We start from the raw sequence: 57,671 nt of genomic DNA, 5'->3' as shown, positions 1-57,671 counted from the left end.
GAAACTCACCAACGAGCAGGGGGACTCCGGTGCCGGATGCCACGGCGGGCAAGAAACCCGAACTCACCTCGGACCAGCGCAACGCGTTCATCGCCGCCTGGCTCGGCTGGACCATGGACGCATTCGACTACTTCCTGGTCGTGTTCATCCTGGCGGACATCGCCAAGGACAAGTCCTTCGGCGCGACCGCGACGCAGCTCGCGTTCATCACCACGGCGACGCTCGTGATGCGGCCGGTGGGGGCGTTGGTGTTCGGGCTGTGGGCGGACCGCGTCGGCCGACGGGTCCCGTTGATGGTCGACGTGGTGCTGTATTCCGTCGCCGGCGTGCTCTGCGCGGTGGCGCCGAACTTCACCGTGTTGCTGATCCTGCGGTTCGTTTACGGCATCGGCATGGGCGGCGAGTGGGGTCTGGGCGCGGCGCTGGCCATGGAGAAGATTCCGGTGCAGCGTCGCGGGTTCTTCTCGGGGGTGCTGCAGGCCGGCTACTCGAGCGGCTACCTGGTGGCCGCGCTGGCGTACCTGCTGTTCCACACCGCGCTCGACCTGGACTGGCGCTGGATCTTCGTGCTGAGCGTGTTCCCGGCGCTCATCAGCCTGCTGATCCGCGCGCGCGTCAAGGAATCCGAGGTGTGGGTGGCCGCGCAGGAGAAGATGCGGGTCACGCGAACGTCGGTCAAGGACGTGCTGCTCAACGCCAAGGTGATCCGCCGGTTCGTGTACCTGATCGTGCTGATGACGGCGTTCAACTGGCTCAGCCACGGCACGCAGGACGTCTACCCGACGTTCCTCAAGTCCACCGAACACGGCGGCGCCGGCCTGAGCGCGTCGACGAGCACGTGGATCGCCGTGATCTACAACATCGGCGCGATCATCGGTGGCCTCACGTTCGGCGCCCTGTCCGAACGCTTCGGGCGGCGCGTGACGATCGTCAGCGCCGCCGTGCTGGGCCTGCCGATCATCCCGATCTTCGCGTTCGACCACGGCGCGGGCATGCTGGCGCTCGGGTCGTTCCTCATGCAGATCATGGTGCAGGGCGCCTGGGGTGTCATCCCGGCCCACCTCACGGAGATGTCGCCCGACGCGATCCGCGGCTTCTACCCCGGTGTCACCTACCAGCTGGGCAACCTGCTGGCGGCGCTGAACCTGCCGATCCAGGAGGCCATCGCGCAGTCGCAGGGCTACTCGGCCGCTCTCTTGTGGACAGTCATCCCGGCGCTCGTCTGCGTCGCCGTGCTGACCGCCGTGGGCAAGGAAGCCAAGTCCATCCGCTTCGGCGGAGAGGCGGCAACCACCGCACCTGCGACCAGCGTGCCGTAGTTCACGGGCCCGGCCTGGCCGGCGAGCCCGTCCGGCTCGTCGGCCGGCGGCTGAGCCGCCCGGCCTGGTGCTGCGGAAATGGTGGTGACCTGCGGGATTGCCATCGGAAGATCGGCGATATATCGTCGTCATGTCGGCGATAGAGCAATCCGAGGAGACACTCATGAGCGAGACGGCAGGCAGCAACCACATCTTCCGCGGCTTCGGCGGTCCGGAGCACTTCGGCGACCAGCGAGGCGGCTTCGGTTTCCACCACCCCCGGTACCCCCACGGCGGCCCGGCCGGCAGCGAGCCCTTCGGTTACGAACACCACGGCCCGGGGCACCATCACTCGTGGCCCGGCGATCCGGGCGAGCACCTCGTGCGGGGCCACGGCCCTGGTCTCGGCCCGGGGCCCGGCGATCCGGGCGAGCGCCGGGGGCCCGGCCACTCCGGCCCGTGGCCCGGCGGCCCCGGCGATCACCACGGCCCGGGCCCCTTCGGCGCCTCGCACGAGCCGTTCGGTTTCGCCCCCGACTCCGCCCGCGGCCCGGGCGGGTTCCCGCCCCCGCCGCCCCCACCGCCGGTGCCGCCCGGCCCGGGTTTCCCCGGCTTCCCGGAGTTCGGTGGCTTCCCCGGCGGCCCGGGCGGTCCACGCGGCTGGCCTCGCGGCCGCGGGCAGTGGGGCCGAAACGCCCGTGGCCCGGTGCGTCCCGTCCGCCCCGCGGTGCTCGCCCTGCTCGCCGAGAGCCCGATGCACGGCTACCAGATCATGCAGGAGATCCGCCGCCGCACCGACGAGGAGTGGCGCCCCAGTCCCGGCTCGATCTACCCGATCCTGCAGCAGCTGGAGGACGAGGGCCTCGTGCGCACCGTCGAAAACGGTGGCCGCCGCGTCGCCCAGCTCACCGACGCGGGCCGCGAGCACATCGTCGGCCGCGAAGACGAGTTCGCGGCCCTGTGGGAGTCCCACACCTCCGACGGCGGTCCGGACTCCGACCGCTTCACCGCCCTGCACCGGCACCTCGGCGACCTCTCGTCCGCCGCGGGTCAAGTCGCCTACGCCGGCACGGACGCCCAGGTGAGCGCCATGGGTAAAATCCTGGCCGACGCGCGCCGCCGCCTCTACGCCCTCCTCGCCGAAGACCAGGACGACACCGAAGACTGACCGGCACCGGGGTGTGCCGAGTCCACAACGGACTCGGCACCCCTCAGGTCATCCGCCCCGGCGGTGGCTCCGGCTCCCACCCCAGATGCGCCGACACCACATCCGCCGCCGCAACCGTCCGGCGCCCCGCTTCCTCCAGCCGGGAGCCGATCCGGGCGTGCGGTGCCGAAATGTTCAGCGCCGCCACCACGCGCCCCCGGAAGTCCCGCACCGGAGCCGACACGCCGGACAATCCCGGCTCGAACTCCTCCACCACCCGGGCAAACCCCTTGTCACGGGCGGCCCGGATGGTGGTCCACAACGTGGGAAGCGCGGGATGGCCGGGGAACCGCACGTAGAGCTCGTCAGGCGTGGCGTCGAACAGCAGCACGCGCCCGGCGGAGGTGCGGTCGGCCGGCACGCCGCGGCCCTCCCATTCATGGACGCGGAACGAGTGCCCCGAGACCGAAAGCAGCGTCAGCACCACGCGGTCGCGCAGCACGCACAGGTGGCTCGTCTCCTCGAGGTCCGCCGACAGCGCGTGCATCACGGGCTCCGCGGCGCGCACCAGCCGGTCCTCCGCACTGCGCGCCACCAGCGAAAACAGTCTTCGGCCCATCCGGTAGCGGAGGGTGTCGGGGTCGCGCTCGACCACGCCCTCCAGCGCCAGCGCCTTCAGCGCGCGGCTCACCTGGCTCTTCTCGCGCCCGGTCAGCGCGGCCAGCCGCACCACGCCGAGGCCGCCCGCGCGCTGGGCCTCGGCCGAGGCCAGGGCCTCGAGCAGGTCGAGGTCGCGGCGCAGGCCGTGCCCGGACACCGTCATGGCCGAACCCTAGACCGAGTTGGCCTGAGCGCAACACAGGTCGCGATGTCCCGCGCACCCTTGTCGGCCCGCCCGGCGCGCTCGTAGCGTCGAAGCCGATGAAGATCACCGCGATCGCGCTCGACCACCTGCGCCTGCCGCTCGACCCCCCGCTGCACGCGGCGTGGGACCCCGAGCCACGGCGGCACTTCGACGCCACGATCGTGCGCGTCCACACCGACGAAGGCGTCACCGGCATCGGCTCCGGCGACACGATGGCGGGCTTCGAGGCCGTGGAGCACCTGTTCGTCGGCACCGACCCGCTGGACATCGTCCGCCACGTCAAAGCCATCGAGACGGCCAACTTCCACGGCGGCCGCTACTGGCCGCTCGAAGCCGCGCTCTGGGACGTCATCGGCCAGGTCTCGGGCCTCCCCGTCGCCACGCTCTTCGGGAACTCCGCGCAGTCGCTGCCCGTTTACGCTTCCTCGGCGGAGCTCAAGCCGCCGGCCGAACGCGTCGAGGCAGCGCAGCAGGCTTGCGAAGAAGGCTTCCGCGCACTGAAAATCCGCGTCGACCGCGACCGCGCTGACGAGGGCGTCGAGACCGTCGCCGCCGTGCGTGAAGCGCTCGGTTCGAATTTCCACATCATGGTGGATCTCAACCAGTCCTGGCGCATGGCCGGCGACACCGCGCCCGCCACCGACCTCGCCGCGACCCGCCGGCTCGTGCGCCGCCTCGCCGAGCTCGAGGTGTGCTGGGTCGAAGAACCGTTGCCCTACGCCGATGTCGAAGGTTTTCGCACGCTGCGTTCGGAAAACCCCGGGCTTCGCATCGCCGCGGGGGAAATGCATCACTCCGTGCCGGATTTGCTGCGCTATCTCGAACAAGACGTGCTCGATGTCTACCAAATGGACGCCGTGCTCGCGGTGGGAATGCACCGCGCCCGCACCCTCGCCGAGGTGGCGCAGCTGAAGCACCGCGCGTTCACCCCGCACAGCTGGACCAACGGCATCGGCCTGCTCGCGAACCTCGCGCTGGCCGCGGGCGTCGGCGCCGGCCCGTACCTGGAGTTCCCGTACGACCCACCCGGCTGGACTCCGGAACGACGCGACTTCATGCTGGCCGCACCCCTGACGATCACCCCGGGCGGCGAGCTCACCGTGCCGCGGCGGCCCGGGCTCGGCGTCGAACTCGACGAGGAGGCGGTGGACCGGTGGCGAATCTGACCCACGAAGACTGGCTGGCCGCGGCCGGGAAGCGCACCCCCGAGACCAGGCCGTTGTCCGGCATCACTTTCCCGCCCGCCTCGCCCCGCGACGGAAGCGTGCCGGCCGACTGCGGCGCCGACGACGCCGACCGCGCCGCCCGCGAGGACAGCCGCCGGCGCGACCTCTCCTGAGTTGTCGACTTGTCCACCTCCCGGGAAAGGGGCACGCGTGGTGCGGACCGAGTTCGGGCCCGGCTTCGTCGAACGGCTGCCGGAGTTCGCCGCCGAGCTGGGCGGATCGCGGGTCTTCGTGGTGACCGACCGCGGCCTGCGCGCGACGGGCATCGTCGGGCGCGTCGAGAAGATCTTCGCCGCGGCAGGTGTCGCGTGTGCCGTGCACGAGGACATCGGCCCCAACCCCGCGACGACAGAGCTCGACCGCGGCGCCGCCCGCCTGCGCGACGACGGGGCCGCGGTCGTGATCGCCCTCGGCGGCGGGTCCGCTCTGGACGCGGCCAAGGGCATTTCGCTGCTGGCCGGTAACCCCGGTGCGCTCGCCGCCGACGCCGACACGCTGTGGTCCGCTTCGGACGGACTGCCGATCGTCGCAGTGCCGACGACGTCGGGCACCGGCGCGGAGACCAATGGTTTCGGTGTGGTGGAAGACACCCGCTTGCGTCGGAAAATCTACATCGGACACGAGTCGGTCCGCCCGCGGATCGCCGCGCTCGATCCGGAACTCACGCTCGGCCTGCCCGCCGCGATCACGGCCGCCACCGGCCTCGACGCCCTCGTCCACGGCGTCGAGTCCCTCGCCTCCCTCGGCACCGACGCGGTGTCGGCGGCCGACGCCGCCCGTGCCGTCGCCCTCGTCGGCGCCTGGCTCCCGATCGCCTACCGCGACGGTGCCAATCTGGAGGCCCGCTCCCAGCTCATGCTCGGCGCGCACCTCGCGGGCCAGGCCCTGACGCGCTCCGGCCTCGGCCTGGTCCACGGCCTCGGCCACGCCATCACGGCCCGCACCGGCACCCCGCACGGCGTCGCGCTGGGCGCGGTGCTGGAGGAGGTGATGACCTACACGGCCCCGTTCGCGACCGCGGCCTACGCCACCGTCGCCGACTGCCTCCGCGCCCGCAATGCCGTCGACGCCGTCCGCGCGATCTCCACAGCCATTGACCTCAAGCGCCCGCTGCGCACCTTCGGCCTCACCCGCGCCGACCTGCCCGCGCTGGCCACGGCCGCTCTGGCGGACGCGGTGACGAAAAACGCTCCCCGCGCGCCACGCCAAGACGAGGTCGAGGACCTGCTCGCCTCGGTCTACTGAGGACAAGCCCACTGAGAACGGCGATCGCGCTGGGTCCGGGCGACCGGCACCTCGGCCCTCCCGAGTCGCAGCCTCTCGCGTGTGCGGCCGGGCCCCAGCCCGGCACCGCTGTCCACCGAGGACAAAGAAAACGCCGGACCCCACCCGGAGCCCGGCGTTTCCCAGCAACACTCAACGCTTCAACCCGTGCTCAATCGCCTCCACGATCCGCGGCCGAAGGTCGGCCACGCTGATGATCGCGTCCACCGAGCCGACTTCCACGGCGCGCTGGATGCTGTGCACGCGGTCGAACTCGGCGGCCACCTCACCGAGCTTCTCGGCGCGCACGGACGACAGCACCTCCGCCAGCTCGGCCGCGCAGGCCGCGCGCTCGGCGCCGCTCAGCTCGCCCAGCCGCACCTGCAACGAGGAGACCCGCGGGTCGTTCGCCGTGCGCGTGGTGACCTCCCCCGAGAAGACCACCGCGGCGGCCGGCGCGCCACCCAGCACCGAGGCGAAGGACCCTTCCAGGGCGAGTACCGTCATGTTCGGGTTGAGCGCCTTGGAGAACACCACGAACGCCCCGCCGTGATAGCGGGAGATCACCGTGAAGACGATCGGGCCGTCGAAGTTGACGATCGCGCGGCCGATCTCGGCGCCGTATTCCAGCTGGAGCTTGCGCATGGACTCGGGGGAGCCGTCGAAGCCCGACAGGTTCGCCAGCACCACCAGCGGACGGTTGCCGCTGGCCGAGTTGATGGCGCGGGCGACCTTTTTGGACGAGCGCGGGAACAGGGTCCCCGCGGTGTAGGTGTCCGGGCCGTCGGTGGGCGGGAAGCCGCGGCGCGGCACGGAGCGCGACTCGATGCCGAGCAGGCACACGGGGTGCCCGCCGATGTGCACGTCCTGCACCGCGGCCGTGTCCGCGTCGGCCATGCCGGCCCAGCGCTCCAGCACCGGATGGTCCTGGTCGGACACTGCGCGCATCACCGTGCGGATGTCGAACGGCTTCTTCCGGTCCGGGTTGTGCTCGGCCGAGAAGATCTGGCCCACCGAGGTGAAGTCGCTGCCGACGATCGCGTGCGGAAAGTCCGACACGTCGCGGCTGACCGGGTCCGACGTCGCCGCGGTGCGCGGGCCGGGTTCGCCCGGCACGACGTAGGTGTGGTCGTAGTGCGCCATCAGCACGTCACGCGCGCCCGCCAGGTTCGGTGCCCAGTACTGCGCCTGGCCGTTCGGGCCCATCACGCGGTCGTAGCCGCCGATGCCAAAGTTGTCCTCGGCCGACACACCACCGGAGAAGTCGAGCGACTGCTTGCCCGTGAGCACCATCGCGGAATCCGGCGTCATCACCAGAATGCCCTTGGTGTGCATGAGCATCGTCGCTTCGGCGTTCCAGTACGGCTGGCCGCCGACGGTGATCCCGGAGACGACGATGTTGATCTCGCCGCCGTCCTGCGTGAACTCGACGATCCGCTTGAGCGCCGCCGCGATCCAGTCCATGTTCTCAACGCCGGAATCCATCGAGATCTTGGCGCCGGACGACAGCGCGAACCACTCGACGGGGACCTGCATCCGCTCGGCCAGGTCGAGCGCGCCGATCACCCGCGCGCACTCCGGCTCCGCGAGCGCGCCGAGGGACTTCGTCGGATCGCCCAGCAGCACCACCCGCGTGACGCCCTCGGGAACCCGCTCGGTCGGCGTGGAGACGACACCCGCGACGATCCCGGCCTTGTTGCGCCCCTTCGGCCGCTCGACCGGCACGAGCACACCGGAGTCGTCGAGGTCGTGCTCGGTGAACGTGCCGCCGCCGGCGAGCAGGTCGGTGAGCTCGTACGGGTACACGGTGTCGCGCCGCGCCGCGCGCAGAACCTTCTGGCGGTAGTCGTCCAACGGCTGCACCGGGTCCTGCGACGGCTCGCCGACGGACAGGCGCACGCCCGAGCCGGCCTCGCTGCGGATCGTCACGGCCAGCTCGGTCAGCTCGCCCGTCTCAGGGTTGCGCCGCCGCGCCAGGAACTGGATCTCCTCCAAGCCCGCGCCCGCCGTCGACGGCAGCACGCGCTGGGCTAGCAAGTTCAGCTCGTCCATGGTGAGGTCGCTGGGCGGCCACACGTAAATGACGATCCGGTTAATGTCGAAGCGTTTCCGGGCCGGGCGCTGCGCCTGCACGTTGCGGATCGCGTCGAGGCACGCGGCCAGCGTGTCCTCGGCCGCGGGCAGCGACACGAGCCGGCCGTCGGCCTCGCGCAGCGGCGTCAGGTCACGCACCTGCGCCATCGCGACGAGCCGCTCGTCGGCCGGATTGGCCTGCGCGACGCACTTGAACAGGTACACCTCTTCGTCGGCCGAAGGCAGGCGCGTGAGGTCGAACTCCTGCAGCCGCTCCAGCTGCATGCGCTCGGCGACGCGCGGGTGCAGGCCGCGGATCAGCCGATCCTCGGCGAAACCTTCGGCGCTGCGGCGGAAGGTGAAGTGGTGGTGCATCACGGCCCCGCCGCCCCCGGCGACGGTGGTGGTGATGCGCGTGATCGCCTCCGGCAGTGGCTGCGCGGCGATGACCTCGCCGAGCCGCGCGGCCATCGCGTCGGAGTCGGGCTGGTCGGCCCACGTCACGTAGAGGTCGGCGACGGCGTACGTGCCGGCGTCGCTCGCCAGCTCACCCGCGGCGCGGACGGCGGCGGGCAGCCGCGCGAAGTCGACGGCCGTGGTGACCACCCGGGCGGGCTCGGCGTGCTCTGCGGTGACGAACACACACTCCTCGACCTCCCGCCGTTCGATTCCGGACAGGGTCTTGTTGCCGTAGTAACGCCGCGTGAGAACTTCCAGCAGCGGCGCGTGATCCGTGCCCGGCCGGTCGATGCGCTGGCCGAGCAACCGCACCAGCGGCTCGGAGCTCGACACCATGCCGGCGATGAGTTCCGCGCGGTCCGCCGCGTCCGGGTTGCGGTCGAGGTGTTTGAGGCTCCGGCGGACCTCGGCGTAGACCTCGGCGCGGGCACGGCGCAGCAGCGGCTGGGCGAACCAGCGGAACACCACGCCGCGCGCGAAGTCGCTCACCGCCGGATGGCGCACCTGCGTGGCGGCCACGAGGTGCTCCAGCGCCAGGCCGGCCTCCTCGCGCAGGTCACCGGTGGGCGGCGCCTCCGTGAGCCACTGCCGCAGCAGCGCCGTGACGATCGCGACGTCCGACGAAGACCGTTGCTGGGCCAGGAAAATGCGGAAGACCGCTTCCTCCAGCTCCGGCGTGCGCTCCAGGTCGGCCACGCCGTAGTGGCCGAGCACGCGGCGCAGGCGGGCCTGGAACGTCTCCGGCAGCCCGGCGCGCTCCACGTCGAGGCTCTGCAGGTAGGTGTGGAAGTACTCGCGGGCGCTGTGCACCGGGCTCGCCGGGCTGACGTCTTCGCCGGCCGGCTTGTTCCGCGTGAGCTCCGACAGGTCGGCGAACACACCCAGCAGCTCCACCTCGTCCGCCAGCGGCCGGGCCGCACCCAACTCGGCCCGCGCGGCGAGGTAACCGGCGAGCGTGCGGCGCTGGTCGTGCGGGTCGACGTCGAACCCGAGGAGCAGGCCGCGCAGGTCCTGCAGCCCGCGGGCCGCGCGGTCGGCGGCGGAGGTGGCCGTAGCCTCGGCGGGCAGCTCGATCTCCACGGTCTCGCCGGCGTCGGCGGCTTCCGCGGCGTCATCGTCGTCGGCCAGCGGCTCGAGGCGCATCAGCGCGGCGCCGGTCTCGACCTGGCTGCCGATCGACACGGGCAGCTCCCGCACCCGGGCGCGGAACGGCGCGCGAAGCACCGTCTCCATCTTCATGCTCTCCAGCACGAGGATCGGCGCGCCTCCGTCGACCTCGTCACCGACGGCCAGCGGTGTCGCGACGACCAGCGCGGGCGCGGGGGAGCGGACGACACCGCCCTCGTCGCGGCTCACGCGGTGGGTGATGCCGTCGACCTCGACCAGGTGGATCGGGCCGTGGGTGGCGGCGACGAGGCGGAACCGCGTGCCGTTCACGGTGATCTGGCCGCTGTGGGAGTCGAAGCGCTCGATCTCGACGTCGGCCGGGTGCACGTCGCCGCCGCCGCTGATGCCGACGCGGAAACGCTTCGATCCGATGCGCGCGACGCTCACGCGGTACGCGACGCCGCGCAGCTTCAGGTCGAGCGGACGGCCGCTCTCGAACTGCACCTGCGGACGCCCGCCGTGCGCGGTCGACAGCAGCCGTACCCGGGCGATCTCTTCCTCGTCCTCGTAGGCCTCGATGGCCGCGGCGGCGAGCGCGATCGCGGAGTGCTTGCTGGTGACCAGGCGGCCTTCGGCGCGGACGCGGTCGATCCAGCCGGTGTCGGCGCCGGCGTCGATCACCTCGGGTTGGTCGAGCAGGTCGAGCACGAAGCTCTTGTTGGTGGCGCCGCCCTCGATGATCACGGTGGTCTCGGACATCGCACGGCGCAGGCGGGCGAGCGCCTGGTCGCGGTCGCGGCCGTAGGCGATGATCTTGGCGATCATCGAGTCGAAGTCGGCCGGGATCGTGTCGCCTTCGCTCACACCGGTGTCGACGCGGATGCCGGGGCCGGCCGGCAGCTGCAGCCGCGCGATGTGGCCGGGTGAGGGAGCGAAGTCGCGGTCGGGGTCCTCGGCGTTGAGCCGTGCCTCCACGGCGTGGCCGAGTTCGGCGGGCTGCTCGCCCTCGAGCTTGCCGCCGGACGCGACGTGCAGCTGCAGCCGCACGAGGTCCGTACCGGTGGTGATCTCCGTGATCGGGTGTTCCACCTGCAGGCGGGTGTTCACCTCGAGGAAGGCGAACAGCTTCTCGCCCGGGTGGTAGAGGAACTCGACGGTGCACGCGCCGCGGTAGCCGACCTTGACCGCGAGCCGCTCGGCCGACGACTTCAGCTCGGCCGTCTGCTCCGGCGAGAGGACCGGCGACGCCGACTCCTCGATGATCTTCTGGTTGCGCCGCTGCACCGAGCAGTCGCGCACGCCCAGCGCCCACGCCGTTTCGCCGTCGGAGATCACCTGGACCTCGACGTGGCGCGCGCCCGTGACCAGGCGCTCCAGGAACACGATGCCACTGCCGAACGCGCGCAGCGCTTCCTGCCTGGTGCGCTCGTAGGCGTCGGTGAGCTCGTCGGCCGAGGACACCTTGCGGATACCGCGCCCGCCGCCGCCCGCGGTGGCCTTGAGCATGAGCGGGTAGCCGATCTTGTCGCCGGCTGCCAGCGCGTCTTCGAGCGTCGCGACCTCGCCGCGGCTCCACGGCGCCACGGGGACGCCGACCTCCTCGGCGATCAGCTTCGCGCCGATCTTGTCACCGAGCCGGCGCATGGCGTCGGCGCTCGGCCCGATGAAGGTCACCCCCACCTTCTCGCACAGCTGGGCGAACGCAGGGTCCTCGGCGACGAAGCCCCAGCCGACCCACGCGGCGTCGGCCTTCGTCTCGATCAGCGCCTGCTCCAGCTTGGCGAGATCGAGGTACGGGCGCGCCGAGGCCGGCCCGAGCGAGTAGGCCACGTCGGCCTCCCGCACGAACGTCGCGGACCGGTCCGCGTCCGTGTAGAGGGCGACCGTCTCGATCCGTGTACCGGTCTCCGCGGAGAGATCTCGGACAGCGTGGATCAACCGCATTGCGGCTTCCCCGCGGTTCACGATGGCGACACGACTGAACACCGGACTGAGCCTCCCAAGTACCCACGCGCAGCAGGCGACGTCCGTGTCCGGATCGTCGCCTGTCTTCGCTTACACCCTGCTCCCTTACCGGCGGGTACACCAATGTCGTGCATGCCGCATGCCGGAGCCGCTGCATTGTGGGAACCCGCCAAAAAGTTGCCCAGGCCACACCGTCGGGGACACGTTTCGCGCGAGGTCTGCCACAAACCACCCGGGTAACCGTACGGCGTGAGCACGGGGGAAAGGCGAGAGTGCGGAGCGTGGCCGCGGTTGTCGCCGGGACGGTGCGTGATCGTCACCGGGTGTTCAACCTCCAATGTGGTTTGATACCGAATAGTTCGGCGACGTACTATCTTGCTGATAGGTGTCGCATGAGGAGGTCGGGATGAATCAACCGGTGCTGGTCCGGGGTACCGAGGCCGAGGTGCTGGGCGCCGCGCCCAATCGGACGTGGCTGCTCGCGGACGCCGCCGACACCGGCGGCGTGATGAACGTGGTGCGGACGACGCTGGGGCCGGGTGTGGACGGTCCGCCGCCACACTTCCACCGTCTGGCGCCGGAGATGTTCTACGTCCTCGAGGGCCGCCTGCGGGTCCTCGTCGGCGACGACGTGGTGGTCCTGACCGCCGGCGACTACCTGCTGGTGCCTCCGGGTGTCGTGCACGCTTGGGGCACTCCGGCCGGGTCCGGTGCCGACGTGCTGATCGTCAAGGCGCCGGGGGAGAACCGTTTCGGCTACTTCCGTCTGGGCGACCGCATCCGGCGGGGTGCGGCGGATCCCGCGGAGGTCCTGGCCACGCAGGAGGAGTTCGACAACCACTTCACGACGAGTCCCGTGTGGACGCGGCTTCTGGCGAGGGAGCCGGAGCGTGCTTCGGTGGTGGATTTCCCCGGCGGCGTGGCGGAGTGACGGGCGCCCGCCGGGTGCGTGGTGCGGGCTGGCTCGGTGGTGGCGCCGGCCCGTTTCGACGTGGCCGCGGGCCCTCTTTCCGATCGACGGGTGCCCTTGCCGTGTCTGCCCGGGGCGTGGACTTGGCGGAGTAGAGCGGTGGCCCGCTCGGTCGGGGCTTTCCGCAGAACCGCGCGCCTGATGGTCCGGTTTCCCCCGTTTTCGACCGGTTGTCCAGTGACTCTTGACACACCTCGCCGGCGCCCTTAGTTTCGCTGGTAATCGATTTCTCGAACGGTGGGATCGAGGGCGATGGGCGACGACGGCGTCGCGCTGGTCGAGCTGGTCGGCGTCAGCAAGACCTACGGCGGAGTGCGTGCAGTTCGTTCGGTGGATTTCACCGTGTGGGCGGGGGAGGTGCACGCGCTCCTCGGGGAGAACGGGGCGGGCAAGTCCACCCTGATGAAAGTTCTCTCCGGAGAGGTGGCCGCCGAGGAGGGGGCGATCCGGATCGGCGGCCTGCCGGTCCGGTTCGCCCGCCCGGCCGACGCGCAGCGGGCCGGCGTCGCGATGATCCATCAAGAGCTCGACCTCGTGCCGGCGCTTTCCGTGGCGGAGAACGTGTTCCTCGGGCGCGAGCCGCACACCGGCTGCGGCGTGCTCGACCGCAAGCGGATGGTCCGCGCCACCCGAGCCCTGCTCGAACAGTCCGGCGTGGACCTCGACGCCACCACGCCCGTCGAACGGTTGCGCACCGGCGAACAGCAATTGGTGACCATCGCGAAACGCTGTCGCTGAACGCACGGATCCTGATCATGGACGAACCGACCTCGGCGCTTTCCCCGCGCGAAGTCGAGCGGTTGTTCGCAGTGATCGACCAGTTGCGCACAGCCGGGGTGGCCCTGGTGTACATCTCCCACCGCATGGAAGAAATCGGACGCGTCGCAGATCGGGCGACGGTGCTGCGCAACGGCGAGGTCGTGGCCGAGTTCGCCGCGCGCGAGCTGACGGCGTCGCAGGTCGCCGAGGCGATGGTCGGCCGGCCGGTGCAGCAGATGTTCACGACCGAAACCAAACCGTCCGAAGGCGAACACGTTCTGGTGGTGGACGGCCTCGTGGTCACACCGAAGGCCGGCCGCCGTGAACCCGCTGGGGTCAGCCTGAGTGTCGGCGCCGGGGAGATCGTCGGGGTCGCCGGGCTGCTCGGCTCAGGACGCACCGAACTCCTCGAGGCCCTCTACGGCGCGTCTCCCGGAACCATCACCGGTGGCCGAATTCAGCTCAACGGCAAGGAGTACCGGCCGAGATCCCCACGAGACGCGCTCCGCAACGGCGTGGCCTTCGTCCCCGAGGACCGCCGGATCTCCGGCCTCTCGCTCGGCCACTCGGTCCTCGCCAACACCGTCCTGTCCGTCGTCGACGCCCTCGCCCGCTTCGGTGTCGTCGCCGCCGGCAGAGAGCGCGAAGCCGCACACAACGTGGCCGCACAGCTCGGTGTCAAACTTCGCACATTGGCCGAGCCGGTCGGCGCGCTGTCCGGAGGCAACCAGCAAAAGGTGGTTCTCGGACGCGCTTTGCTCACCAAACCAGGACTGCTGTTACTCGACGAACCAACCCGAGGAGTCGACGTCGGCGCGAAAGCCGAGATCTACCGGATCTTGGGAGAAGTCGCGCAAACCGGGGTGGGAATCCTTCTCGCGTCGTCCGAACCCGCAGAACTGGTGGGGGTTTGCGACCGTGTGGTGGTGCTGCGCGGCGGCAAGACCGCGCACGAGTTCGACACCGCGCTCGCCGGCGAAGGCGAGCTGCTCGCCGCGTCGATGGGGGACGTCAGGTGACCGGCCGCTCGGTGCTCGCCACGCTGTTCCGGTTCCAAAGCGTCTTCGGGCTCGTCGTGGTGTTCGCCGCGGCGATCGTGTTCTCACCCTCGAACGACGGCGAACTCGTTTTCCTGGGCGCCGACAACCTGCTCAACGTCGTCCGCGCCATCTCCGAGATCGGCATCCTCGCCGTCGGCATGACGTTGGTGATCCTCGTCGGCGGCATCGACCTGTCCGTGGGGTCGGTGCTGGGACTGGCGAGCGTCGGCGTCGCCGAGCTGCTCACCACGAACGACTGGGCACTCCTGCCCGCCGTGGTCGCGATCCTCGCGCTGGGCTTGGGTTTCGGCCTGGTCCAAGGAATCGCGAGTGCGCGGTTCCGCATCCAGTCGTTCATCGTCACCCTGGCGGGCATGCAGATCGCCCGCGGCCTCGCGCGTATGTGGTCCGGCGGCGAAGGGGTGTCCATCACCTACGGCGACGGGCCCGGCCAGGCGCCGGTCCCGTTCTCGCTGCTGGGGGAACGGACCTTCAACGGCACCGTGCCGATCCCCGCGCTCATCTTCGTGGTGGTCGCCGCCCTCGCCATGGTGCTGCTGCGGGTGAGCGCCTTCTCCCGGCACATCTACGCGATCGGCGGCAACGAAAAGGCCGCGCGGCTCTCCGGCGTGCCCGTGGTGCGCGTGAAGGTGCTCGTGTTCGGCATCTGCGGGCTGCTCGCCGCGCTGGCGGGCATCGTCCACGCGGGACAGCTCAACTTCGGCGGCCCCAACGACGGCAGTGGCTACGAGCTCAACGCGATCGCCGCCGTGGTCATCGGCGGCACCAGCCTCTCGGGTGGGCGCGGGACCGTGCTCGGCACCGTGGCCGGCGCGCTGCTCGTCGGCGTGCTCGACAACATCCTCCAGCTCAACAACATCGACTCCAACGTGCAGCTGATCGTGGTCGGCGTGGTGATCGTGTTCGCCGCCGGGCTGCAACGCCTGCGCCCGGGCCGCGCGCAGGCCGGACCGTAGGCACGTTCGCCAGGGAAGGGGAGCTCACATGTCCACCACCACTCGCCGCGGGCTGGCGCTCGCGGTCGCCGGGGTCGCCTTCGCGGCCACGGCCTGCGGCACCACGCACGAGAACGCACCGGGGGCGTCGTCCGGCGCCGGGCCCGCCGCGCAGGCGTGCAAGGGGCCGGGCGGGAAGTTCACCATCGGCATGAGCCAGGCGAACCTCGGCGAGCCCTACCGCGTGCGGATGGACGACGACATCCGCAAGGCGGCCGCGTCGATCCCGCAGTTCACGGTCAACTTCGCCGACGCTGCGCAGGACAACTCGAAGCAGGTGGAGCAGGTCAGCACGTTCCTCACGCAGAAGATCGACCTGCTGATCATCAGCCCGAACGAGGCGACGCCGCTGACCAGCGTCGTGAAGAAGGCCTACGACCAGGGCATACCGGTACTGGTGCTCGACCGCAAAGTGGACGGTGACGCGTACACCTCATTCATCGGAGCGGACAATGTGGACATCGGGCGCCAGGCCGGCCGGTACTTCAAGGAGCACCTGCTGCCTCAGGGCGGGAAAATCGTGGAGCTGAAGGGCCTCGCGGGTTCGACGCCGGCGAAGGAGCGCGCGGACGGCTTCAACGAGGGCATCGCGGGCACGGGCATCACGATCGTCGGGACCGCCGACGCCGACTGGCTGCGCGACAAGGGCCAGCAGCAGGCCGACGCACTGCTCAAGGCCCACCCTGACGCGCAGGCGATCTTCTCCGAGAACGACCCCATGGCCGAAGGCGCCCGGCTCGCCGCGCAGAACGCGGGCAAGGCGGCGCTGCCGATCGTCGGGATCGACGGGCTGCCCGTGCCCGAGGGCGGCATCAAGGCCGTGGAGGCCGGGCGGCTCTCGGCCACGTTCATCTACCCGACCGGCGGGGCGGAAGCCGTTGCCGCGGCGAAGAAGCTGCTCGTCGACTGCGGGCAGGTCCAGAAGACGCAGACCCTGCAGACGCGGCTGATCACCCAGGACAACGCCGCGCAGGTCTACACCGAGCTCAACCAAGGCTCATGACGCGCATTGGGGTCATCGCGATCTCCGACGGTCGCGATCACGTGCACCGGCGCAACACCGGGTTCATCCGGTCCAAAGTGGATGCGTTCGTCGCCGCCCTCACGGCCGCCGGTCACGACGTGATCAGCGGCGGGCTCGTGGCCACCAACACCACGGCCACCGCGGCCGCCCGGTCCGTCGCCGCGGCTTCGGTGGACGTGACGGTGTTCTACTACGCCGTCTGGAGCTTCCCGCACTTCACGATGCTGGCGGCCGACGCGACGACGACGCCGTTGCTGCTCGTCGCGTCCACCGACCCGGCGGAACCGGGGCTCGTCGGGATGCTCGCCGCGGGCGGCGCCCTGGATCAGATCGGCCGACGGCACACGCGGCTGTGGGGCGCGCCGGACGACCCGGCGCTGATCGACGACCTCGGCGTCCAGGCGCGGGCGGCCGCCGCCGTGACGTCGCTGCGCGGCTCGACGTTCGGGCGGTTCGGTGGGCGGCCGATGGGGATGAACACGGCTGTCGCGAACACGGACCAGTGGATGCGCCAGTTCGGGGTGGACGTCGAGGAGATCGACCAGTACGAGCTCGTGCTGCGCGCGGAGAAGGCCGACGCCGCCGAGGCCGCGCGCGGGCGCGAGTGGCTGGAGCGGCTCGCGACTGTCCACTACGACGGGGAGAAGCTCACGCCTGCGTTGCTGGAGCGGCAGATCCGCGCGTACCTGGCCGTGCGGGACCTCGCGGTGGAGCGGCACCTGGACTTCTCGGGCATCAAGGCCCAGCCCGAGCTGACCGAGAACTTCGCGACGATGGACGTGGCGGAGGCGCTGCTCAACGACCCGTACGACTGGAACGGGCCCAAGCCCGTCCACGTCACCGCCACGGAGTCCGATATGGACGGAGCGCTGACGATGCAGCTGATGCACCGCATCACGGGCACGCCGGTGCTGTTCGCGGACGTCCGGCACCACCACCCCGATCGTGACGTGTGGGATTTGTGCAATTCCGGACAGCACGCGACGTGGTTCGCGGCCCGCGGCGACGATCCGGCGGAGAACCTCGGCCGGGTGCACCTGTATCCGTCGGTGTTCTTCTTCCCCGCCGGTGGCGCGTCCGTGGCGCACTTCGCGGCGCCGGGGCCGATGACCCTCGCGCGGCTCACCCGGCTCGACGGCGCCTATCGGCTGCAGCTCGTCCGGGGCGAGTTCGAGTGCTACGACGACGCCACCAACACGGCGCTGGCGGCTCGGTCCACACCGGAATGGCCGCACGCGTTCGCCCGGCTGGACGTCGAGGCCCCGGTGTTCCTTCGGGGGTTCGGCGCCAACCACATCCACGCCGTCCCGGGTGATCGGCGGCGGGAGCTACGCGTGGCCGCGGACCTGCTCGGGGTGCGCGTGGAGGAGTGGACGCGCTGACCGCTCTCGCCAGTGTCCGTCACTTTCGGGAGCCACGAACGACCATGCCCCGGTGGGACTTCTGCGTGTGGCGCTGGCCGTGGGGTTCGTGCTGCCAACTGCGCCGGGGGACGCCCGCCGCCGAGGCCGCGGCGCCCGCGCCGTCGACGAACCCACCCGCCGCAAGCCACGCGGCGGCCCCGCCGAGCACCCTCGCCGTGAGCCCGCCCACGAACACCGCCACCCGGCCGGCCACGGCCACCAGCGCCACCACCGACATCCCCAGAGCGGCCGCGCACCCCGCGAGCACCTGTGACGAACCGGAAGGGAGGTCACCGCCGAACAACCTCGGGCAGGCGTCCGCCCCGCACGCCGGCGGCGGCCCGCCGAGAGCCGGCGCACGCGCGGCGAACGCGAGCAACAGCCCTGCGGCCGTGCACGCGGCAGCCGCCGCGGAATCACCCAGCGCGAGACAGTGCCGTGGCCGCCACGAGCAGCGGCACGGCTGCCGCGCTGGCGGTGGTTGTGGCTGTGCTGCGCGGGGGGTGGGGGTGCGGTGCGGTGACCTGTGTCGGTGGCATGGCTGCCGCGCTGGCGGTGGTTGTGGCTGTGCTGCGCGGGGGGGTGGGGGTGCGGCACGGTGACCTGTGTCGGTGGCATGGCTGCCGCGCTGGCGGTGGTTGTGGCTGTGCTGCGCGGGGGGTGGGGATGCGGCACGGTGACCTGTGTCGGCGGCACGGCCGCCCGCCGGTGGTGGTTGTGGCTGTGCTTCGGGCGCGCTGGGGTGCGGCACGGCGACGAGCGTCGGCAGCAACCGTCACCCCGCCGGCGGTGGTTGTGGCTATGCTGCGCGGCGGCCTGGAGTGCGGCGCGGCGACCAGCGTCAGCGGCACCGCCACGTCGACCCCCGCCGGGCCCACCGCCCGCGTGTGCCGGGCAGCCCCGAGCCGCAACGGTGCGCGCGACGCCGGCCGCGACCGTGGCAGCGAGGTCGTCGTACTCGAGTTCCGGACAGTCTGTGCCCCTCGGCACAAGGTGAAGCCCCTCACCGTCACACAGGCGCTGGGCGCCCAGGTGCTCGCCTCCGTCACGGGGCTGCCGTCGGGGCGGCGCAGCATCCAGCCGCCGTCGTCGGCGAGCGCGTCGCGGGCGCGGCGCACCAGGCCGGGCAGCAGCTCCGCGACCGGCGAACGGTCCCGCAGCGCCTGTCCACGCGGCGGGCCGGGCGCCGCGATCGGCACCCACACCAGGCCTGCGGTCCTCGTCCGTCTCCCGGGGTGTGCCGCTCACGATGGCGGCGAGTGCAGCCCGCGGAGGCCGGCGGCAGCTTCCCGACATCGATCGGGGTCTACTTCATGCCGATGAGTGAGCGCATGAGACGTCCGTCTCCACCAAAGGAGTGAAAGATCGGTTGTCGGGCAGCTCGTACTCTTACGGGGCGTTACTCATAGAGGAACATTCACGTTGAGCCGTGAGTTGCTTCCACCCGAGAACGAGATGAAGGAGGTACCGCCATGGGCACCGAGCCCCCCGTCGTCCACGCGACGATCGTCTTCGGGCTGCGCACGTTCGGGAGCGTTCCGCTGCCGGTGCGCGCTGACCTCGAGTACGACCCGTCGGACCCGTACGCCATTTCCGTCGGCTACCACGCCGGCCCCGGTGTCGTCCGCTGGCTCTTCGGCCGCGACCTGCTCGCGGACGGCCTCATCGCCCCCGCCGGAGACGGCGACGTGCGAGTGCGCCCGGCCGCCGACGACGCCCGAGTGGTCGTGGAGCTCAACGCCCCCGACGGCTCCGCCGTGCTGGAAGCCCCGGCCGACGAGCTGGCCGACTTCCTCGACCGCACCTACGACGAGGTGCCCGCCGGCGACGAGGCCCAGTGGTTCGACTTCGACCAGGAACTCGCGAAGCTGGCCCTGCGGGACTGAGTTCCCCGGCACCATCGGGGACTCGGCTGCATCGAGGCTCAGTGCGAGCGGGTGGTTCGCACCATTGCGCCCACCCACCGGCGGCATCACCGAAGCCTCCGCGTCGCCGGGTTCTCAGCCCCGCTGCCCGGCCCACCGGACGGCGGGACCCATCGCCCACCCGGCGACCACGAACACCGCACCCACCAGCAGCCAGCCGGGCGTGCCCCACTGCACCACTGCCGTGCTGAGCAGCGCCGGGCCCGCCATGCGGGCCACGGAGGTGCCGGTCCCGAAAAACCCCTGGTACTGGCCCTGCCGCGTGGCGGGCGCCAGGTCGAACCCGATTTCCCAGGTACCGGCCGACTGCAGCATCTCCCCGAGCACCTGCAGCAGCGCCCCGGCCACGAGCACCGCGGCGGCCACCGTCGCCGACGAGCCCGCCGCCGACAGCGCGAACGCGACGCAGGACGCGGCCAGCAGCACCCCGGAGTGGCGCACCAGCCGCGTTGCCGCGCGCAGGCCCGTCACCCGCGTCGCCACGCGCACCTGGCCCAGCACCACCACGATCGTGTTCAGCACGAACAGGGCCGACACCGTCCACTCGGGAGCAGCGGTCCGCGAGAAGATCCACAGTGGAATCGCGACACTCAGCAACGGCATGCGCAGCAGCAAGATCGCGTTCAGCAGCGTGACGAGCGCATAGGGCCGGTCGCGCAGCACGGCCAGGGCCGGCTCGCCTTTGACCCGCGGCACCGGTGCGACGGCCGGCAGCAGGCGTAGCAGCACGGCGGACACCACGAACGCGGCCGCGTCGAGGGAGAACGCGGCGACGTAAGCGCCGGGAGTGTCGGCCAGCAGCGCGAGTCCGCCGAGTCCCGCGCCGACGGCCAGCCCCGCGTTGCCCGCCGACTGCAGGTGCGCGCGGATCCGCGTGCGCTGCCGCGGTTCCGCCACCGCGGCCAGCAGGGCCTGGCGCACCGCGCCGACCCCGCATTGACCGGTGGCATAACAACAAGCGGCGAGCGTGAACGTCCAAGCCGAACCGGCGAACAGAAACGCCGTGATCGCCAGTCCGGTCGCCACCGACAGCAGCACCGCCGCGCCCCGCGCACCCCGCCGGTCGGCCGCGTGCCCCAGTGGCACCCCGGCGACCGTGCCGACCGCCCAGCCCAGCGTGAGACCGAGCCCCACCTGTCCTGGTGTCAATCCGACAACGCGCGTGAAATACAGCACCGAGCACGTGAGAAATGCACCGTCACCCAGTGAGGCGGCGAGTTGCGCGCCCGCGAGCAGGCGGCCGGGCCGCGAACTGGTCACGGAAACGGGGCGCTCGATCGTCGTCATGCGGTAGACGGTAAAAGGACGTTTGGCCCTGCGCCAGATCCAATTCCGCGCATTCGAGGTTGGCCAATGTAGGCTGCCGGAGGTGGACTTCCACGTGACGCTCGCCGGGCGCGGTGACCTCGGCACGCGCATCTACCGCGAGCTGCGCGACGCGATCCTCGACGGCCGGCTGCGTTCCGGCGAACGCCTCCCACCCACTCGTGAGCTGGCGAAACGCCTGTCGGTCTCCCGCAACACCGTCGCCGTGGCCTACGACCGCCTCACCGCCGACGGGTTCCTCACCGGCCGCGTCGGGTCCGGCACCTACGTGTCCGCCGAGCTGCCCGCCGGCCGGACGAGACACGCACCCGCCGGTTCGGCCTTGCGGCCCCGCGAGGTGTGGCGGACCCTGTCCCCGCTCGAGCCGGCGGGCGCCGACCCGGAGTACGACTTCCGTGTCGGCATCCCCGACGCGCGGTTGTTCCCCCTGCAGACCTGGCGTCGCCTGGTGTCCGCGGAGCTGCGGGGAACCGGTTTCGCGCACTACGGCGACCCCGCGGGCCACGCCGGGCTGCGGGCGGCGATCGCGCGCCACGTCGGCGTTTCGCGGTCCGTGCGCGCCGACACCGGCGACGTCCTCGTGACGCAAGGCGCTCAGCAGGCGCTCGACCTGCTGTGCCGCGTGCTGCTCGAACCCGGCGACCGCGTCGCGATGGAAGAGCCCGGCTACCGCATGGCGCGGCTGCTGTTCCGTTCGCACGGCGCTGAAATCGTCGGCGTACCCGTGGACCGCGAGGGGTTGCGGGTCTCGGCGCTGCCCGCGCGCACGCGCCTGGTGTACGTGACGCCTTCGCACCAGTTCCCGCTGGGCACGCCGATGTCCCTCGCGCGCCGCACCGCGCTGCTCGACTGGGCCGAGCGCGCCGGAGCGCTCGTGATCGAGGATGACTACGACAGCGAGTTCCGCTTTTCCGACCGGCCACTCGAACCGTTGCAGAGCCTCGACCGCGCCGGGTGCGTCGCCTACGTCGGCTCGTTCTCCAAGACGCTGCTTCCCGTGCTGCGCCTGGGTTTCCTGATTGCTCCGCGCTCGTTGCGCGACGCGCTAGTCCACGCCCGGCAGCTGGCCGACTGGCACGGCGACCACCACGCACAGGCCGCGCTCGCCCGGTTCCTCGACGAGGGTCTGTTCGCGCGTCACATCCGCAAGGCGACGCGCGAGTACGCCGCGCGCCACGAGCACATCACGACGCTGCTGCGCGAGGAGTTCGCGGGACTGCTCACGCCGGTGCCCTCGGCCGCCGGGATGCACCTGTGTGCACTGTCCGATGTGGACGTAGAACCCGGTGTGGCACGGGCGAACGAGGCCGGTGTCGGTGTGCAGACCCTGGCGGGACTCTGCGGGGAACCTGCACCGTCCGGGCTGGCCCTCGGGTACGGCGCCGTGGCCCCGGAGAAGATCGCGGCCGGGCTCGGCGCGTTGAAACGCGTGTTCGACGAGGGTTGACCTCACAGCACACCGGCGTACGGTCGGACGTGTTGGCTGTTGTTCAGACACGTGCTCCGGTCAGCGCCCCTGCAGGTTCCTGCGAGAGGAGCGCTCCATGAACGTCCCCTTTTCCGCGATCTCGATACCGGCGGATCTCACCGTCACGACCACCGACCACGAGGGCGCCCGCGTGCTCGCCCCGGTGGGCGACCTCGACGCCGCCACCGCGCACGTTTTCGCCGAAGCACTGACGGACGCCACACGGCTCGGCGTGCCCGTGGTGGCGGATCTCTCCCGAGTCGAGTTCCTCGGTTGCGCCGGCATCCGCGCGTTGCGCACCGCGCACGATCAGGCTGTTTCGTTCACCGTGGTGTGTGACGGCGCGCGCAGCGTGCGCCGCTGCCTCGACGTGACCGGCGCGTCCGACACGCTGGCCGTGCACACGACGCTCGCCGAAGCGCTGGCGGCCGCGGTCGCGCCCTGATCGAGTTTCGGGATCCGGGCCCTCGGGTAGGCCGAGATCATGACTGCTCACGCGACGAACGTCCCGGACCTCGAGCTGAACAACGGTGTGCGCATCCCGCAGTTCGGGTTCGGTGTGTTCCAGATTCCGGAGGAAGACACCGCCGACGCCGTGCGGACCGCGCTCGAGGCGGGCTACCGCCACATCGACACCGCGCAGATGTACCGCAACGAAGCCGGGGTCGGCGAGGGCATCGAGAAGTCGGGAGTGCCCCGTGAGGAAGTCTTCGTCACCACGAAGCTCGCCAACGACGCCCAAGGCCACGACAACGCGATCAACGCGCTCGAAGGCAGCCTGCGCCGGCTCGGCCTCGAGTACGTGGACCTGTACCTGATCCACTGGCCGTTGCCGCACCAGGACAAGTACGTGCGCACCTGGGAAGGTTTCGAAGAGCTGCTGCGTGCCGGGAAGGCGCGCTCCATCGGCGTGTCGAACTTCCAGGTGGAGCACCTCGAAGAGCTCGCCCATCGGACCGGCACGGTGCCGGCGGTGAACCAGATCGAGCTGCACCCGGCGTTGCAGCAGACCGAACTGCGCGCCTACCACCGCGCGCACGGCATTGCGACCGAAGCGTGGAGCCCCCTCGCGCAGGCGGCCGTGCTGTCCGACCCGGTGCTGACCGGTCTGGCGGACAAGCACGGCAAGACCACGGCCCAGGTGGTGCTGCGGTGGCACCTGCAGCTGGGCAACATCGTGTTCCCGAAATCGGCAACGCCCTCGCGCATCCGGGAGAACATCGACGTGTTCGATTTCGAACTCGCCGACGAGGACCTGGAGGCGATCGGCAAGCTCGACGCCGACCACCGCACGGGCCCGCACCCCGACACCTTCCGTGGCTGAACCGCTGCCGGGAGGGTTTTCTTCCGCTGGTCGAGGGGTAATTCTTCGGGAGAGGCCGGAAGGAGTGTGCCGGGATGAGCACAGAAGCGTACGTGTCGTTCCTCGCCATCGGTGTGGTGCTCGTGCTGATCGACGGGCAGGTCATCTACCGCAGCGGACGCGGGTACCTGGAGAATTCCTACGGTGACCCCGCCGCGGGCGCGTCGATGACCCGGCTGGTCACGGTGCTGTTCCACCTGGTGACGCTGGGGCTGCTGGCGTTGCTGTCCACGATTCCGCTGGGCGACAGCGATCTGCCCGGCGTGGTGGGCCGCGTCGGCGTGCTGCTGCTGGTGCTCGCGATCGTGCACGCCATCACGCTCGCCGTGCTGGGCCGCCTCCGCGGCGAGCAGGTGGGCGAGGCGGTGGTGAACCGCAGGATCTCGCGCCGGGAAGCCGAGCAGCGGGGCGCGGCGGTGACCACGGCGGTGCCGAACCAGGAGGCGAGCTACCCGGACGTCAGTCCGCCGCTGGAGCATCGCGCGCCGTGAGCGTCCTCAATGCCTCAGACTTTCGTGAACGAACCTGAGGAGTGACCGGATGAACAGACCCGTGGTCGAGATCGAGCGCGAGCGCAAGTACGAGGTCGCGCAGGACGCGGTGGTCCCCGAGTTCGCCGGAGGCGGGACGGTGCAGGGCCAGGACGCTCCGGCCGAGGAGCGGCTCGACGCGACGTACTACGACACAGCCGGTTTTTCCCTCGTGCGCGCCGGGATCACCCTGCGCCGGCGGGTGGGCGGCCACGACGCCGGATGGCACCTGAAGCTGCCGGTCGGGCCCGACGAGCGCGAGGAGCTGCAGGTCCCGCTCGGCGCCGACGACGGCAAGGTGCCTCCCGAGCTGAGCCGGCTCCTGCGTGCCCACACGCTGGGAAGCAAGCTGTTGCCGATCGCGCACCTGAAGACCGACCGGTTCTCCCGCCGGCTCACCGACTCGTCGGGCCAGGTCGTCGCGACGGTGACCGACGACCATGTGACCGGTGAGGTCGGCGGGGAGACGGCGCGGCTGGACCGGTGGCGTGAGATCGAGGTCGAGCTCGCGGGCGACGCCGCGCCGGAGCTGCTCGACGAGCTCGAGAGCACCCTGGTCGACGCGGGCGCCCGGACATCGCGGTGGCCTTCGAAGCTGCGGCGGCTGATCGGCGACCGCGTGCCCGACGCGCAGGTGGTGGCCAAGCAGCCGGACGCCGGCGAGGTCGTCGGAGCCAACCTGCGCGAGCAGTTCGCGGCCCTGCAGCGCGCCGACATCGGGGTGCGCCGCGACGTCGAGGACTCCGTGCACCGGCTGCGGGTGGCGTCGAGGAAGCTGCGGAGCGCGCTGCGGACGTTTTCGTCCATTGTGGACGACGACCGGATTCCGGGCGTGACGCGCGAGCTGAAGTGGCTCGGCGGCGAGCTGGGCCCGGCGCGCGACGGCGAGGTCGTCGAGGCGCTCGTGCGCGAGTGGGTGGACGGCGCGCCGGCCGAGCTCGTCGTCGGGCCGGTGGACCAGTTCCTGACCCGGCGGTTCTCCCGCGACGCGGTGGCCGCGCGCGAGAGGGCGCTGGAAGCGTTGCAGGGCGAGCGGTACCTGGCTCTGGTGCAGGAGCTGGACGCCGTGGTGTCGGGTGTGCCGACCGACGCCGGACCTGCGAAGAACGTGTTGCGCAAGCCCGTGCGCAAGGCCGCGGGGAAGCTGCGGAAGGCGGAGAAGGCGGCGCACGGACTGTCGGGCCGGGAGCTGGAGCACGCGCTGCACGGCGTGCGCAAGAAGGCCAAGCGCGCCCGCTACGCGGCGGACGTGGTGCGGCCCGTGTTCGGCGGCAAGGTGCGCGCGTGGCGCAAGAACGTGAAGACCGTGCAGCAGCTGCTGGGCGCCCACCAGGACTGGGTGGTGGCGGGCCCGGTCGTGTACCGCCTCGGCGTCGACGGCCACGACGAAGGCGTCGGGTTCACGTTCGGCGTGCTGTACGGGACGGGTGGGGGAGTGCGCGAGGGGATGCGGCGTGAGTTCGTGAGCCGGTGGCAGCAGCTCGAAAAGGGGGCCGCGCCGAAGTGGCTGTAGGCCGCGCGGCGAGGTGCCTACGTGCGGTGGCCGGGTGCCGGGGCGAGTTGCCTCGGTACCCGGCCACCGCCCGTTCGTGGGGCGGGAATTCCGGGCGTGATTGAACCGCCGGCCCGTGTCGTCCGTGTTGCTGGATGAGAGCGGCGTGAGGAGGCAACGTGCGGAGTCAGCGGGCCGGCAGCGGGGTCGCGATGGTCGCGTTCGTGTTGCCGGGCAACGTGGACGACGTCACGGAGCCCAGCGGGGGCAACACCTACGACCGGCGGATGTGCGAGAGCCTGCCGGGCGCGGGGATGCCCGTGCTGCAGGTCGCCGTGCCCGGATCGTGGCCCGAGCCGGGGCCGACGGGGCGCGCGCGGCTGGCGCGGGCGCTCGCGGCGCTGCCGGACCACACGACCGTGCTGATCGACGGCCTGGTGGCGTGCGGAGTGCCCGACGTGGTGGTGCCCCATGCGCGGCGGCTGCGCCTGGGCGTGCTCGTGCATCTGCCGCTGGCCGACGAGACCGGCCTCGACCCCGTGCACGCCGCCGAGCTCGACGCGTGCGAGCGCGAGACGCTGCGGGTGGTGCGCCAGGTCGTGGCCACCAGCCCGACGGCTGCGCGCACGCTGATCCGCCGCCACGGCCTCAGGCCGTCGACGGTCGCCGTGGTGGAGCCCGGCGTGGACCTGGCGCCGCTGGCGTCGGGGACCGACGGGGTGTCGCGGCTGCTGTGCGTGGCGGCGGTGACCCCGCGCAAGGGCCAGGACGTGCTCGTCGAAGCACTGGCCCAGCTGCCCGACCTCGATCTCGCCGTGGACTTCGTCGGCTCGCTGACGCGCGCACCGGAGTACGTCGACGAGCTGCGCTGGTCCGTCGACCGCCTCGGTCTCGGCGACCGCGTCACCTTCAGCGGCCCGAAGGCCGGTGCCGAGCTCGCCGCGGCGTACGACCGCGCAGACCTGGTGCTGCTGCCCTCGCACGCGGAGACCTACGGCATGGTCGTCACCGAAGCTCTGGCGCGCGGCATCCCCGTCGTGGCCAGCGACGTCGGCGGAGTGCCCGACGCGCTCGGCCGCTCGTCGGACGGCGCCGTGCCCGGCCTGCTCGTCCCGCCCGGAGACCCGGGCGCCCTCGCCTCCGCGCTGCGCAGCTGGGTCACCGACGCCGAGCTGCGGCGCGAACTGCGCACGGCCGCGCTCGGTCGCGGCAGCGCCCTCGAAGAGTGGGACGGCGCGGCCCGCCGGCTCACCGAAGTCCTCTCCCGCTGGCGTTCCATCCCGATCAAGGTGGCTTGATGCGTACGTTCTGGTCGTGGTTCCGAATCCTCGCCGGGTTCGCGATCATCGGGGTGCTGGCGTGGCGCCTCGGCACCGACGCCTTCCTCGACGGTCTGCGCGGGATCGGCCTGGGCCCGGTACTGGCCGCGCTGGCGATCGGACTGCTGACCACGGTCGTGAGCGCTTGGCGCTGGCGTGTGGTCGCTTCGCGGCTGGGCCTGCGGCTGCCGCTGCGTCAGGCCGTGACGGACTACTACCGCGCGCAGTTCCTCAACGGTGTGCTGCCCGCCGGGATCCTCGGCGACGTGCACCGCGCGGTCGAGCACGGTCGGCAGGCCGGCGATGTGGCGCGGGGGGTGCGGGCTGTGGTGCTCGAACGCACAGCCGGACAGGTTGTGGTGGTGGCGGCCGGACTCGCCGTGTTGATTTTCCGACCTGCCGTGTTGCCCGCGTTCGCACACGACGTGCTGACTGTCGCAGGAGCTGGTGTTCTTCTGGTCGCGATCGTGGTGCTCACGGTCGCGTGCCGCACGGGTGACCGCTGGCTGCACAGCGCGTCGAAGTGGCGGCGGGGGTTCGCGGAGTCGATGGCCGACGTTCGCGCCGGGCTGCTCGGGCTGCGCACCTGGCCGCGGGTCACGGCGTTGTCGCTGGTGGGTTTGGCCGGGCACCTCACGCTGTTCGTGGTCGCCGCGCACGCGGCCGGTGCCACCGCTTCGCTGATGACGCTGCTGCCGCTGCTGGTACTCGCGCTGCTGGCGATGGGGCTGCCGATCAACGTCGGCGGGTTCGGGCCGCGTGAAGGTGTCGCGGCGCTGGCGTTCGCCGCCGCGGGGCTGGGTGCGCAGCAGGGGGTGACGGTCGCCGTCGTGTACGGGCTGCTGGGCCTGGTGTCCACGGCTCCCGGCGGGGCGGTGCTGCTGGTCCAGTGGCTCGGCTCGCTGCGCCGCCGGCCGGTCGCACCGACCGCGTTGCCGGCGCGTACTCCGGCTCCCGCAGCGACCGCGTTGCCGGCGCGCAACGCCGCGCCCGCGCCGGCCCGGGTGCCCGCGCGCTCGGCCGCCTGACGACCACGCCAGTCCTTCGTGCCGTATTGCGAAGGGGCGATGAGCACCAGCCGCAGATCACCGCGCACGAGCGGGGCGGTCTGCGCCGTGGCAGTCCCTCGCAGCTGTGTCGCAACACCTACGCCCGGCTGAAGCGCGCGCCCCATTCGTGCACTCGTTTCAGCAGGTCCGGTGGGGTCACCACGTGGAAGTCGGCGCCGACGACGCCGAGGGCGAGGGCGGGCCAGTCGAGGGAGTCGGCGGTCATGAGCACGCGGCAGCGGCCGGGGTCGAGCTCCTCGACCGTGCTCCACTGGCCGATCCGCTCGCGCACGGTGGTGGCCGGGGCTGCCACGACGACTTCCACCCGGTACGGCCGCGCGGCATTGACGAGTCCGGCGCGGACGAACTCGGCGGCGTCGGCCGCGGGCAGTTCGCGCGGGCGGAACGGGGCGCCCGTGCCGTGCGGGTCGCTGAGGCGGTCTACGCGGAAACTGCGCCAGTCGTGCCGGGTGAGGTCGTACGCGACGAGGTACCAGCGCCGGCCCACCGGCACGAGGCGCAGTGGTTCGACGTGCCGCTCGGTCTGCCGGCCGTCGGCGGCGGTGTAGGAGAAGCGCAGCCGTTCGCTGTCCCGGCAGGCGAGCGCGACGGCCGTGAGCACGCCGGGATCGACGCTGGCGCCGGGCACGCCGTTCCAGCCGAGGGGCACGGTCATCGCGCGCAACGCGTCGACGCGCCGCCGCAGCCGGGCCGGCATCACCTGCACCACCTTCGCCAGCACGCGCAGCGACGATTCCGCGATGCCCTCGACCGAACCCTGCGCGGCCGCCTGCAGGCCCACCGCCAGCGCCACGGCCTCCTCGTCGTCGACGACCAGCGGCGGCAGCGTCGCACCCGGCGCGAGCTGGTAACCACCGTCGACGCCGCGCTGTGCCTCGACGGGATACCCCAGCTCACGCAGCCGGTCGACGTCTCGGCGCAGCGTGCGGATCGACACCTCCAGGCGCCCGGCGAGCTCCTGGCCGGGCCAGTACCGGTGCGTCTGCAGCAAGGACAGCAACCGCAGGGTTCGCGAGCTCGTGTTGGCCATGAATCCAGATTCTCTCTTATTGAGGTCAGAAAGTGGCCGGAATGGTTTCTACCTTAGGTTCAGACGAAGACACCGACGAGAGGACGAAGCCGTGAACGAGACCGTGACGACTGACGTGACCACGGGCGAGCGCGCCGACCTGCTGGCGATGCTGGCGAAGCACCGCCACTTCCTGCGGTTCACGACGCGCGACCTCACCGACGAACAGGCCCGCATGCGGCCCACGGTCAGCGAGCTGTGTCTGGGTGGCCTCATCAAGCACGTGGCGTCGGTGGAACGCGGCTGGGTGGAGTTCATCGGGCAGGGCCCGGCGGCCATGCCGGACGTCTCGGAGCTGACCGAAGCCGACTTCGCCGAGCGCGCCAACGAGTTCACCCTGCTGCCGGACGAGACGCTGGCGGGCGTGCTGGCCGCCTACGCCGACGTGGCCGCCAAGACCGACGAGCTCGTCGCCACACTGCCCGACCTGGGCGCGGCCCAGCCGTTGCCGAAGGCGCCGTGGTTCGAGCCGAACGCGAGCTGGTCGGCGCGGCGCGTGTTCATGCACATCATCGCCGAGACCGCGCAGCACGCCGGCCACGCCGACATCATCCGCGAGGCGCTGGACGGCGCGAAGAGCATGGGCTGAGACTCAAACGCGCCGGTAGTGCATTTCGAAGTCGTGCTTCCAGTCTTCGCCCGGCATCGCCATCTCCCACGCGCCGTCGATGCGGTTGCCGTCTGCGCTGAAGGAGCCGGTGAAGCGCTGGCGGAAGTTCAGCGGTGAGAAGTCGGCGGCTTCGCGCAGCAGCGTCCACACGCCGTCGCGGAAGGTCATCGCGTAGAGGCGGCTGACACCGCGGGCGTCGTAGTAGTGCTGGGTGAACGTCCCGTCTTCGTGGGCGGCGACGACGGCGTAACTGTCCGGAGCCTCGGCCAGCGGCACTTCCGTGCGCTGCGTGAGGTAACGGCCGTCGAGGATCCGCTCGAAGACGGACCGGGCAACGGGTGGGGGCTGGCCGGCGGGCGCGTGGGGGAACAGCACGCTGACCGCCCACTCGCCGAGGAACGGGTCCAGGTCGCCGGTGCTCACGCGGTGCCCCCAGAGTCAGCCGGTGCGGTCGCCGAAGGATTCCAGGAGCACCCGCAGGGCGTCCGCGAGGGCGGCCTGCGCGGGCGGGTCGAGGGGGTCGAGCACGCGGTGCTCCGTGTCGAGGTGGTCGGGCAGCGCACGGTCGATCAGCGAGCGGCCTTCGACGGTGAGGGCGACGAGAATGCCGCGGCCGTCGGTTTCGCTTCGGCTGCGGGCGATCAGGCCGCGGTCTTCGAGGCGGTCGAGCCGTTGCGTCACGGCGCCGGAGGTGACCATGGCCGTGCGCATGAGGTCGGTCGGCGTCAGGCGGTGGGGCGGGTCGCTGCGGCGCAGCGTGGCGAGCACGTCGAACGACGCCGCGTCGAGGCCGTGCTTGGCGAACGTGCGCGCCAGTTCGGTGTCGATCAGGCGCGACACCCGCTTCAGCCGGCCGATCACGGCCATCGGGGACACGTCGAGGTCCGGGCGCTGCGCAGCCCACTGCTCGAGCACGGAGTCCACGTGGTCGGCCATGACGTCAGCCTAACGGGTGACTTAGCCGTGAGGTACGTCAGCGAACTGTCGAAGTTGCTTAGTGGTGAGCTACTTTGGCCGGGTGGCCCACGCCGGGACCAGCGCCGACACCTTTCGCGGCGCTGATGAGGGGATCCCGGACCGTGAAAAAATCTTGGTGCCCGGTATCGTCCGCGCGGTGGCGGAGGCAGTGGTGCGGCGGCACGGGTTCGCGGTGGTGCTGCTCGTGCTCGCGGTGGCCGCGACGGCGTGCGCGGCTTCGGACGCGGCGCTCGGGCGGCTGGGCGAGGTCGTGCGCACGGCGTCGGGCCCGGTCCGCGGCACGGTGACGCCGGATCACCGCGTGTTCCAAGGGATTCCGTACGCGGCGCCGCCGGTCGGCGAACGCCGTTGGCGGCCGCCGGCCCCGCCCGCGTCCTGGACCGCCGAGCGCGACGCCACAGCGCCCGGCCCGCGCTGCCCGCAGGGCACCGCGGCCGGCACGAGCGAGGACTGCCTGTACCTCAACGTGTGGACGCCGCCCGTTTCCCCGGCGAAACGCCCCGTGCTCGTCTGGATCCACGGCGGCGCCTTCCTCGACGGCGGCGGCGACCGCTACGACGCCACCCGGCTCGCCGTGCGCGGCGGCGCGGTCGTCGTCACGATCAACTACCGCCTGGGAGCGCTGGGTTTCCTCGCCGACCCGGTACTGGACGCGCAGCCCGGCAACTACGGTTTCCTCGACCAGCAACAGGCCCTGCACTGGGTCCACGACAACATCGCGGCCTTCGGTGGCGACCCCGACGCCGTGACCATCGCCGGCGAGTCCGCGGGCGGCATGTCGGTGTGTGACCACCTTGTCGCTCCGGGCTCTCGCGGCCTCTTCCGCGCGGCGATCGTCCAAAGTGCCCCGTGCCAGGCACAGGCGACCCTTGCGGCGGCAGAAAAATCCAGTGTGGACTATTCGACGGCCCACGGCTGCGCGGACCGCGCCAAGGCCGCCGCCTGCCTGCGCGCGCTGCCGGTGGCGAAGCTGGCCACCGCTTCCGTCTACTACACGCTGGCCGGCATCGGGATCCCCGGCCCGGCCACCGGCGGCACTGTCCTGCCGGCCGACCCGGTCACGGCCGTCCGGCACGGCTCGGCCGCCCCTGTGCCGGTGCTCATGGGCACGACCCACGACGAGTTCACCTACTTCCTGGCCCAGCAGCTCGCGGCCGGCGCTCCACCCATCACCCCGGCCGGCTACCCCGCCGCCCTCGCCCGCTACTTCGCCGACGCCGCGGCCGTCGCGGCCGAATACCCGCCGTCCTCCTTCGGCGGCAACGCCGCCCGCGCCTACGCGGCGGCCGTCACTGACTCGTCCTTCTCCTGCGTGGCCGACCAGCTGTCCCGCTCCCTGCCGTCGGTCTGGCGCTACGACTTCACCGACGCCACCTCCCCGGCCGCGACCGGCGTCCCGGCTCCGTTCCCGCTCGGCGCGGCGCACACGTTCGAACTGCCGTACCTCTTCGACCTCGACGGCCGGCCGGCCGCCCTGACCCCGGCGCAGAAGTCCCTCTCCGACCAGATGGTCGACGCCTGGTCGGCGTTCGTCCACGGCACCCCGCTGCCCACGTGGCCGGCCGGCTCGGTCGTCTCGCTCGCGGCCGACGGCCTCCACCCGGACCCGGGTTTCGCCGCCGACCACCACTGCACGTTCTGGCACGCCGACACCCCGTGACCTCCTGACGCATCTGCTCTGCGACGCGCGGGTGTTTTCCTGTGTCGTTGCACGTTCGGCCCCGCGCCGCGCTCCTACTGTCGAACGGCTTGCGCAGGGGAGGGGAGCGATGCCGGGTGAGCGACCGTGCCGATTTCGACGACTTCTTCCGCGCTGACTTCCCGCTCCTCGTCGGCTTCCTGCGCAAGCAGGGCCACGACCGCGCCACCGCGGAGGACGCGGCCCAGGAGGCGATGACGAAGGCATTGGCCTTGTGGGACGGCATCACGCACCGGAAAGCCTGGGTGCGCAAGGCCGGCTTGCGGATCGCGAACGACCACCGCCGCCGGCAGGAGCGAGAGGACTGGACCCCCGAAGAAGATCCGGTCGCCACTGCGAACGGCTCGGCCGGGTACGAGGAGCGCGAGCTGATCGTGCAGGCGTTGAGCCGGCTCCCGCCGAGGCAGCGCGAAGTGCTGGCCTGGTACATCGACGGCTACTCGACCGGAGAGATCGCCGCGCTGTTGTCCACGAGGGTGAGCACGGTCCGGTCCAACCTGCGCCACGCGCGCAAGCAGCTCGACGACCTCCACTCACGGCTGCGGGAAACGGAAGGGGGAGACCACGATGGCTGACCAGAGGTACCTGCCCGGCTGGCTGGCCGCCGCGGACCGCGCCTTCACCGGCGCCCTGCGGGAGGAGCTGGAGCTCGACAAGATGCTGGCCCAGGTCAAGAACCGGGTGATGAGCCAGGACCTGGCCGCCGACTCCACCTCGGCGCGCATCGTGCCCGCGGGCCTCGACGTCGTCGCCGAGGCCGCGAAGGGCGACCGAGAGGCGATGGTGCAGGTTCTCGTGACCGTGCGGCCGCTGGTCGTGCGGTACTGCCGGGCCTGGATCGGGCGGCGGGACGGCGGGTTCGCGCGTGCGGACGACCTCGCGCAGGAGGTCTGTCTCGAAGTGCTCAGGGCGCTGCCCGGCCACTGCGCCGGTGACCAGCCGGTTCTCGCTCTTGTGTACGGAATCGCTCAGCAGAAGGTCGCCGACCTGCGGCGTGGCGCCCGGCTGGTCGTCGAGCGGCAGGCGCTGGACGAGCGGATGACCGACCTCATGCGGGTCCTGCCCGAGCGGCAGCGCGAGATCCTCGTCCTGCGGGTGATCATCGGCCTGTCCGCCGAGGAGACCGCCGAGGCGCTGGGCCTCACCTCGGGCGCGGTCCGCGTGCAGCAGCACCGGGCGCTCAGCCGGTTGCGCAAGGCGCTCGACCCCGACTGAGGCACCATGGCCCCATGACTGTCACTGCCGCGGATCTCGGCCGGGCACTGGAGAGCGTGGAAAACACCCTCCGGCCCACCGTCACCCGGGACTGGACCCGCAACGCGGGCGAGCTCGACTGGGACTGCCGCCAGACCGCGGAGCACGTCGGCGACGTCCTCGTGTCCTACGCCGCCCAGGTGGTCAGCCGGCCGCAGGACCACTACGTGCGCTTCCTCGCCAAGGCCGACGAAGGTGCCACACCACAAGAACTCCTGGAGCTCGCCCTCACCGGCGGCCGCCTCCTGCGGGCGGCCGTCAGCACGAGCACGCAGGACAGCAGGGCCTACCACCCCACCGGCCGGGCCGACCCGGCCGGCTTCGCCGCCATGGGCTGCGCTGAACTCCTGCTGCACGGCGAAGACCTGGCCACCGGACTCGGCACTGCGCTCGACCCGCCCCGCGAAGTCTGCGCGAACGTCGTCGCGCGGGTCCGATCCGTGGGACGGCCTTCGCTGGTGCGCGGGCCGGATCGCGTTGCCGGGCAGGTCACGGCGGGTGAAGTGGAAGTGGCGGGGCGCGCCGCTCGGGGAATGACCGTCCCGGAATGTGAACGGTGGCTGCCGGTCACAGTGGGATCGGGTAGTCTCGGCTACCAAGGTCGAGAGGCGCTGCAACGGACCACGTGAGTCCGCCACGCTCGGCCGGCTCCACCGTGAACCGAAGGGCGCCTCCGTGACTACGACGGAGGTGGCATGACCCAGCAGCGCAGGGTTCAAAACGTGCGGGACCTGCTCGACCAGCGCATCGCCGTGCTCGACGGCGCGTGGGGCACGATGCTGCAGGGTGCCGGTCTGACCCCCGAGGACTACCGCGACGAGTGGCTCGAGGGACACTCCAAGGACGTCACCGGCGACCCGGACCTGCTGAACCTCACCCGGCCGGACGTGATCCTCGACGTCCACCGTCAGTACCTCGCCGCGGGCGCGGACATCACGACGACCAACACCTTCACCGCCACCAGCATCGGCCAGGCCGACTACGGCCTGCAGGGCCGCGTCCGCGAGATGAACCTGCGCGCGGCCGCGCTGGCGCGCCAGGCGGCCGACGAGTTCGGCGGCCGTTTCGTGGCGGGCTCCATCGGCCCGCTCAACGTCACGCTCTCCCTCTCGCCGCGTGTCGAGGACCCGGCGTTCCGCGCGGTGACCTTCGAGGAGGTCAAGGCCTCCTACGCCGAGCAGATCCAGGCGCTCGCCGACGGCGGCGTCGACCTGCTGCTCATCGAGACGATCTTCGACACCCTCAACGCCAAGGCCGCCATCACGGCCGCGCGCGAGGTCGCGCCGCACCTGCCGCTGTGGATCTCCGTGACGATCGTGGACCTGTCGGGCCGCACGCTGTCCGGGCAGACGGTGGAGGCGTTCTGGAGCTCCATCGCCCACGCGGAACCGCTGGTCGTGGGCGTGAACTGCTCGCTGGGCGCCGCCGAGATGCGGCCGCACGTGGAGGAGCTGGCGAAGATCGCGGGCACCTACACCGCGTGCCACCCCAACGCGGGCCTGCCCAACGCGTTCGGCGGCTACGACCAGACGCCCGACGAGACCGGCGGCATGCTCGGCGAGTTCGCGGGCGAGGGCATGGTCAACATCGTCGGCGGGTGCTGCGGCACCACGCCCGCGCACATCGCGAAGATCGCCGAAGCCGTGCAGGGCCTGGCGCCGCGCGAGGTGCCCGAGCCGGCGCACCGGTCTCGCTTCAGCGGGCTGGAGCCGTTCACGATCGGCGTAGACACCGGCTTCGTGATGATCGGCGAACGCACCAACGTCACGGGGTCCGCGAAGTTCCGCCGCCTCATCGAGGGCGACAACCACCAGGCGGCCGTCGACGTCGCGCTGGAGCAGGTGCGCGGCGGCGCCAACCTGCTCGACGTGAACATGGACGCCGACCTGCTCGACTCCGAGCAGGCGATGACCACGTTCCTCAACCTCATCGCCACCGAGCCCGAGGTCGCCCGCATCCCGGTCATGATCGACAGCTCGCGCTGGAGCGTGCTCGAAGCCGGCCTGCGGTGCGTGCAGGGCAAGGGCGTGGTCAACTCCATCAGCCTCAAGGAGGGCGAGGGCCCGTTCCTGGAGCAGGCCCGCCGCATCCGCGACTACGGCGCCGGTGTCGTCGTGATGGCCTTCGACGAGAAGGGCCAGGCCGACACCGCGCAGCGCAAGGTGGACATCTGCGCCCGCGCCTACGACCTGCTCACGCAGGAGGCCGGGTTCGCGGGCGAGGACATCATCTTCGACCCGAACGTGCTGGCCGTCGCCACCGGCATCAGCGAGCACAACGGCTACGCCAAGGCCTTCATCGAGGCACTGCCCCGGATCAAGGAACGCTGCCCCGGCGCGCACACGTCCGGCGGCATCTCGAACCTGTCGTTCTCCTTCCGCGGCAACGACGTGGTGCGCGAGGCGATGCACTCGGCGTTCCTGTTCCACGCCGTGCGCGCGGGGCTCGACATGGGCATCGTCAACGCGGGCCAGCTCGCCGTCTACGAGGACATCCCGAAGGACCTGCTGGAGCTCGTCGAGGACGTGCTCTTCGACCGCCGCGAGGACGCGACCGACCGGCTCGTCGAGTTCGCCGAGACGGTGAAGGGCAGCGGTACCAAGCGAACCGTCGACCTGTCGTGGCGCGAAGGGCCGGTCACCGCACGGCTTTCGCACGCGCTCGTGCACGGCATCGTCGACTTCATCGAGGCCGACACCGAAGAGGCGCGTCAGCAGTTCGACCGGCCGCTCGAGGTGATCGAGGGTCCGCTGATGGACGGCATGAAGATCGTCGGCGACCTGTTCGGCTCCGGCAAGATGTTCCTGCCGCAGGTCGTGAAGAGCGCTCGCGTGATGAAGCGGTCGGTGGCCTACCTCGAGCCGTACATGGAGGCGGAGAAGGAGAAGATGCGCCTGGAAGGCCGCATCGACACCTCTCGCGGCCAGGGCAAGGTCGTGCTCGCCACGGTGAAGGGCGACGTGCACGACATCGGCAAGAACATCGTCGGCGTGGTGCTGGGCTGCAACAATTACGAGGTCATCGACCTCGGGGTGATGGTCCCCGCCGCGCAGATCCTCGACACGGCGGTGGCCGAGAGCGCCGATGTGGTCGGGCTGTCCGGGCTGATCACGCCCTCGCTCGACGAGATGGTCAGCGTGGCCACGGAAATGCAGCGGCGCGGGCTGAAGCTGCCGCTGCTCATCGGCGGCGCCACCACGTCGAAGCAGCACACGGCCGTGAAGATCGCGCCGGTCTACGACCACACCACCGTGCACGTGCTCGACGCGTCGCGGGTGGTCGGGGTGGTGTCCGACCTGCTCGACACCGATCGCTCCGACGTGCTCGACGCGGCCAACCGCGCCGAGCAGCAGCGTCTGCGTGAACAGCACGAGAACCGCCACGCGACGCCGTTGCTCACGGTCGAGCAGGCCCGTGCCAACCGCGAGCAGGTGTCGTTCGACGACGTGCCCGTGCCGGAGTTCACCGGCGTGCGGGTGGTCGAGCCGACGATCGCCCAGCTGCGCGAGATGATCGACTGGCAGTTCCTGTTCCTGGCCTGGCAGCTCAAGGGCAAGTACCCGGCGATCCTTGAGCAGCCCGTCGCGCGCGAGCTTTTCGACGACGCCACCGCGCTGCTCGACGAGATCATCGCCGACGGCTCCTTCACCGCCCGCGGCTCGTACGGCTACTGGCCCGCCCACGCCGAGGGCGACGACATCCTGCTCGACGGCGAGTACGCCGGTCATGGTTTCCCCATGCTGCGCCAGCAGACCAAGAAACCCGAAGGCCGCGCCAACCGCTGCCTGGCCGACTACGTCGCGCCGACCGGCGACCACCTCGGCGGCTTCGCCGTGGCCATCCAGGGCGCCGAGGAGCTGGCGCACCACTACGAAGCCCAGCACGACGACTACCGCGCCATCATGGTCAAGGCCCTGGCCGACCGCCTGGCCGAGGCGTTCGCCGAGTACATCCACCTGGAGGCCCGCCGCCGCTGGTTCGAGCCCGACGCGCAGCCCGAGCTGGAAGACCTGCACGCCGAACGCTTCCGCGGCATCCGCCCGGCCCTCGGTTACCCGGCGAGCCCCGACCACAGCGAGAAGAAGGAGCTCTTCGACCTGCTCGGCGCCCGCGAGCTCGGGATCGGCTTGACCGAGTCGTACGCGATGACCCCGGCCGCCGCCGTGAGCGGCCTGATCTTCGCGCACCCGGAGTCCCGCTACTTCACCGTCGGGCGCCTCGGCCGAGACCAGGTCGAGGACTACGCCCGCCGGCGTGGCCTGGACCTGGACGAGGTCGAGCGCTGGCTGCGGCCGAACCTGGCGTACTGACGCTCAGGACACGGTCGGCGGGGCCGTACCACGCCGGCCGTGTCCGTTTCCGGTAGGGCGATCCGGCACAAACCGGGATACATCCACCCGTTCCGTCGGGTCGCAAGGCAGCCCGGACCTGCGCAAAGCCGCTGTGGGAGCTAGGTTCTCCCCGTGCGTGGATTCAGTGCGGTCAGGGTCGGTGCGGTCGCGCTGCTCGTGGTGGTCGCGGCGGGTGCGGTGGTGCCGGCGGCCGGCAACGCGTGGTGGTGGTTCCTCGCCGGGCCGCTGCTGGTGCCGGCACTGGTCGGGGTGTACGACCTGGTGCAGACGAAGCATTCCGTGCTGCGCAACTACCCGGTGCTCGGCCATGCGCGGTTCCTGCTGGAGGCCATCCGCCCGGAGCTGCAGCAGTACTTCATCGAGCGCAACTTCGACGGGCGCCCGTACGACCGCGACGTGCGCAGCATCGTCTACCAGCGCGCGAAGGGCACCGACGCGGAGGAGCCGTTCGGCACCGAGCGCGACGTGTACGCCGACGGCTACGAGTTCCTCGTGCCCTCCATGGCGCCGGTCAAGCAGGTGGAGACGCCGCCGCGTGTGCGGATCGGCGGGCCGGACTGCACGAAGCCCTATGAGATGGCGCTGCTCAACGTCTCCGCGATGAGCTTCGGCAGCCTGTCCGCCAACGCGATCCTCGCGCTCAACAAGGGCGCCGCGCTCGGCGGGTTCGCGCACGACACGGGCGAGGGCGGGCTGTCGGAGTACCACCTGCGCGGCGGGGGAGACCTGATCTGGGAGGTCGGCACCGGCTACTTCGGCTGCCGCACCTCCGACGGCGACTTCGACGCCGCCGAGTTCGCCGACAAGGCTCAGCACGACGCGGTGAAGTGCGTGTCGCTCAAGCTTTCCCAGGGCGCGAAGCCCGGGATCGGCGGGGTGCTGCCCGGCTCGAAGGTCAACGCCGAGATCGCCCGGGTACGCGACGTGCCGATCGGGCAGACCGTGATTTCCCCGCCGTACCACCGCGTTTTCTCCACCCCGCGCGAGCTGGTGCACTTCGTCGCGCGCATGCGCGAGCTCGCAGGCGGCAAGCCCACCGGCTTCAAGCTGTGCGTCGGCTCGCGTCGGCAGGTGCTGGCTCTGTGCAAGGCGATGGCGGACGAGGACGTCACACCCGACTTCATCGTCGTCGACGGTTCCGAGGGCGGCACCGGTGCCGCGCCGCTGGAGTTCGCCGACCACCTCGGCACTCCGCTCACCGAAGGCCTCATCACCGTCCACAACGCACTCGTCGGCACCGGCCTGCGCGACCGTATCCGGCTGGGCGCCAGCGGAAAGGTGGCCACGGGCGCCGATCTGGTGAAGCGCCTCGTGCAGGGCGCCGACTACACCAACGCGGCGCGGGCGATGATGTTCGCCGTCGGGTGCATCCAGTCGCAGCGCTGCCACACCAACAAGTGCCCGGTCGGCGTCGCTACGCAGGACCCGCGGCGCGGGCGCGCGCTCGACGTCGGGGACAAGTCGCAGCGGGTTCAGCGCTACCAGCACTCGACCGTGGCCGGGGCGCTCCAGATCATGGCCGCGATGGGCGTGTCCAATCCGGCCGACCTCGCGCCGCACCAGCTGCGCCGGCGCCTCGACCCGCACGTGGTGCGCTCCTACGCCGAGCTGTACGACTGGCTCGAGCCCGGACAGCTGCTCGCCGAGCCGCCCGCGGAGTGGGCCGTCGACTGGAATGCCGCGGACCCCGACCGGTTCACCGTGTAACGCGACACTCCGGTATGTCCGGCATGGGCCGCACGCCATGGTCCGGCTAGGGTGAGCGGAGGTTGAAAAGACAGCCTTCGAGCCCCGGTGTGGATTCGTCCGCGCCAGGGCTCTCCTTCGTGTCGCCGAGACCCGCGCGCGGGGCGGTGTCGGAGACGGCACGTTTCCCGAAAGGCTGATTGTTCTGTCGAACAGGGATTTGTCGGACCCCGTGGAGCGGGACACCTCTCCGGTGGTCCCCCGAACCGATCCGGCCGCGCCGGGTTCGCGGTTGCGCGTGCTCCTGATCGAGGACGACGACGGCGACGCCCTGATCGTGGAAGAGATGCTGGCCGACGCGTCGGTGCCGGCCACGCTCGCCCGCGCGCGGACGCTCGCCGAGGCGCTCGAAGGCCCCGTCGTGGCCGACTGCATCCTGCTCGACCTCCAGCTGCCCGACGCCATGGGCCTCACCGGCCTCACCCGGCTCCGCCAGCACGCACCCGGCACCGCCGTGGTGGTGCTGACCGGGCAGAACGACGAGACCGCCGGGGTCGCCGCCGTCGCCGCGGGTGCCCAGGACTACCTCGGCAAGAACCAGGTCGACGGCCCGCTGCTGGGCAAGGCGCTGCGCTACGCGTGGGAACGCAAACGCACCGAGCAGGTGGAGCAGCAGCTGCTGCAGCAACAGCTGCTGGCCAGCGAGAACTCGCGCCTGGAACGCGGCCTGCTACCCACCCCGCTGCTCGCCGACCCGCACCTGGAGCTGGCGTCGAAGTACCGCCCTGGCCGCAACGGCTCACTGCTGGGCGGCGACTTCTACGACGCCGTTGAGCTCACCGACGGCACTGTGCACCTGGTGATCGGCGACGTCTGCGGACACGGCCCGGACGAGGCCGCCCTCGGCGTGGCCCTGCGCATCGCGTGGCGCGCGCTGGTGCTGGCTGGCATGCCGATGGCCGAGGTGCTCGCGACGGTGGAGCGCGTCCTCGTGCACGAGCGGATCCGCCCGCTGTTCGCGACGCTGTGCACGGTCGTCGTCGCCCCCGACCGCCGGTCGGTGCGGATGAGCCTCGCCGGCCACCCACCCCCGCTGCTGATCAGCCGCGACGGCACCGGCCGCCTGTTGCCGGGCGAAAAGCTGGGCGTGCCGCTCGGGGTCGTCCCGGACGCGCGCTGGGACCCGCTGGACGTCGACCTCGAGCCCGGCTGGTCGCTCGTGCTCTACACCGACGGCATCTTCGAAGGCCGCGTCGGCGGCGGAGTGGAGCGCCTCGGCCACGAGAAGATGGCGCGCCTGCTCGTCGAGCTCCTGCGGGAGGCCGGCCCGGACACCGGGCACGGCGTGGTGCTCGACCGGCTCATCACCCGGGTCGAGGAGCTCAACGCCGGCCCGCTCGACGACGACGTCGCCCTCACCATGCTCACGCACCTCGAAGATCGTGAGGGGGCCGCGGAATGAGCCGGTACGTCCGAGCGCAGCCGCACTGGCCGATCCAGCGCTGGGTCTCGGTGGTCGGCCTCGTCGAGGTGGTGCTCCTGCTGGCGGCGGTCGCCGGCGGGGTCCTCGCGGTGGGCAACCTCAACGACGCCCGCACGCGCCTGCTCGATCAGAGCGGCCCGCAGCTGCTGCAGGCCAATGCCCTGTCGCAGGCGCTGCTGAACCAGGAGACCGGCATCCGCGGGTTCCTGCTCACCGGCCGGCGCGATTTCCTCGACCCCTACCTGGCGGGCCGCACGCAACAGGATGCCGCCGCGACCGAGCTGCGCCGCCTCGGCGCGCTGCCCGGCACCCAGATCGGCGACGACCTCGAGACCGTGCTGCGGGCGGCCCGCGCGTGGCAGGACGCGGTCACGAAGCCGGCGGCACCCGGAACCCCGCCTCCGGGGCCCGGCGCGGCCGACGCCGGCAAGACGCTGTTCGACCGGGTCCGGACCACTCTCGACACGCTCACGGCGCACGTATCCGCCGCGCGCGACATCGGCCGGGCCGACCTCAACGGCGCAGCCGCCCAGCTCACCGTGCTGCTGCTCGTGATCGCCGGGCTCGTGGTGATCCTGTTCGTGTTGCTGTGGGTCTGGCTGCGCCGCGTGATCACGGTGCCGATCATGCGGCTGGCCGCCGAGGTCCGCGAGGTGTCCGCCACCGACGACATCCACCGGCCTGTGCGCGGCACCGGCCCGCGCGAGCTCGTGGAGCTCGGCTCCGACGTCGACGCGATGCGCCTGCGGATCGTGAGCGAGGTCAGCGAGCTGAAGCAGGCGCACGAGCTGCTCGACACCCGCACGAAGGAGCTCGAGCGGTCCAATTCGGACCTGGAGCAGTTCGCCTACGTGGCCTCGCACGACCTGCAGGAACCATTGCGCAAGGTGGCGAGCTTCTGCCAGCTGCTCGAACGCCGCTACAAGGGCCAGCTCGACGAACGCGGTGAGCAGTACATCGCATTCGCCGTCGACGGCGCGAAGCGTATGCAGAACCTGATCAACGACCTGCTCTCCTTCTCCCGCGTGGGCCGCCGCGCGGGAGAGAACACCGTGGTGGACACCGGGAAGCTGCTCGACGACGCGCTCGGCAACCTCGAGCCCGTGATCGAGGAGACCGGCGCGCGCGTCGAGCGCGCCGAGCTGCCCGAGGTGCGGGGCGAAGGACCGCTGCTCACCGCCGTGCTGCAGAACCTGGTCAACAACGCGCTGAAGTTCCACGGCGAAGTCCCGCCCGTCGTCCGCGTGAGCGCCGAGCGCCAGGGCGACGAGTGGCAGTTCTCCGTGTCCGACAACGGGATCGGCATCGAGGAGCAGTACGCCGAGCGGATCTTCGTGATCTTCCAACGGCTGCACAGCAAGTCGGCCTACGAGGGGACCGGGATCGGGCTCGCGATGTGCCGCAAGATCGTGGAGTTCCACGGCGGCCGCATCTGGCTCGACACCGACGTGACCGAAGGCAGTCGCTTCTGCTTCACCCTGCCCGCGCTCGATCCGGCCCTCGAGCCGGAACCGGAGCGGACCGAGCACACCGAGCCCCTGATCGAGACCCGAACCGGGAACGAGGACGCATGACCGAAACCATGGCCCCCATCGACATCCTGCTCGTCGAGGACGACCCGGGCGACGTGCTGATGACGCAGGAGGCGTTCGAGCACCACAAGATCCGCAACGCGCTCTACGTGGTGGCCGACGGGGTCGAGGCCCTGCAGTTCCTGCGCCGCGAGGACCGGTACGCCGACGCGCCGCGCCCGGGCCTGATCCTGCTGGACCTCAACCTGCCCCGGAAAGACGGGCGGGAGGTGCTCGCCGAGGTGAAGGCGACGCCGGAGCTGCGCAGCATCCCGGTCGTCGTGCTGACGACGTCGGAGGCGGAGGAGGACATCTTGCGCAGCTACGACCTGCACGCCAACGCGTACGTGACCAAGCCCGTGGACTTCGACCGGTTCGTGGAGGTCGTGCGCCAGATCGACGACTTCTTCGTCACCGTCGTGAAACTGCCGCGCTGAGAACCGGCAGTGGCGCGTGCGGCGGCGATCCTGCACGATGGGATCTCGTGACGTCTTCTCCCCGGGATGTGCCCGAGACCGGCGACCTGCTGGTCACGGTGCGGTGGTTCGAGCGGGCCGCCGTGGTGACCGTCGCGGGCGAGATCGACCTCGTCACCGCGCCCGAACTCGACGAGATCGTGACCGGCGTGGTCGACGAGAGCCCCGAGGTGCTCGTGGTCGACCTGTGCAAGGTCACCTTCCTCAGCTCGGCCGGGCTCCAGGTGCTGGCCGGGGCCCACCAGCGGCTGGGTGAGCGGGGGCTGCGCGTGGTCAGCACGTCGCACGTCACGACGCGGCCGCTCACCAGCACCGGTCTCGACACGTGGATCGGCCTGTTCACCACCGTCGACGAGGCGCTCGCTTCGGGAACGGAGGTCTGAGCGTGGCCCTGCCCGAAGACAACCTGCCCGAGGGCACCCAGCCGGGCGGGACCCCGCTGAGCTGCCGCGACGTCGTGGCCGAGCCGGGTGCCCTGCGCGCGCTGCGCCACCGGCTCACGGCGTGGGTGCGCGCGGCGGGCGTGCCGGAGGAACGGGCGCAAGACATCGTGCTCGCCAGTTACGAAGCGCTGGCCAACGTCGCCGACCACGCGTACGGCGGCGCCGGGAAGGGCCTGCTCGACCTCGAAGCCGTGGTGCGGCCGGGCCGCGTGGAGGTCCTGATCACCGACCACGGGCACTGGCGCGCGCCGGTCGACGACCCGAACCCCGTGTCGCTGCGCGGTCGCGGGCTCCTGCTGCTGCGGGCCAGCGCCGACCACGCCGACATCACGCCCGGCGTGGACGGCACCGTGGTCACCCTCGGGTGGAACCTGAGCCCCGTCCGGTCGCACTGACGGGCTCGGCCACGCTCAGGGGTTGACGGGCTGCGGTTCCGCGGACTGCCCGGCCGCCCGGCGGCGCAGGAGGAACCGTTGCACCTTGCCGCTGGGGTTGCGGGGCAGCTCAGTCACGAACTCCACCCGCCGCGGGTACTTGTACGGCGCCGCAACGGATTTCGCGAAGTCCTGCAGTTGCTTGACCATCGCGGCGTCGCTGCTGGCACCTTCGCGCAGCACCACGTAGGCGGCCACGATCGAACCGCGCGCCTCGTCCGGCGCGGCGACCACCGCGCACTCCAGCACGTCGGGGTGGGCCATGAGGACTTCCTCGACCTCGGGGCCCGCGATGTTGTAGCCCGAGGACACGATCATGTCGTCGCTGCGGGCGCGGTAGTGGAAGTAGCCGTCGGCGTCGCGCACATACGTGTCGCCGGTGAGGTTCCAGCCGTCCTCCACGAACACGGTCTGGCGGTCGTCGGCGAGGTAGCGGCAGCCCGTGGGGCCCTGCACGGCGAGCCGGCCGGGGGTGCCGTCGGGCACCGGGCGGCCCTCGTCGTCCACGATCCGCGCGCGGAACCCCGGCACGGCGCGGCCGGTGGAGCCCGGGCGGGTTTCCTCGTCCGCTGCGGAGATGAACACGTGCAGCATCTCCGTGCTGCCGATGCCGTCGATGAGCCAGCGGCCGGTGGCCTCGTGGAAGTCGACGGCCACGCTCTCGGGCAGCGCCTCGCCCGCCGAGACCGCGCGGCGCAGGCGGGAAAGCGAGGCTCGTCGGTCGGAGGCGAGGATCGCGCGGTAGGCCGTGGGCGCGGTGAACAGGACCGTGACGCCGTGCGCCGTCGCGAAGTCGGCCAGCTCTGCCGGCGTGGCGCGCTCGACCAGCAGCGTGGCCGCGCCCGCGTGCAGGGGGAACACGAGCAGCCCGCCGAGGCCGAACGTGAAGGCGAGTGGCGGCGTGCCCGTGAACAGGTCGGTCGGCTCGGGCTTCACGAGGTGGCGCGAGAACGTGTCCGCGATGGCGATGAGGTCGCGGTGGAAGTGCATGGTGGCCTTGGGTCGCCCGGTGGTGCCGGATGTGAAGGCCAAGATCGCCACGTCGTCGGCGGCCGTCTCGACGTCGGCGAACGTCGGGGGCTGCGTCGCGCAGCGGGCCGCGAGGTCGTCGGGGGAGTCGCCGCCGAAGGCGAGCAGCGGCAGGGCGAACGGCAGCAGCTCCTCGGTGTAGCGGTGGTCGGCGAGCGCGAGGGTGGGGGAGGACGCATCGACGATCTTCGTCAGCTCGTGGGTGCGCAGCATCGGCATCGTGGTCACGGCGACCGCGCCGGCCTTGAGCACACCGAGCCAGCACGCGGCGAGCCACGGCGTGTTCGGCCCGCGCAGCAGCACGCGGTTGCCCGGCACCACGCCGAGGCTCACCAGCGTGCCCGCGATCTGGTTGGCGCGGGCGAGCAGTTCGCCGTAGGTCCAGGTGCTCGTCGGCGAGAGCACGGCGGGCCGGTCGGGACCCCACTGCGCGACGGCTCCGTCGAGCAGGCGGGTTGCGGCGTTGAGCCGATCGGGGTAGTGCAGTTCGGGAAGCTCGAAGATCAGGTGCGGCCACTGGTCGAAGGGAGGCAAGTTGTCCCGGCAGAACGTATCCGAGTGGGCACTGGGCGTGAGCTGCACGGCTGACCTCATTTCCCGTGGCGGCCGTCAGGAGAACGCCACTGTAATACAATTTACGATCGTCAGGAAGACGCTAGAGCGGCCGAAGGGGGCCGGGCCATGGCTGCGGTCGTGAAAGCCGAGGTCGACACGCGCGATCCGGACGAGGCGCGGTCCCGGCTCAGCGACGTGTACTGCCCGCACCGGCTCGACCTCGTCGGCGGCGCGCGCGGGTTCGTCTGCCGGCAGAGCTCGCGCGGGTTCGCCAAGGTGCGGCTGTTCGACCTCGTGTACGGCGGGGCCGAGGTGCGCGTGGACCCGGTGCCCTTCGACGACTTCGTGCTCGTCACGCGTCCACTCACAGGCCGGTTCGCCGTCCGCTCGACCGCTGAAGGACTGGTCGGCGCCGGGCCGGGCGCGCTGGTGATGGACGCCTACGGGTCGTACCAGCTGCGGTGGTACGACAGCGCCGAAGTGCTCAACACCGTGCTGGACCGCGACGGGCTCGAACGGATCGCCGCCGAGCTGCGCGGGTGGGACGAACCGCGGCCGGTCCGGTTCGCGCTCGGTGCCCCCGCGTCGGCGGCGGCCGCGCGCCGGTGGGACACCGCGACCCGGCTGCTGCTGGAGGAAACGCGGTCGGCCGACGGGATGGCGGGCAGCCCGTTGCTCGCCGCCCAGCTCTTCCGGCTCGCGGCGACGGCGCTGCTGGAGGCGTACCCGAGCACGTCCGGAGAATCGGAGGGCGAGCCGGCGGGCCAGGTATCGCCGGCGGCGGTGCGGCGCGCCGAAGCGTTCATCGAGCTGAACGCCGCCGAGGACATCGGGCTGCTGGAGATCGCGGCCGCCGCGCGGCTGAGCGTGCGCGGGCTGCAGGCCGCGTTCAGCCGGGCAGGGCGCCCCTCGCCGGTGGCGTATCTGCGGGAGACGCGGCTGCGCCGGGCGCACGCCGAACTGCTCGAACGGTCGCCGGAGGAGACGACGGTGGCGTCCGTCGCGGCGCGGTGGGGCTTCGGCAACGCCGGGCGGTTCAGCGCCGAGCACCGGCGCCTCTACGGCTGCGGCCCGTCGGAGACCTTGCGCGGCAACGGATAGCCGCGCCCCGCCTCGACGGACGGCCGGTTCGCGCACGGCGGGGGCCGGGGAACGCACGACGCGTTGACTCTCCGTTCCGGTGCCGAATACTCCGCAGGAGATGTAGCCCGCGTCACTGTCGAGGAGGACACCCGTGACCGTCGAACAGCTCGAACCGGCGCTCGCTGCCCACTACGAACCACTGATCAACGGTGAGTTCCGCTCGATCTCGACCGAGCACTTCCCGGCGGTGGACGCCGCGACCGGCGCGCAGCTCGCGACGATCACCCGCGGCGGCGCGGCCGACGTCGACGCCGCCGTGGCCGCCGCCCGCGCGGCTTTCCCGAGGTGGGCCGCCACCCGGCCTGAGGAGCGCTCGCTGCTGCTGCACCGCCTCGCCGACTGGATCGAGGCCAACGCCGGGCGCCTGGCCGCCATCGACACGATGGACATCGGCCGCACGATCTTCGAAACGCCGCTGGACCACCGGATCGCCGTGGGGCAGTACCGGTTCTTCGCCTCGGCCGCCGTGACGCACGACGGGTGGAACCACCCCGTCACCGGCGGCTGGGCCATCGCCAAGCGCGAGCCGATCGGCGTCGTGGGCCAGATCATCCCGTGGAACGTTCCCGCGATCATGACGGCGTTCAAGCTGGCCCCGGCGCTCGCGGCCGGCAACACGGTGGTGCTCAAGCCGGACGAGAACGCGTCGCTGTCCACTTTGGAGCTGTGCACGAAGCTCGCCGAGCTCTTCCCGCCCGGTGTGGTCAACGTCGTGCCGGGCTACGGTGACGAGGCCGGGGCGGCGCTCACGGCGCACCCGGACGTGGACAAGCTCGCCTTCACCGGTTCCGCGGAGGTCGGCCGGCTGGTCGCGCACGCCGGCGCCGAGCGGCTCGTGCCGGTGTCGCTGGAGCTGGGTGGCAAGAGCCCGAACATCGTGTTCCCCGACATCGACGACCTCGACCGGGTCATCGACAACGCGACGTTCGCCGCCACCTACTGCAACGGCCAGTCCTGCCTCGCCGGCACCCGGCTGTTCGTGCACGACGACCTGTACGACGACTTCCTCGGCAAGCTCCGCGCGAGTTTCGAGGGCGTGCGCGTCGGCTCGCCGCTCGATCCGGCCACGCGACTGGGCTGCCTGGTGTCGGAGAAGCAGGGGCAGCGCGTGCTGGACTACATCGCGTCCGGCCGCTCCGACTCGTCGCTCGTCACCGGCGGCGGCCGCGCGACGGTGGCCGGCAGCGAGCACGGCTGGTTCATCGAGCCGACCGTGTTCGAGACCGAGAACTCCAGCCGCATCGCGCAGGAGGAGATCTTCGGCCCGGTGCTGTCGGTGATCCGCTGGAAGGACTACGACGCGCTCATCGACCAGGCCAACGACGTGGAGTACGGCCTCGCCGCCGGCGTCTACACCACCAACCTGAAGAACGCGATGCGCACGGCCGACCGCCTCCAAGCCGGCTCCGTGTGGGTCAACCAGTACTTCAACCTCGTCGACGGCTCGCCCTTCGGCGGCTACAAGGGCAGCGGTCTGGGCCGGGAGTACTGCAAGGAAACGCTGGACATGTACACGCAGCTGAAGTCGATCGTGCTGGCGGAGGAACTGCCGCCGCCCCTGTTCGGCTGAGGGTTTCCGGCTCAGCCCACTCGACCATCGGGCCGGACCTGACCGGCAGGACCCAGGACCTGCTCAAGCAGGTCGAGTGTGTAGTCGGCCGAGAGGCGCCCGTGTTTGGCGAGGATGCCCGCGAGCGGGTCGCCCTCCACGAACTTCATGACCAGGTACACGATGGGCAGCGCGGCTTCCCCTTTGCCGCCCTCGGTTCCGGCGAACGTCTCGCCGTAGTCGTGCACCGCCGCGATCCCGGCGTGGTCGAGCGACGCCGTCATCCGCGCCTCGGTCCGGAACCGGTGCAGGAACTCGGTGTCGCCGGAGAGCTCGGCCTTCAGCACCTTCCGCGGACGACGGGCTGCCACACGTCGTCGTCCGCGGTTGCGGCCGGCGCGGTTTCGAGCTCGCCGTAGTGCCCCGGCGGCAGCTTCCGCCGCGACAGCGCGATCGGGCCCGCGCATTGCAGCGCGAGGCACAGCGCCACGTAACCGATCAGCAGACCGGTGAACGCGGGCGGCTGGCGGCCTTCGCCGAAGACATCGAACAACACCGGCAGCGTGTACATCGCCGGCGCGGTGGCCTGAACCGCCTCGCGGCGCAGCAGCTCCCCGGCGGCGAGCGAAGCGTCGTCCTCGGCGAGCACGGGCTCGCGCAAGGTGGCGACCACGATCACCGCGGTGCAGCTCGCGCCCACGGCGAGCAGGCCGAGCCAGCTCCACGCCCACGTCCGCGCTTCGGGCACGGCGGCGAACACGGCCAGCGCCAGGAACGCGCCGCCGGCGAAGGTGGTGGCCGCCGTGGCGCCGAACCAGCCGTCGACCACGCCCTTCGGCCGCGTGACTCCGGTGAGCCGGTGGGGCACCGAAGCGGCGAGGTTGCGCTCACGGAGGCGCCGGGCGCGCCACCAGCCGACCTGGAGCCCGGCGATCACGAAGAAGAGGGTGACGGCCGAGGTCATTTCCCGGCCGTGCACGCCCGGGAGCTCCTGCAGGCTCTGGTATCCCACGGCGCCGTCGACGGCGAGCACGGCGTAGATCGCGACCGTGCGAAGCCACGCGGAGGGCGCCACGGAGTGGGCGCCGATCCGGATGCACAGCAGCCGCGTCGGCAGGGACACCGCGACCCCGCGGCGCGCCAGCCACCTGCGGGCGAAATCGATCTCGCGCGCCGACGGTTCGGCGGGCGGTCTTCGGCGGTACGCGAGGAATCCGTTCATGGCCTCACTCCCCCTGAAATCGGCCACCGGAGCCGGAATCGTGACACGACGTGCGAAACGGTGTCAACGACCGGCCCAGCCGACGTCAGGGGGAGTGCGCCTGCGGTCAGTTCCGCGCGTCGAGGTACTGCGGATCCGGCGGCGGGATCGGGGTGTCGGGGACACCCGCCAGCAGCGTGCCCATCGCGTGGAAGTACGGCGGGGCGGCGACCGTGCCACCGAACGCGCCGTGGCCGCAGCGGCCGAGGTGCACCGGGGTGCCCGGGCAGATCTCCTCCGGGTGCGGGCCGTCGGCGAACACCATGGACGACACGGCGTAGTTGTCCACACCACCGACGAAGGCCACGGACTCCGAGAGCTGAGTGGTCCCCGTCTTGCCGATGTCCGGGCGCGTCCAGCCGGCCGAGCGCGCGGCGGCCGCCGACGTGCCCACCGTGGTGTCCTGCGAAAGCCCGGCCTCCAGAGTGTTGGCGACGCCCGTCGGGATCACCTGCTCGCACCCCTGCTGCTTCACCGGCACAGCCTGGCCGTTGCGGTCGGTCACCGACAGGATCGGGTTGGGCGGGCACCACGTGCCGCCGCTCATCAGCGTCGCCGAGACGTTCGCCATCTCCAGGGGGCTCACCGGGCTGTTGCCGAGGGTGAACGACAGCAGGTTCTGGAAGTACTGCGACTGCGGCTCGTCGTACTGCGGGTTCTTCGACCGCGGGTCCGAGGGGTCGGTGATCGGCGGGTTGCCCGCGTCGTTGGTCGCGAGCGTCTTGCGCAGCCCCAGCTTGCGCGCCATGTCCAGCACGGCGGGCATGCCGACCTGCGACTCCAACCCCACGAACGCGACGTTCGGCGACGTCGCGAGGCCACTGGCGAGCGAGATCGGGTCGGGGTAGCTGGTGCCGTCGTTGCTCACCGAGTAGCACGGCGTGTACTTGTTCGCGTTCGGCGGCGTGAAGCAGTTGCTGAACGGGTTGGGCAGCGGCGTGTTCAGCCCCGCCTTGCCCGCCACCATCGCCGCGGCCGAGGTGAAGATCTTGAACGACGAACCGGCGCCGAACTTGTTGCTCGCGTCGGCCACGATGTTCGTGGACGTCTCGCCCTGGGCGGGATCGGTGCCGTAGTTGCGGTTGGCGACCATCGCGAGCACCTGGTGCCCGCTCGCGCCCGGCTGGACCACGGCGAACGTGTTGGCCACGCCGTCCTGCGTCGTCGGCACGTTGGCGTCCACCGCGTCCTTCACGACCTGGCTCACGTGCGGGTCCATCGTGGTCTTCACGACGTAGCCGCCGGTGTCGAGCTGGTCGACCGTGAATCCGGCCTGCTTCAGGTAGTTCACCGCGTACGCGCAGAAGAACCCGGCGTCGGGCGCCGCGCCGAGGCACGTGCTCGACGGCGCGGCCGGGCGCGTGCCGACTACGCCGAGCGGGGTCGCTTTCGCGGTGGCGGCGAAGGAAGCGGGGATGGACTTCGCCGTGACCATGGAGTCGATCACGGTGTTGCGCCGCTTGAGCGCGTTGTCCGGATGCGTGTACGGGTTGTAGACACTGGGGTTGTTCACCATGCCCGCCAGCAGCGCGGCTTGCGGCACGGTCAGTTTGTCCGCTGTGGTCCCGAAATACGCTTCCGCGGCCGCGCCGATGCCGTAGACGGTGCCGGTGTACTCGACCACGTTCAGGTAATCGGCCAGCACGTCGTCCTTCGGCACGGATTGGCTGATCTGCACGGCCATCTTGGCCTCGCGCAGCTTGCGGGCCAACGAGTCTTCGCGGTCTTTCTCCTGCGCCGTCTTGTCGTTGCGGTCGACGACGTTGATGAGGTAGTTCTTCACGTACTGCTGCGTGATCGTCGACGCGCCCTGCAGGTCTCCGCCCGAGCTGTCGTTCACCGCCGCGCGCAGCATGCCCTGCGGATCCACACCGCCTTCGGTGTAGAAGCGGCGGTCCTCGATGTCGACGATCGCGGCCTTCATCGCGGGCGAGATCTGCGCCGCGGTGACCGGAATGCGGTACTGGGCGTACAAAGTCGCGATCGTACTGCCGTTCCGGTCCGTCACCGTTGTCACGAGTGGCGGGTCTGCGTGCTCCAGATCCGCGGAGATCGCGTCGACGGAGTCACTGACCTGATTGGACAAAACACCCGCGCCGATGGCGACCGGTGCCATCGTGCCCGCGACGAGAACGCCTGCCAGCACGCACAATCCGAGGAACGGGGCTACCCCTTTGCCTTTTCCCACGGTCCCCAACCTACGACCGGGCTCGTGTGAATACGGTGGGTAAAGCGGAACTTGTCATCGAGCCAACCTTCCGAGCAGAGCCGATGCGACGCCGATCGCCAGGGCGGTCGCACCCACTAGGACGCCGAAGTCCAGGTCGAGGTTGGCCGGAGTGCCGATGAGAAGTCCGCGAAGGGCGTCGACCTGGTAGCTCAACGGGTTCATGTGGCTGAGCACCTTCAGCCAACCCGGCATGAGGTCCACCGGGTAGAGGGCGTTGGACGCGAAGAACAACGGCATGGTGATGGCCTGCCCGATCCCCATCAGCCGCTCGCGGGAGAGCACGATGCCGGCGATCACGATGGAGAAGCAGCAGAAGAACGCCGAGCCGAGGATCACGACCACGACCATGCCGAGCAGCCGCAGCGGGTTCGCGGTGAGGCCCACCCCGAGGATCGCCGAGAGCACGAGCACCATCAGCGCCTGCACGAGTGCGCGCAGCCCGGCCGCGAACGCCTTGCCGGCCACGAGCGCCGCGCGCGGGGTCGGCGTGACGAGCAGCTTCGCGAGCACGCCCGCGTCGCGTTCCCAGATGATCTGGATGCCGTAGAAGATGGAGATGAACAGTGCCGACTGCGCGAGGATGCCGGGCGCGAGGTAGTCGAGGTAGGGGATCGAGCCGGTCGGGATCGCGTGGATCCGCGTGAACGTCTCGCCGAAGATCAGCAGCCACAGCGCGGGCTGGATCGCGCGCGTGATCAGCTCCGACTGGTCGCGGCGCAGCTTCTGCAGCTCCACCAGGCACATCGCGCCGATGCGCGAGAGCAGGATGCGGAGTTGCTCCAGCGCTCCCGGATCAGCCGAGCCGGCGGGCGGTGCGGCGAGTGGCGCGGACATTGCGCATCCCTCCTGTATCGCTGTGCAGCGCGTCGCCGGTCACCGACCGGAACACGTCGTCCAAAGTGGAGTCCGGGCCGAGTTCCGCCTCGAGCTCGGCGGGGGTGCCGAGCGCACGAACGCGGCCGGCGTGCATTAGCGCGACGCGGTCGCAGTACTGGTCGGCCTCGTCCATGTAGTGGGTGGTGACGAGCACGGTCATGCCGGTGCGGGTGCGGATCTCGGTGATGCGGTCCCACACCGCCGAGCGCGCCACCGGGTCGAGGCCCACGGTCGGCTCGTCGAGCACCAGCAGCCGGGGTGAGCTCACCAGCGCCTGCGCGAGCTCGAGGCGGCGGATCATGCCGCCGGAGTAGCCGCCCACCGGCCGTTCGGCATCGCCGGTCAGGCCCACCAGGTCGAGCGCGCGGTGGACCTCTTCGGCGCGGCGTGAGCGGGGGACGTCGAACAGCCGCGCGAACAGCGACACGTTCTCGCGCCCGGTGAGCGCGCCGTCGGCCGAGAGCTGCTGGGGCACGTAACCGATCAGGCGGCGCACGGCCATCCGGCGGCGCGTGACGTCGACGCCGAACACGGTGATGGCGCCCGCGTCGAGCGGCAGCAGGGTGGTGATCATGCGGATGGTGGTGGTCTTGCCGGCGCCGTTCGGGCCGAGCAGGCCGAAGATCTCGCCGGGCACGATCTCCAGGTCGACGCCGTCGACGGCCTTCGTGGTGCCGAACGAGTGGCGCAGGCCGGTGCACCTGACGGCGGGCTCGGGCTCGGCTTCGTGGTCGGTTTCCGGGGCGCTCATGCCTCCTCCTTCAGGACGTCCATCAGCTTCTCCAGCGCGGGCAGGGCCGCGGTGATCGACACGGTGTCCTCTTCGGAAAGCTCCGCGAGCGCGGCCGAGACCAGCCCGGTCCGCGCCTTGCGCCAGGCCGCCATGCGCTCGCGTGCGGCCCCGGTCACCTCCAGCTGCGCGGCGCGCCGGTCGGCCGGGTCCACCTCGCGGCGCAGCAGCCCCGCTTCGACGAGGAGGTTCACGAGCGTGCTCACGGAGTTGCCGGCGAGGCTCAGCTCGCGCGCCGCCGCGGCGACGCCGATGCCGGGCAGGCGGTCGACCACCCGCAGCAGCTCGACCTGCGCACCGGGCAGCGGCGGGCCGGGTACTTCCGCGCGCACCCGCCGCCGCACGACGCGGCGGATGCCCTGCACGGCGGACATCAGCCGCTCGGCGAGGTCGGGAGGGGGGATCATGTCTTCGACGTTAGCTCTGAGTCAGAGTTATTAGCAACGCTGATTGTCTTTTCGGTCTTATTCTCCACCGTTTGCGCTCGTCGGTCTTCTCTGTGGTTTCAGGCGAGCCGGTCGAGCACCATCGAGACGCCGAGCGCCGTCATCGTCACGGCGATCAACCCGTCGAGCACCCGCCACGCGGCCGGCCGCGCGAACACCCCCGCGAGCCGGCGCGCACCCAGACCCAGTGCGCTGAACCAGACGGCGCTGGCCAGCGCCGCACCGATGCCGAAGACCCAGCGACCGCCGCCCTGGCCGGCCGCGACAGAGCCCAGCAGCACGGTGTCGAGGTAGACGTGGGGGTTGAGCCAGGTCAGCGCGAGGCCGGCGAGCACCGTGCGCCGCGGGGACACGGGCTCGAGCACGCTTGTCGTCAGAGCACCGGGCCTCATCGCGCGCCTCGCGCCGAGGAACCCGTACGTGACCAGGAACGCCCCGCCGACGACCCCGATCGCCGTGATCGCCGCCGGCCAGCGACGCAACACCGCGCCGATCCCGCTCACCCCCACGGCGATCAGCACGACGTCCGACAGCGCGCACACCACGATCAGCCGCTTGACCGCGCCACCGCGCAACCCTTGCTGCAACACGAACGTGTTCTGCGCTCCGATGGCGACGATGAGTGAAAGGCCGGTACCGAAGCCGGCGGCGAGTGCGGGAAACACGCCGTCGACCGTAGGGCGGGGTCCTTGCATTAAGCCAGCTAAAGATTCTTAGGTAACATTAGCTGTCGTGATGTCGGATCTCCCGCTCGACCAGGTCCGGACGCTGCTCGCCGTCATCGACGAGCAGTCCTTCGACCGCGCAGCCGCCGTGCTGCACGTGACGCCGCCCGCGGTCAGCCAGCGCGTGAAGGCGCTTGAACAACGCCTGGGTCGCGTGCTCATCCTGCGGACGAAACCCGTGCGGCTCACCGACTCGGGCCAGGTCGTCGTGCGCTTCGCCCGCCAGCTCACCCGTCTAGAGGAGGACACTCGCGCGGAACTCGGCCTGGTCGGTGTTGCCGGCCCGACGACCCTCCCGATCGCCGTCAACGCCGACTCCCTGGCCACCTGGTTCCTCCCCGCGCTGGCCGCCGTGCCCGACGTGTCCTTCGACCTGCGCAGCGACGACCAGGACCACACCGCCACCCTCCTGCGCGAGGGCCTCGTGATGGCCGCCGTCACATCCGCGCCCCACCCCGTGCAGGGCTGTACTTCCACGCGCCTGGGCCTCATGCGCTACCGCGCCATGGCTTCCCCCGCGTTCGCCGCCCGGTGGCTCGCCGACCGCCCGCTGGCTTCCGCGCTGGCCGAGGCGCCCGCCGTGCTTTTCGACCGCAAGGACGACCTCCAGGACCGCTTCCTGCGCACCCTCACCCACCGCTCGTTGCCCTCCGGTGCCCGCCACTACGTCCCTTCCTCGCAGTCCTTCGCGGACGCCGTCACCGCCGGCCTGGGCTGGGGGATGGTGCCGGAGCTGCAGACGCGGGGGTCCTCGGTGGACTCGTTGGTGGACCTGGCGCCGGACCGGCCGGCGGATGTGCCGTTGTACTGGCAACAGTGGAAGCTGGACTCGCCCGCCCTGGCCGCGGTGGCGGAGGCGGTTGCCGAGGCGGCGGCCGCCGCGCTGCGGCAGTGAGTGTCCTGAATGGACAGCGTCGGACCAGACCACCCTCGCCGAGCTTCACGCCCACACCCCGAGGTGGTTGGATCACAGCGTGGAGAGCAACGGAGCGAGGACGAAATCACCTGAGCGGCTGGTGTTCTTCAGCGACGCCGTGGTCGCCATCGCGTTGACGTTGCTCGTGCTGCCGCTCACCGACCTTGTGCCGGAGCTGGCGGCGGAGCACAAGGACGCCGTCGACGCCGTGCTGGAGCACTGGAACCAGATCTTCAGCTTCGTGCTGAGTTTCGTGGTGATCGCGCGGATGTGGTGGGGCCACCACCGCATCTTCGAGGAAGTCCGCGCCTACAGCGGGGCGCTCGCGCTCACGAACTTCTGCTGGCTCTTCACCATCGCGGTGCTGCCGTTTCCGACGGAGCTCACCGGCCAGTACGGCACGGACCGCTTCACCACGCTCTTCTACATCGGCACGATCCTCGTCAGCAGCGCGTGCCAGATGCTGCTCGTGCTGATCGTTCGGCGGGATCCGAACGTCGCGATCCGGGAGACCTCCGTGTCGGACCGCTGGCTGGCCAACAACGTGCTGTCCGTAGTGGCCCTGGCGATCGCGTTCGTGGTCGGCGCGATCCGGCCGGCGCTGGGGTACTACGCCCTGCTGCTGCTCGCCATCCCGCCGATCATCGCCCGCCGGTTCAGCGGGCGCGACGACGACTGAAACCGCTCACGCCTGCGGCAACGGCCACAGGTCGTCGTTGAGCATCCGCTTGAGGATCTTGCCCGTGGCATTGCGCGGGAGCTCCGGCACGAAGTACACGTCGCGCGGCACGGCGAAGCGCGCCAGCTTCTGGTGGATGTAGTGCCGCACGTCCTCGGCGTGCATGCGCGCGCCGCGGCGGAGCACGACATACGCGGCCAGGCGCTGGCCGAACTCCTCGTCCGGCACGCCCACCACGGCCGCCTCGTAGACGCCGGGCAACGCGACCAGCGCCTCTTCCACCGGGCGCGGGAACACATTCTCGCCGCCGGACACGATCATCTCGTCGGCGCGGCCGGTCACGAACAGCCGGCCCGCGGCGTCCTGGTAGCCGACGTCGCCGGTGGCCATCAGGTCTTTCGAGCGCGGCACGCTGGAGCCGTTGGTGTAGCCGTCGAAGAGCATGTCGTTGCCGACGAAGATCTGGCCCTCGTCGCCGGGCGGCACGGGGCGGCGCTCGTCGTCGAGGATGGCGATGCGGGTGCCCGGCGGGCAGCGGCCGGCGGTGGTCGGCGCGGCGCGAAGGTCGACCGGGTCGGCGATGCTCGCCCAGGAAACCTCGGTGGAGCCGTAGAAGTTGTAGAGGATGTCGCCGAAGGTGTCCATGAACGAGGTCACGAACGAGCCTGACATCGCCGAACCGCTGCTGGCCACGATCCGCAGCGACGACAGGTCGTAGCGGCTGCGCACGCGCTCGGGCAGCTCGTGGATGCGCTGCAACATGATCGGCACGGCGAACAGCGCGTCGCAGCGGTGCTCGGCGATCATCCGCAGGGTCTGCTCCGCGTCGAACCGGCGGATCAGCGACAGCTCCGCCCGCACTGACATCCCGACTTGCAGCGCGGCCAGGCCCCAGCTGTGGAACAGCGGCGCCGCGACGGCGACCTTGTCCCGCGCCCGCAAGGGGATCCGCGCGAGGATGCTGGCCGCCGTGCTCAGGCCCTTCGGCGTCGGCCGGCGCGCGCCCTTCGGGGTGCCGGTGGTGCCGGAGGTGAGCACCACGATCTGGCCCGGCCGCTTGGCCGGCTTCGGCCGCGCGGCGGAAGCGTCGTGGATGAGCTCGTCGACGGTCCGGTAGCCCTGCTCCGCGTCGTCCCACGTGCTCACGCGGGGGAAGTCGCCCTGCACTCCAGCGATGGTCTGTGCGAACTCGTCGTCGGCCAGCACCGCGGCGGGCTGATGCTCGGTGAGCACGTCCTCCACCGCCGAGGGCGACAGCCCGGTGTTGAGCAGCACCACGTCCACGCCGAGCTTGCTGCAGCCGACGAAC

Annotated in this window: 50 protein-coding genes and 1 pseudogene (1 of these 51 running past the window's edge); 35 read left to right on the top strand and 16 right to left on the bottom strand. The window is 71.2% G+C overall.

Going from position 1 to position 57,671, the window contains the following annotated elements; genetic code table 11:
• Positions 1-29: 29 nt before the first annotated feature.
• Both AB0F91_RS09315 and AB0F91_RS09310 read left to right on the top strand, forming a co-directional pair.
• The gene (locus tag AB0F91_RS09315) at positions 30-1,319 is read left to right on the top strand and encodes an MFS transporter (protein WP_360596198.1); all 1,290 of its coding nucleotides are present in this window, start codon (positions 30-32) and stop codon (positions 1,317-1,319) included.
• 163 nt (positions 1,320-1,482) lie between these two features.
• The gene (locus AB0F91_RS09310; protein WP_360596197.1) at positions 1,483-2,466 is read left to right on the top strand and encodes a PadR family transcriptional regulator; all 984 of its coding nucleotides are present in this window, start codon (positions 1,483-1,485) and stop codon (positions 2,464-2,466) included.
• Between the two features lie 43 nt (positions 2,467-2,509).
• Here the strand turns inward: AB0F91_RS09310 and AB0F91_RS09305 are convergent, their stop codons facing one another.
• Complete coding sequence (locus AB0F91_RS09305; RefSeq protein ID WP_360596196.1) at positions 2,510-3,268, bottom strand: IclR family transcriptional regulator; 759 nt, start codon at positions 3,266-3,268, stop codon at positions 2,510-2,512.
• Between the two features lie 98 nt (positions 3,269-3,366).
• Here AB0F91_RS09305 and AB0F91_RS09300 point away from each other — a divergent pair, with 98 nt between their 5' ends.
• The 3 genes from AB0F91_RS09300 to AB0F91_RS09290 are packed head-to-tail and all read left to right on the top strand — an operon-like array spanning position 3,367 to position 5,781.
• The gene (locus tag AB0F91_RS09300; RefSeq protein WP_360596195.1) at positions 3,367-4,476 is read left to right on the top strand and encodes a mandelate racemase/muconate lactonizing enzyme family protein; all 1,110 of its coding nucleotides are present in this window, start codon (positions 3,367-3,369) and stop codon (positions 4,474-4,476) included.
• Positions 4,464-4,649, top strand: a complete 186-nt coding sequence (locus AB0F91_RS09295) for a hypothetical protein (protein WP_360596194.1) — start codon at positions 4,464-4,466, stop codon at positions 4,647-4,649. Before AB0F91_RS09300 ends, AB0F91_RS09295 begins: the two co-directional genes overlap by 13 nt.
• 37 nt (positions 4,650-4,686) lie before the next feature.
• Positions 4,687-5,781 carry an iron-containing alcohol dehydrogenase gene (locus tag AB0F91_RS09290; RefSeq protein WP_360596193.1) on the top strand — a complete coding sequence of 365 codons (1,095 nt, stop codon included), beginning with the start codon at positions 4,687-4,689 and terminating at the stop codon, positions 5,779-5,781.
• A gap of 171 nt (positions 5,782-5,952) precedes the next feature.
• On the opposite strand, the gene AB0F91_RS09285 is transcribed toward AB0F91_RS09290, so the two are convergent.
• Positions 5,953-11,424, bottom strand: a complete 5,472-nt coding sequence (locus AB0F91_RS09285) for a biotin carboxylase N-terminal domain-containing protein (protein WP_360596191.1) — start codon at positions 11,422-11,424, stop codon at positions 5,953-5,955.
• Positions 11,425-11,809: 385 nt separating this feature from the next.
• Between AB0F91_RS09285 and AB0F91_RS09280 the strand changes: the two genes are divergently transcribed.
• From AB0F91_RS09280 to AB0F91_RS09255, 6 genes are all read left to right on the top strand, one after another.
• Positions 11,810-12,334 carry a cupin domain-containing protein gene (locus AB0F91_RS09280; protein WP_360596189.1) on the top strand — a complete coding sequence of 175 codons (525 nt, stop codon included), beginning with the start codon at positions 11,810-11,812 and terminating at the stop codon, positions 12,332-12,334.
• 291 nt (positions 12,335-12,625) lie between these two features.
• Positions 12,626-13,111, top strand: coding sequence for an ATP-binding cassette domain-containing protein (locus tag AB0F91_RS09275; RefSeq protein ID WP_360596187.1), 486 nt, complete (start codon positions 12,626-12,628; stop codon positions 13,109-13,111).
• A gap of 17 nt (positions 13,112-13,128) precedes the next feature.
• Positions 13,129-14,151, top strand: coding sequence for a sugar ABC transporter ATP-binding protein (locus tag AB0F91_RS09270; RefSeq protein WP_360596185.1), 1,023 nt, complete (start codon positions 13,129-13,131; stop codon positions 14,149-14,151).
• Positions 14,148-15,149 (top strand): ABC transporter permease, encoded by a 1,002-nt coding sequence (locus AB0F91_RS09265; protein ID WP_360596184.1) that lies wholly within the window; start codon positions 14,148-14,150, stop codon positions 15,147-15,149. The genes AB0F91_RS09270 and AB0F91_RS09265 overlap by 4 nt, the downstream gene beginning before the upstream one ends.
• Before the next feature lie 28 nt (positions 15,150-15,177).
• A complete protein-coding gene (locus AB0F91_RS09260; RefSeq protein WP_360596183.1) occupies positions 15,178-16,191 on the top strand; it encodes a substrate-binding domain-containing protein in 1,014 nt (337 codons plus the stop codon).
• Complete coding sequence (locus AB0F91_RS09255) at positions 16,188-17,594, top strand: L-fucose/L-arabinose isomerase family protein (RefSeq protein ID WP_360596181.1); 1,407 nt, start codon at positions 16,188-16,190, stop codon at positions 17,592-17,594. Before AB0F91_RS09260 ends, AB0F91_RS09255 begins: the two co-directional genes overlap by 4 nt.
• A gap of 19 nt (positions 17,595-17,613) precedes the next feature.
• On the opposite strand, the gene AB0F91_RS09250 is transcribed toward AB0F91_RS09255, so the two are convergent.
• On the bottom strand, positions 17,614-17,994 hold the full coding sequence (locus tag AB0F91_RS09250) for a hypothetical protein (protein WP_360596179.1): 381 nt from the start codon (positions 17,992-17,994) through the stop codon (positions 17,614-17,616).
• Between the two features lie 1,093 nt (positions 17,995-19,087).
• On the opposite strand from AB0F91_RS09250, the gene AB0F91_RS09245 reads away from it, so the two are divergent.
• Positions 19,088-19,501: an SsgA family sporulation/cell division regulator gene (locus tag AB0F91_RS09245; RefSeq protein WP_360596177.1), complete on the top strand. Its 414-nt coding sequence runs from the start codon at positions 19,088-19,090 to the stop codon at positions 19,499-19,501.
• A gap of 114 nt (positions 19,502-19,615) precedes the next feature.
• Here AB0F91_RS09245 and AB0F91_RS09240 read toward each other — a convergent pair whose 3' ends face one another.
• The gene (locus tag AB0F91_RS09240) at positions 19,616-20,827 is read right to left on the bottom strand and encodes an MFS transporter (protein ID WP_360596176.1); all 1,212 of its coding nucleotides are present in this window, start codon (positions 20,825-20,827) and stop codon (positions 19,616-19,618) included.
• Positions 20,828-20,909: 82 nt separating this feature from the next.
• On the opposite strand from AB0F91_RS09240, the gene AB0F91_RS09235 reads away from it, so the two are divergent.
• The 7 genes from AB0F91_RS09235 (at position 20,910) to AB0F91_RS09205 (ending at position 28,066) form a co-directional block, all read left to right on the top strand.
• Positions 20,910-22,313: a PLP-dependent aminotransferase family protein gene (locus AB0F91_RS09235; RefSeq protein ID WP_360596174.1), complete on the top strand. Its 1,404-nt coding sequence runs from the start codon at positions 20,910-20,912 to the stop codon at positions 22,311-22,313.
• A gap of 97 nt (positions 22,314-22,410) precedes the next feature.
• Positions 22,411-22,779 carry an STAS domain-containing protein gene (locus AB0F91_RS09230; RefSeq protein WP_360596173.1) on the top strand — a complete coding sequence of 123 codons (369 nt, stop codon included), beginning with the start codon at positions 22,411-22,413 and terminating at the stop codon, positions 22,777-22,779.
• A 39-nt stretch (positions 22,780-22,818) separates the two neighbouring features.
• A complete protein-coding gene (locus AB0F91_RS09225; protein ID WP_360596171.1) occupies positions 22,819-23,658 on the top strand; it encodes an aldo/keto reductase in 840 nt (279 codons plus the stop codon).
• Between the two features lie 74 nt (positions 23,659-23,732).
• Positions 23,733-24,188, top strand: coding sequence for a hypothetical protein (locus AB0F91_RS09220; protein WP_360596169.1), 456 nt, complete (start codon positions 23,733-23,735; stop codon positions 24,186-24,188).
• Between the two features lie 49 nt (positions 24,189-24,237).
• Positions 24,238-25,740 (top strand): CYTH and CHAD domain-containing protein, encoded by a 1,503-nt coding sequence (locus tag AB0F91_RS09215; protein ID WP_360596167.1) that lies wholly within the window; start codon positions 24,238-24,240, stop codon positions 25,738-25,740.
• 191 nt (positions 25,741-25,931) lie between these two features.
• Entirely contained in the window at positions 25,932-27,017 is a 1,086-nt protein-coding gene (locus AB0F91_RS09210) for a glycosyltransferase family 4 protein (protein WP_360596298.1), read from the top strand.
• Complete coding sequence (locus AB0F91_RS09205; protein ID WP_360596165.1) at positions 27,017-28,066, top strand: lysylphosphatidylglycerol synthase transmembrane domain-containing protein; 1,050 nt, start codon at positions 27,017-27,019, stop codon at positions 28,064-28,066. The genes AB0F91_RS09210 and AB0F91_RS09205 overlap by 1 nt, the downstream gene beginning before the upstream one ends.
• 118 nt (positions 28,067-28,184) lie before the next feature.
• Here AB0F91_RS09205 and AB0F91_RS09200 read toward each other — a convergent pair whose 3' ends face one another.
• A complete protein-coding gene (locus AB0F91_RS09200; protein ID WP_360596163.1) occupies positions 28,185-29,138 on the bottom strand; it encodes a YafY family protein in 954 nt (317 codons plus the stop codon).
• A gap of 148 nt (positions 29,139-29,286) precedes the next feature.
• Here AB0F91_RS09200 and AB0F91_RS09195 point away from each other — a divergent pair, with 148 nt between their 5' ends.
• Positions 29,287-29,766, top strand: coding sequence for a DinB family protein (locus AB0F91_RS09195; protein ID WP_360596297.1), 480 nt, complete (start codon positions 29,287-29,289; stop codon positions 29,764-29,766).
• 3 nt (positions 29,767-29,769) lie between these two features.
• On the opposite strand, the gene AB0F91_RS09190 is transcribed toward AB0F91_RS09195, so the two are convergent.
• Both AB0F91_RS09190 and AB0F91_RS09185 read right to left on the bottom strand, forming a co-directional pair.
• The gene (locus AB0F91_RS09190; RefSeq protein ID WP_360596161.1) at positions 29,770-30,210 is read right to left on the bottom strand and encodes a hypothetical protein; all 441 of its coding nucleotides are present in this window, start codon (positions 30,208-30,210) and stop codon (positions 29,770-29,772) included.
• 15 nt (positions 30,211-30,225) lie between these two features.
• A complete protein-coding gene (locus tag AB0F91_RS09185; RefSeq protein ID WP_360596159.1) occupies positions 30,226-30,723 on the bottom strand; it encodes a MarR family transcriptional regulator in 498 nt (165 codons plus the stop codon).
• A gap of 178 nt (positions 30,724-30,901) precedes the next feature.
• Here AB0F91_RS09185 and AB0F91_RS09180 point away from each other — a divergent pair, with 178 nt between their 5' ends.
• The 11 genes from AB0F91_RS09180 (at position 30,902) to AB0F91_RS09130 (ending at position 44,124) form a co-directional block, all read left to right on the top strand.
• Positions 30,902-32,425 (top strand): carboxylesterase family protein, encoded by a 1,524-nt coding sequence (locus tag AB0F91_RS09180; protein WP_360596157.1) that lies wholly within the window; start codon positions 30,902-30,904, stop codon positions 32,423-32,425.
• 116 nt (positions 32,426-32,541) lie between these two features.
• Positions 32,542-33,039: a sigma-70 family RNA polymerase sigma factor gene (locus AB0F91_RS09175; protein ID WP_360596156.1), complete on the top strand. Its 498-nt coding sequence runs from the start codon at positions 32,542-32,544 to the stop codon at positions 33,037-33,039.
• Positions 33,040-33,148: 109 nt separating this feature from the next.
• A complete protein-coding gene (locus AB0F91_RS09170; RefSeq protein ID WP_360596296.1) occupies positions 33,149-33,679 on the top strand; it encodes a sigma-70 family RNA polymerase sigma factor in 531 nt (176 codons plus the stop codon).
• 14 nt (positions 33,680-33,693) lie between these two features.
• The gene (locus AB0F91_RS09165; RefSeq protein WP_360596153.1) at positions 33,694-34,347 is read left to right on the top strand and encodes a hypothetical protein; all 654 of its coding nucleotides are present in this window, start codon (positions 33,694-33,696) and stop codon (positions 34,345-34,347) included.
• Positions 34,348-34,413: 66 nt separating this feature from the next.
• Positions 34,414-38,028, top strand: coding sequence for a methionine synthase (gene metH, locus AB0F91_RS09160; protein WP_360596151.1), 3,615 nt, complete (start codon positions 34,414-34,416; stop codon positions 38,026-38,028).
• 153 nt (positions 38,029-38,181) lie between these two features.
• Complete coding sequence (locus tag AB0F91_RS09155; RefSeq protein WP_360596150.1) at positions 38,182-39,777, top strand: FMN-binding glutamate synthase family protein; 1,596 nt, start codon at positions 38,182-38,184, stop codon at positions 39,775-39,777.
• Between the two features lie 232 nt (positions 39,778-40,009).
• Entirely contained in the window at positions 40,010-41,218 is a 1,209-nt protein-coding gene (locus AB0F91_RS09150) for a SpoIIE family protein phosphatase (protein WP_360596148.1), read from the top strand.
• A complete protein-coding gene (locus AB0F91_RS09145; RefSeq protein ID WP_360596146.1) occupies positions 41,215-42,813 on the top strand; it encodes an ATP-binding protein in 1,599 nt (532 codons plus the stop codon). The genes AB0F91_RS09150 and AB0F91_RS09145 overlap by 4 nt, the downstream gene beginning before the upstream one ends.
• A complete protein-coding gene (locus tag AB0F91_RS09140) occupies positions 42,810-43,247 on the top strand; it encodes a response regulator (protein WP_220238953.1) in 438 nt (145 codons plus the stop codon). Before AB0F91_RS09145 ends, AB0F91_RS09140 begins: the two co-directional genes overlap by 4 nt.
• Positions 43,248-43,294: 47 nt before the next feature.
• A complete protein-coding gene (locus AB0F91_RS09135; protein ID WP_360596145.1) occupies positions 43,295-43,669 on the top strand; it encodes an STAS domain-containing protein in 375 nt (124 codons plus the stop codon).
• A 2-nt stretch (positions 43,670-43,671) separates the two neighbouring features.
• Entirely contained in the window at positions 43,672-44,124 is a 453-nt protein-coding gene (locus AB0F91_RS09130) for an ATP-binding protein (RefSeq protein ID WP_360596144.1), read from the top strand.
• A 15-nt stretch (positions 44,125-44,139) separates the two neighbouring features.
• Here AB0F91_RS09130 and AB0F91_RS09125 read toward each other — a convergent pair whose 3' ends face one another.
• Entirely contained in the window at positions 44,140-45,774 is a 1,635-nt protein-coding gene (locus AB0F91_RS09125) for an AMP-binding protein (RefSeq protein ID WP_360596143.1), read from the bottom strand.
• 99 nt (positions 45,775-45,873) lie between these two features.
• On the opposite strand from AB0F91_RS09125, the gene AB0F91_RS09120 reads away from it, so the two are divergent.
• The gene (locus AB0F91_RS09120) at positions 45,874-46,848 is read left to right on the top strand and encodes an AraC family transcriptional regulator (RefSeq protein ID WP_360596141.1); all 975 of its coding nucleotides are present in this window, start codon (positions 45,874-45,876) and stop codon (positions 46,846-46,848) included.
• Positions 46,849-46,981: 133 nt separating this feature from the next.
• Positions 46,982-48,460, top strand: coding sequence for an aldehyde dehydrogenase family protein (locus AB0F91_RS09115; RefSeq protein ID WP_360596139.1), 1,479 nt, complete (start codon positions 46,982-46,984; stop codon positions 48,458-48,460).
• Between the two features lie 59 nt (positions 48,461-48,519).
• Here the strand turns inward: AB0F91_RS09115 and AB0F91_RS09110 are convergent.
• The 7 genes and pseudogenes from AB0F91_RS09110 to AB0F91_RS09080 form a co-directional block, all read right to left on the bottom strand.
• Positions 48,520-48,789: pseudogene (locus AB0F91_RS09110) on the bottom strand (serine/threonine protein kinase); the annotation flags it as partial.
• A complete protein-coding gene (locus tag AB0F91_RS09105) occupies positions 48,780-49,661 on the bottom strand; it encodes a hypothetical protein (RefSeq protein ID WP_360596137.1) in 882 nt (293 codons plus the stop codon). The gene AB0F91_RS09105 and the pseudogene AB0F91_RS09110, both read right to left, overlap by 10 nt.
• Positions 49,662-49,767: 106 nt before the next feature.
• Entirely contained in the window at positions 49,768-51,816 is a 2,049-nt protein-coding gene (locus AB0F91_RS09100; protein WP_360596295.1) for a transglycosylase domain-containing protein, read from the bottom strand.
• A 126-nt stretch (positions 51,817-51,942) separates the two neighbouring features.
• Positions 51,943-52,764 (bottom strand): ABC transporter permease, encoded by an 822-nt coding sequence (locus tag AB0F91_RS09095; RefSeq protein WP_360596135.1) that lies wholly within the window; start codon positions 52,762-52,764, stop codon positions 51,943-51,945.
• Positions 52,724-53,557, bottom strand: a complete 834-nt coding sequence (locus tag AB0F91_RS09090) for an ATP-binding cassette domain-containing protein (RefSeq protein WP_360596133.1) — start codon at positions 53,555-53,557, stop codon at positions 52,724-52,726. The genes AB0F91_RS09095 and AB0F91_RS09090 overlap by 41 nt, the downstream gene beginning before the upstream one ends.
• On the bottom strand, positions 53,554-54,003 hold the full coding sequence (locus AB0F91_RS09085; RefSeq protein ID WP_360596131.1) for a MarR family transcriptional regulator: 450 nt from the start codon (positions 54,001-54,003) through the stop codon (positions 53,554-53,556). The genes AB0F91_RS09090 and AB0F91_RS09085 overlap by 4 nt, the downstream gene beginning before the upstream one ends.
• 98 nt (positions 54,004-54,101) lie before the next feature.
• Positions 54,102-54,707: a LysE family transporter gene (locus tag AB0F91_RS09080; RefSeq protein WP_360596129.1), complete on the bottom strand. Its 606-nt coding sequence runs from the start codon at positions 54,705-54,707 to the stop codon at positions 54,102-54,104.
• 70 nt (positions 54,708-54,777) lie between these two features.
• Between AB0F91_RS09080 and AB0F91_RS09075 the strand changes: the two genes are divergently transcribed.
• Together AB0F91_RS09075 and AB0F91_RS09070 are read left to right on the top strand one after the other, a co-directional pair.
• Positions 54,778-55,662: a LysR family transcriptional regulator ArgP gene (locus AB0F91_RS09075; RefSeq protein ID WP_360596128.1), complete on the top strand. Its 885-nt coding sequence runs from the start codon at positions 54,778-54,780 to the stop codon at positions 55,660-55,662.
• Between the two features lie 79 nt (positions 55,663-55,741).
• The gene (locus AB0F91_RS09070; RefSeq protein WP_360596126.1) at positions 55,742-56,362 is read left to right on the top strand and encodes a TMEM175 family protein; all 621 of its coding nucleotides are present in this window, start codon (positions 55,742-55,744) and stop codon (positions 56,360-56,362) included.
• A gap of 6 nt (positions 56,363-56,368) precedes the next feature.
• On the opposite strand, the gene AB0F91_RS09065 is transcribed toward AB0F91_RS09070, so the two are convergent.
• Positions 56,369-57,671, bottom strand: the 3' portion of a protein-coding gene (locus AB0F91_RS09065) for an AMP-binding protein (protein ID WP_360596124.1). Its footprint extends 770 nt past the window's final position; 1,303 of the gene's 2,073 nt are visible here — the last part of the coding sequence; its start codon lies off the right edge, out of view — the gene reads right to left on this strand; the stop codon is at positions 56,369-56,371.

This window comes from Amycolatopsis sp. NPDC023774 (genome assembly GCF_040639695.1).
Classification (GTDB): domain Bacteria; phylum Actinomycetota; class Actinomycetes; order Mycobacteriales; family Pseudonocardiaceae; genus Amycolatopsis.
This window is presented reverse-complemented; position numbering and strand designations above follow the sequence as displayed.

Excerpts from the sequence above, each read along its gene's own strand:
- AB0F91_RS09090 (WP_360596133.1), bottom strand. The coding sequence starts at position 53,557 with ATGAGCGCCCCGGAAACCGACCACGAAGCCGAGCCCGAGCCCGCCGTC.
- AB0F91_RS09105 (WP_360596137.1), bottom strand. The coding sequence starts at position 49,661 with ATGAACGGATTCCTCGCGTACCGCCGAAGACCGCCCGCCGAACCGTCG.
- AB0F91_RS09120 (WP_360596141.1), top strand. The coding sequence starts at position 45,874 with ATGGCTGCGGTCGTGAAAGCCGAGGTCGACACGCGCGATCCGGACGAG.
- AB0F91_RS09280 (WP_360596189.1), top strand. The coding sequence starts at position 11,810 with ATGAATCAACCGGTGCTGGTCCGGGGTACCGAGGCCGAGGTGCTGGGC.
- AB0F91_RS09195 (WP_360596297.1), top strand. The coding sequence starts at position 29,287 with ATGCTGGCGAAGCACCGCCACTTCCTGCGGTTCACGACGCGCGACCTC.
- AB0F91_RS09275 (WP_360596187.1), top strand. The coding sequence starts at position 12,626 with ATGGGCGACGACGGCGTCGCGCTGGTCGAGCTGGTCGGCGTCAGCAAG.
- AB0F91_RS09085 (WP_360596131.1), bottom strand. The coding sequence starts at position 54,003 with ATGATCCCCCCTCCCGACCTCGCCGAGCGGCTGATGTCCGCCGTGCAG.
- AB0F91_RS09240 (WP_360596176.1), bottom strand. The coding sequence starts at position 20,827 with ATGACGACGATCGAGCGCCCCGTTTCCGTGACCAGTTCGCGGCCCGGC.
- AB0F91_RS09165 (WP_360596153.1), top strand. The coding sequence starts at position 33,694 with ATGACTGTCACTGCCGCGGATCTCGGCCGGGCACTGGAGAGCGTGGAA.
- AB0F91_RS09300 (WP_360596195.1), top strand. The coding sequence starts at position 3,367 with ATGAAGATCACCGCGATCGCGCTCGACCACCTGCGCCTGCCGCTCGAC.
- AB0F91_RS09100 (WP_360596295.1), bottom strand. The coding sequence starts at position 51,816 with ATGGCACCGGTCGCCATCGGCGCGGGTGTTTTGTCCAATCAGGTCAGT.
- AB0F91_RS09210 (WP_360596298.1), top strand. The coding sequence starts at position 25,932 with ATGGTCGCGTTCGTGTTGCCGGGCAACGTGGACGACGTCACGGAGCCC.
- AB0F91_RS09185 (WP_360596159.1), bottom strand. The coding sequence starts at position 30,723 with ATGGCCGACCACGTGGACTCCGTGCTCGAGCAGTGGGCTGCGCAGCGC.
- AB0F91_RS09145 (WP_360596146.1), top strand. The coding sequence starts at position 41,215 with ATGAGCCGGTACGTCCGAGCGCAGCCGCACTGGCCGATCCAGCGCTGG.
- AB0F91_RS09310 (WP_360596197.1), top strand. The coding sequence starts at position 1,483 with ATGAGCGAGACGGCAGGCAGCAACCACATCTTCCGCGGCTTCGGCGGT.
- AB0F91_RS09225 (WP_360596171.1), top strand. The coding sequence starts at position 22,819 with ATGACTGCTCACGCGACGAACGTCCCGGACCTCGAGCTGAACAACGGT.
- AB0F91_RS09075 (WP_360596128.1), top strand. The coding sequence starts at position 54,778 with ATGTCGGATCTCCCGCTCGACCAGGTCCGGACGCTGCTCGCCGTCATC.
- AB0F91_RS09205 (WP_360596165.1), top strand. The coding sequence starts at position 27,017 with ATGCGTACGTTCTGGTCGTGGTTCCGAATCCTCGCCGGGTTCGCGATC.
- AB0F91_RS09170 (WP_360596296.1), top strand. The coding sequence starts at position 33,149 with ATGAGCCAGGACCTGGCCGCCGACTCCACCTCGGCGCGCATCGTGCCC.
- AB0F91_RS09200 (WP_360596163.1), bottom strand. The coding sequence starts at position 29,138 with ATGGCCAACACGAGCTCGCGAACCCTGCGGTTGCTGTCCTTGCTGCAG.
- AB0F91_RS09245 (WP_360596177.1), top strand. The coding sequence starts at position 19,088 with ATGGGCACCGAGCCCCCCGTCGTCCACGCGACGATCGTCTTCGGGCTG.
- AB0F91_RS09305 (WP_360596196.1), bottom strand. The coding sequence starts at position 3,268 with ATGACGGTGTCCGGGCACGGCCTGCGCCGCGACCTCGACCTGCTCGAG.
- AB0F91_RS09255 (WP_360596181.1), top strand. The coding sequence starts at position 16,188 with ATGACGCGCATTGGGGTCATCGCGATCTCCGACGGTCGCGATCACGTG.
- AB0F91_RS09095 (WP_360596135.1), bottom strand. The coding sequence starts at position 52,764 with ATGTCCGCGCCACTCGCCGCACCGCCCGCCGGCTCGGCTGATCCGGGA.
- AB0F91_RS09140 (WP_220238953.1), top strand. The coding sequence starts at position 42,810 with ATGACCGAAACCATGGCCCCCATCGACATCCTGCTCGTCGAGGACGAC.
- AB0F91_RS09260 (WP_360596183.1), top strand. The coding sequence starts at position 15,178 with ATGTCCACCACCACTCGCCGCGGGCTGGCGCTCGCGGTCGCCGGGGTC.
- AB0F91_RS09270 (WP_360596185.1), top strand. The coding sequence starts at position 13,129 with ATGGACGAACCGACCTCGGCGCTTTCCCCGCGCGAAGTCGAGCGGTTG.
- AB0F91_RS09230 (WP_360596173.1), top strand. The coding sequence starts at position 22,411 with ATGAACGTCCCCTTTTCCGCGATCTCGATACCGGCGGATCTCACCGTC.
- AB0F91_RS09215 (WP_360596167.1), top strand. The coding sequence starts at position 24,238 with ATGAACAGACCCGTGGTCGAGATCGAGCGCGAGCGCAAGTACGAGGTC.
- AB0F91_RS09220 (WP_360596169.1), top strand. The coding sequence starts at position 23,733 with ATGAGCACAGAAGCGTACGTGTCGTTCCTCGCCATCGGTGTGGTGCTC.
- metH (WP_360596151.1), top strand. The coding sequence starts at position 34,414 with ATGACCCAGCAGCGCAGGGTTCAAAACGTGCGGGACCTGCTCGACCAG.